Annotated in this window: 53 protein-coding genes and 1 pseudogene (1 of these 54 running past the window's edge); 7 read left to right on the plus strand and 47 right to left on the minus strand. The window is 35.6% G+C overall.

What is annotated here, in order from left to right; translation table 11 throughout:
• Positions 1 to 286 precede the first annotated feature (286 nt).
• Entirely contained in the window at positions 287 to 778 is a 492-nt protein-coding gene (locus U9K52_RS18020; protein ID WP_322927649.1) for a DinB family protein, read from the plus strand.
• A gap of 110 nt (positions 779 to 888) precedes the next feature.
• Here the strand turns inward: U9K52_RS18020 and U9K52_RS18025 are convergent, their stop codons facing one another.
• From U9K52_RS18025 to lptB, 3 genes and pseudogenes are all read right to left on the minus strand, one after another.
• The gene (locus U9K52_RS18025) at positions 889 to 1,860 is read right to left on the minus strand and encodes a YafY family protein (protein WP_322927650.1); all 972 of its coding nucleotides are present in this window, start codon (positions 1,858 to 1,860) and stop codon (positions 889 to 891) included.
• A gap of 100 nt (positions 1,861 to 1,960) precedes the next feature.
• Positions 1,961 to 3,688 (minus strand): ABC transporter ATP-binding protein, encoded by a 1,728-nt coding sequence (locus tag U9K52_RS18030; protein WP_263603833.1) that lies wholly within the window; start codon positions 3,686 to 3,688, stop codon positions 1,961 to 1,963.
• Positions 3,689 to 4,188: 500 nt separating this feature from the next.
• Positions 4,189 to 4,914, minus strand: a pseudogene (gene lptB, locus U9K52_RS18035) (LPS export ABC transporter ATP-binding protein); the annotation flags it as partial.
• A gap of 239 nt (positions 4,915 to 5,153) precedes the next feature.
• On the opposite strand from lptB, the gene U9K52_RS18040 reads away from it, so the two are divergent.
• Complete coding sequence (locus tag U9K52_RS18040) at positions 5,154 to 5,336, plus strand: hypothetical protein (RefSeq protein ID WP_072885197.1); 183 nt, start codon at positions 5,154 to 5,156, stop codon at positions 5,334 to 5,336.
• A gap of 48 nt (positions 5,337 to 5,384) precedes the next feature.
• Here the strand turns inward: U9K52_RS18040 and hemB are convergent, their stop codons facing one another.
• The gene (gene hemB, locus U9K52_RS18045; RefSeq protein ID WP_248391398.1) at positions 5,385 to 6,374 is read right to left on the minus strand and encodes a porphobilinogen synthase; all 990 of its coding nucleotides are present in this window, start codon (positions 6,372 to 6,374) and stop codon (positions 5,385 to 5,387) included.
• A gap of 120 nt (positions 6,375 to 6,494) precedes the next feature.
• Between hemB and U9K52_RS18050 the strand changes: the two genes are divergently transcribed.
• The 3 genes from U9K52_RS18050 to U9K52_RS18060 all read left to right on the plus strand — a co-directional run bounded on the left by U9K52_RS18050 (position 6,495) and on the right by U9K52_RS18060 (position 9,173).
• Entirely contained in the window at positions 6,495 to 6,845 is a 351-nt protein-coding gene (locus tag U9K52_RS18050; protein ID WP_248391396.1) for a T9SS type A sorting domain-containing protein, read from the plus strand.
• Positions 6,846 to 6,948: 103 nt separating this feature from the next.
• Entirely contained in the window at positions 6,949 to 7,860 is a 912-nt protein-coding gene (locus U9K52_RS18055) for an ABC transporter ATP-binding protein (RefSeq protein WP_248391394.1), read from the plus strand.
• 2 nt (positions 7,861 to 7,862) lie between these two features.
• Complete coding sequence (locus U9K52_RS18060) at positions 7,863 to 9,173, plus strand: ABC transporter permease (protein WP_322927653.1); 1,311 nt, start codon at positions 7,863 to 7,865, stop codon at positions 9,171 to 9,173.
• 73 nt (positions 9,174 to 9,246) lie between these two features.
• Here U9K52_RS18060 and U9K52_RS18065 read toward each other — a convergent pair whose 3' ends face one another.
• The 9 genes from U9K52_RS18065 to U9K52_RS18105 form a co-directional block, all read right to left on the minus strand.
• The gene (locus U9K52_RS18065; protein WP_248391390.1) at positions 9,247 to 9,915 is read right to left on the minus strand and encodes a porin family protein; all 669 of its coding nucleotides are present in this window, start codon (positions 9,913 to 9,915) and stop codon (positions 9,247 to 9,249) included.
• A 17-nt stretch (positions 9,916 to 9,932) separates the two neighbouring features.
• Positions 9,933 to 10,805, minus strand: a complete 873-nt coding sequence (gene sucD / locus U9K52_RS18070; protein ID WP_029294782.1) for a succinate--CoA ligase subunit alpha — start codon at positions 10,803 to 10,805, stop codon at positions 9,933 to 9,935.
• A gap of 90 nt (positions 10,806 to 10,895) precedes the next feature.
• Entirely contained in the window at positions 10,896 to 11,798 is a 903-nt protein-coding gene (locus U9K52_RS18075; protein WP_248391388.1) for an LpxD N-terminal domain-containing protein, read from the minus strand.
• A gap of 154 nt (positions 11,799 to 11,952) precedes the next feature.
• Complete coding sequence (gene efp / locus U9K52_RS18080; RefSeq protein WP_027379799.1) at positions 11,953 to 12,519, minus strand: elongation factor P; 567 nt, start codon at positions 12,517 to 12,519, stop codon at positions 11,953 to 11,955.
• Positions 12,520 to 12,534: 15 nt separating this feature from the next.
• Positions 12,535 to 12,864: a hypothetical protein gene (locus U9K52_RS18085; RefSeq protein WP_248391386.1), complete on the minus strand. Its 330-nt coding sequence runs from the start codon at positions 12,862 to 12,864 to the stop codon at positions 12,535 to 12,537.
• A 16-nt stretch (positions 12,865 to 12,880) separates the two neighbouring features.
• The gene (gene lpxA, locus U9K52_RS18090) at positions 12,881 to 13,669 is read right to left on the minus strand and encodes an acyl-ACP--UDP-N-acetylglucosamine O-acyltransferase (RefSeq protein ID WP_248391384.1); all 789 of its coding nucleotides are present in this window, start codon (positions 13,667 to 13,669) and stop codon (positions 12,881 to 12,883) included.
• Complete coding sequence (locus U9K52_RS18095; RefSeq protein ID WP_072885190.1) at positions 13,670 to 15,067, minus strand: bifunctional UDP-3-O-[3-hydroxymyristoyl] N-acetylglucosamine deacetylase/3-hydroxyacyl-ACP dehydratase; 1,398 nt, start codon at positions 15,065 to 15,067, stop codon at positions 13,670 to 13,672.
• A gap of 4 nt (positions 15,068 to 15,071) precedes the next feature.
• Positions 15,072 to 16,091, minus strand: a complete 1,020-nt coding sequence (gene lpxD / locus U9K52_RS18100) for a UDP-3-O-(3-hydroxymyristoyl)glucosamine N-acyltransferase (RefSeq protein WP_248391382.1) — start codon at positions 16,089 to 16,091, stop codon at positions 15,072 to 15,074.
• An 88-nt stretch (positions 16,092 to 16,179) separates the two neighbouring features.
• Positions 16,180 to 17,391: an HD domain-containing protein gene (locus U9K52_RS18105; protein ID WP_322927657.1), complete on the minus strand. Its 1,212-nt coding sequence runs from the start codon at positions 17,389 to 17,391 to the stop codon at positions 16,180 to 16,182.
• Between the two features lie 218 nt (positions 17,392 to 17,609).
• Here U9K52_RS18105 and U9K52_RS18110 point away from each other — a divergent pair, with 218 nt between their 5' ends.
• Both U9K52_RS18110 and U9K52_RS18115 read left to right on the plus strand, forming a co-directional pair.
• Entirely contained in the window at positions 17,610 to 19,154 is a 1,545-nt protein-coding gene (locus U9K52_RS18110; protein ID WP_312172377.1) for a PglZ domain-containing protein, read from the plus strand.
• 127 nt (positions 19,155 to 19,281) lie between these two features.
• Positions 19,282 to 20,046, plus strand: a complete 765-nt coding sequence (locus tag U9K52_RS18115; RefSeq protein ID WP_248391376.1) for an exodeoxyribonuclease III — start codon at positions 19,282 to 19,284, stop codon at positions 20,044 to 20,046.
• 62 nt (positions 20,047 to 20,108) lie between these two features.
• Here U9K52_RS18115 and U9K52_RS18120 read toward each other — a convergent pair whose 3' ends face one another.
• The 34 genes from U9K52_RS18120 to U9K52_RS18285 form a co-directional block, all read right to left on the minus strand.
• Positions 20,109 to 20,480, minus strand: coding sequence for a septal ring lytic transglycosylase RlpA family protein (locus tag U9K52_RS18120; RefSeq protein WP_072885186.1), 372 nt, complete (start codon positions 20,478 to 20,480; stop codon positions 20,109 to 20,111).
• A 346-nt stretch (positions 20,481 to 20,826) separates the two neighbouring features.
• Positions 20,827 to 22,128 (minus strand): 30S ribosomal protein S12 methylthiotransferase RimO, encoded by a 1,302-nt coding sequence (gene rimO, locus U9K52_RS18125; protein ID WP_322927659.1) that lies wholly within the window; start codon positions 22,126 to 22,128, stop codon positions 20,827 to 20,829.
• Positions 22,129 to 22,227: 99 nt separating this feature from the next.
• Positions 22,228 to 22,767: a dTDP-4-dehydrorhamnose 3,5-epimerase gene (rfbC, locus tag U9K52_RS18130; RefSeq protein WP_248391372.1), complete on the minus strand. Its 540-nt coding sequence runs from the start codon at positions 22,765 to 22,767 to the stop codon at positions 22,228 to 22,230.
• A gap of 1 nt (position 22,768) precedes the next feature.
• Entirely contained in the window at positions 22,769 to 23,746 is a 978-nt protein-coding gene (locus tag U9K52_RS18135) for an MraY family glycosyltransferase (RefSeq protein WP_248391370.1), read from the minus strand.
• Positions 23,743 to 24,639: an NAD-dependent epimerase/dehydratase family protein gene (locus tag U9K52_RS18140; protein ID WP_248391368.1), complete on the minus strand. Its 897-nt coding sequence runs from the start codon at positions 24,637 to 24,639 to the stop codon at positions 23,743 to 23,745. Before U9K52_RS18140 ends, U9K52_RS18135 begins: the two co-directional genes overlap by 4 nt.
• Complete coding sequence (locus tag U9K52_RS18145) at positions 24,636 to 25,841, minus strand: glycosyltransferase family 4 protein (protein WP_322927661.1); 1,206 nt, start codon at positions 25,839 to 25,841, stop codon at positions 24,636 to 24,638. Before U9K52_RS18145 ends, U9K52_RS18140 begins: the two co-directional genes overlap by 4 nt.
• Positions 25,841 to 26,977: a non-hydrolyzing UDP-N-acetylglucosamine 2-epimerase gene (gene wecB, locus U9K52_RS18150; RefSeq protein ID WP_248391364.1), complete on the minus strand. Its 1,137-nt coding sequence runs from the start codon at positions 26,975 to 26,977 to the stop codon at positions 25,841 to 25,843. The genes U9K52_RS18145 and wecB (U9K52_RS18150) overlap by 1 nt, the downstream gene beginning before the upstream one ends.
• A complete protein-coding gene (locus U9K52_RS18155) occupies positions 26,934 to 28,184 on the minus strand; it encodes an O-antigen ligase family protein (protein WP_322927662.1) in 1,251 nt (416 codons plus the stop codon). Before U9K52_RS18155 ends, wecB (U9K52_RS18150) begins: the two co-directional genes overlap by 44 nt.
• A gap of 3 nt (positions 28,185 to 28,187) precedes the next feature.
• On the minus strand, positions 28,188 to 29,306 hold the full coding sequence (locus U9K52_RS18160; protein ID WP_263601377.1) for an NAD-dependent epimerase/dehydratase family protein: 1,119 nt from the start codon (positions 29,304 to 29,306) through the stop codon (positions 28,188 to 28,190).
• Positions 29,306 to 29,731 (minus strand): WxcM-like domain-containing protein, encoded by a 426-nt coding sequence (locus U9K52_RS18165; protein ID WP_263601378.1) that lies wholly within the window; start codon positions 29,729 to 29,731, stop codon positions 29,306 to 29,308. Before U9K52_RS18165 ends, U9K52_RS18160 begins: the two co-directional genes overlap by 1 nt.
• A gap of 11 nt (positions 29,732 to 29,742) precedes the next feature.
• The gene (locus U9K52_RS18170; RefSeq protein ID WP_322927663.1) at positions 29,743 to 30,780 is read right to left on the minus strand and encodes a polysaccharide biosynthesis protein; all 1,038 of its coding nucleotides are present in this window, start codon (positions 30,778 to 30,780) and stop codon (positions 29,743 to 29,745) included.
• Positions 30,781 to 30,794: 14 nt separating this feature from the next.
• Complete coding sequence (gene asnB / locus U9K52_RS18175; RefSeq protein ID WP_322927664.1) at positions 30,795 to 32,600, minus strand: asparagine synthase (glutamine-hydrolyzing); 1,806 nt, start codon at positions 32,598 to 32,600, stop codon at positions 30,795 to 30,797.
• 3 nt (positions 32,601 to 32,603) lie between these two features.
• Positions 32,604 to 33,368 carry an AglZ/HisF2 family acetamidino modification protein gene (locus U9K52_RS18180; RefSeq protein ID WP_248391344.1) on the minus strand — a complete coding sequence of 255 codons (765 nt, stop codon included), beginning with the start codon at positions 33,366 to 33,368 and terminating at the stop codon, positions 32,604 to 32,606.
• A 15-nt stretch (positions 33,369 to 33,383) separates the two neighbouring features.
• Complete coding sequence (gene hisH, locus U9K52_RS18185) at positions 33,384 to 33,998, minus strand: imidazole glycerol phosphate synthase subunit HisH (RefSeq protein ID WP_263601381.1); 615 nt, start codon at positions 33,996 to 33,998, stop codon at positions 33,384 to 33,386.
• Entirely contained in the window at positions 33,995 to 35,140 is a 1,146-nt protein-coding gene (locus tag U9K52_RS18190) for an N-acetyl sugar amidotransferase (RefSeq protein WP_263601382.1), read from the minus strand. Before U9K52_RS18190 ends, hisH begins: the two co-directional genes overlap by 4 nt.
• On the minus strand, positions 35,140 to 36,033 hold the full coding sequence (locus U9K52_RS18195) for a hypothetical protein (RefSeq protein WP_322927665.1): 894 nt from the start codon (positions 36,031 to 36,033) through the stop codon (positions 35,140 to 35,142). Before U9K52_RS18195 ends, U9K52_RS18190 begins: the two co-directional genes overlap by 1 nt.
• 171 nt (positions 36,034 to 36,204) lie before the next feature.
• Entirely contained in the window at positions 36,205 to 37,407 is a 1,203-nt protein-coding gene (locus U9K52_RS18200; RefSeq protein WP_322927666.1) for a glycosyltransferase, read from the minus strand.
• A gap of 66 nt (positions 37,408 to 37,473) precedes the next feature.
• The gene (locus tag U9K52_RS18205) at positions 37,474 to 38,166 is read right to left on the minus strand and encodes an FkbM family methyltransferase (RefSeq protein WP_322927667.1); all 693 of its coding nucleotides are present in this window, start codon (positions 38,164 to 38,166) and stop codon (positions 37,474 to 37,476) included.
• The gene (locus U9K52_RS18210) at positions 38,163 to 39,368 is read right to left on the minus strand and encodes a glycosyltransferase family 4 protein (RefSeq protein WP_322927668.1); all 1,206 of its coding nucleotides are present in this window, start codon (positions 39,366 to 39,368) and stop codon (positions 38,163 to 38,165) included. Before U9K52_RS18210 ends, U9K52_RS18205 begins: the two co-directional genes overlap by 4 nt.
• A 4-nt stretch (positions 39,369 to 39,372) precedes the next feature.
• A complete protein-coding gene (gene wecB / locus U9K52_RS18215; protein WP_322927669.1) occupies positions 39,373 to 40,446 on the minus strand; it encodes a non-hydrolyzing UDP-N-acetylglucosamine 2-epimerase in 1,074 nt (357 codons plus the stop codon).
• The gene (locus U9K52_RS18220; RefSeq protein WP_322927670.1) at positions 40,443 to 41,555 is read right to left on the minus strand and encodes an O-antigen ligase family protein; all 1,113 of its coding nucleotides are present in this window, start codon (positions 41,553 to 41,555) and stop codon (positions 40,443 to 40,445) included. Before U9K52_RS18220 ends, wecB (U9K52_RS18215) begins: the two co-directional genes overlap by 4 nt.
• 104 nt (positions 41,556 to 41,659) lie before the next feature.
• Complete coding sequence (locus tag U9K52_RS18225; RefSeq protein WP_322927671.1) at positions 41,660 to 42,949, minus strand: oligosaccharide flippase family protein; 1,290 nt, start codon at positions 42,947 to 42,949, stop codon at positions 41,660 to 41,662.
• Positions 42,942 to 44,099: a glycosyltransferase gene (locus U9K52_RS18230; RefSeq protein WP_322927673.1), complete on the minus strand. Its 1,158-nt coding sequence runs from the start codon at positions 44,097 to 44,099 to the stop codon at positions 42,942 to 42,944. Before U9K52_RS18230 ends, U9K52_RS18225 begins: the two co-directional genes overlap by 8 nt.
• Before the next feature lies 1 nt (position 44,100).
• Entirely contained in the window at positions 44,101 to 45,111 is a 1,011-nt protein-coding gene (locus U9K52_RS18235) for a Gfo/Idh/MocA family oxidoreductase (RefSeq protein WP_322927675.1), read from the minus strand.
• An 8-nt stretch (positions 45,112 to 45,119) separates the two neighbouring features.
• Positions 45,120 to 45,692 carry an acyltransferase gene (locus U9K52_RS18240; protein ID WP_312172431.1) on the minus strand — a complete coding sequence of 191 codons (573 nt, stop codon included), beginning with the start codon at positions 45,690 to 45,692 and terminating at the stop codon, positions 45,120 to 45,122.
• Positions 45,693 to 45,706: 14 nt separating this feature from the next.
• Positions 45,707 to 46,840 carry a DegT/DnrJ/EryC1/StrS family aminotransferase gene (locus tag U9K52_RS18245; RefSeq protein WP_322927676.1) on the minus strand — a complete coding sequence of 378 codons (1,134 nt, stop codon included), beginning with the start codon at positions 46,838 to 46,840 and terminating at the stop codon, positions 45,707 to 45,709.
• Between the two features lie 27 nt (positions 46,841 to 46,867).
• Positions 46,868 to 48,058: an L-2-hydroxyglutarate oxidase gene (gene lhgO / locus U9K52_RS18250; RefSeq protein ID WP_263601394.1), complete on the minus strand. Its 1,191-nt coding sequence runs from the start codon at positions 48,056 to 48,058 to the stop codon at positions 46,868 to 46,870.
• Positions 48,059 to 48,068: 10 nt separating this feature from the next.
• Positions 48,069 to 49,361, minus strand: a complete 1,293-nt coding sequence (locus tag U9K52_RS18255; RefSeq protein ID WP_263601395.1) for a nucleotide sugar dehydrogenase — start codon at positions 49,359 to 49,361, stop codon at positions 48,069 to 48,071.
• Positions 49,358 to 51,757, minus strand: a complete 2,400-nt coding sequence (locus tag U9K52_RS18260; protein ID WP_322927677.1) for a GumC family protein — start codon at positions 51,755 to 51,757, stop codon at positions 49,358 to 49,360. The genes U9K52_RS18255 and U9K52_RS18260 overlap by 4 nt, the downstream gene beginning before the upstream one ends.
• Positions 51,758 to 51,762: 5 nt before the next feature.
• The gene (locus tag U9K52_RS18265; RefSeq protein WP_263601397.1) at positions 51,763 to 52,581 is read right to left on the minus strand and encodes a polysaccharide biosynthesis/export family protein; all 819 of its coding nucleotides are present in this window, start codon (positions 52,579 to 52,581) and stop codon (positions 51,763 to 51,765) included.
• A gap of 41 nt (positions 52,582 to 52,622) precedes the next feature.
• Positions 52,623 to 54,551 (minus strand): nucleoside-diphosphate sugar epimerase/dehydratase, encoded by a 1,929-nt coding sequence (locus U9K52_RS18270; protein WP_263601398.1) that lies wholly within the window; start codon positions 54,549 to 54,551, stop codon positions 52,623 to 52,625.
• A 347-nt stretch (positions 54,552 to 54,898) separates the two neighbouring features.
• Positions 54,899 to 55,357 carry a regulatory protein RecX gene (locus tag U9K52_RS18275; RefSeq protein ID WP_263601399.1) on the minus strand — a complete coding sequence of 153 codons (459 nt, stop codon included), beginning with the start codon at positions 55,355 to 55,357 and terminating at the stop codon, positions 54,899 to 54,901.
• A 56-nt stretch (positions 55,358 to 55,413) separates the two neighbouring features.
• Positions 55,414 to 56,679: a serine hydroxymethyltransferase gene (glyA, locus tag U9K52_RS18280; RefSeq protein ID WP_322927680.1), complete on the minus strand. Its 1,266-nt coding sequence runs from the start codon at positions 56,677 to 56,679 to the stop codon at positions 55,414 to 55,416.
• A gap of 227 nt (positions 56,680 to 56,906) precedes the next feature.
• Positions 56,907 to 57,671: the 3' portion of an NAD(P)/FAD-dependent oxidoreductase gene (locus tag U9K52_RS18285; protein WP_322927681.1), read on the minus strand. The gene runs 135 nt beyond the window's last position; the window shows 765 of its 900 coding nt (coding positions 136–900); the start codon falls outside the window, past its right edge; its stop codon occupies positions 56,907 to 56,909.

Here is a 57,671-nt window from a genome sequence, read left to right on the forward strand (position 1 = left end):
AGTGCGGAGAGCAGGAAAAGCTTCAAATAAAATAATCAACGGCTTGTAGATATCAAATTGTTCTTAAAAGTTCCACTTTTACGAATTAAAATAAATGACCGGCCCTGCGACCGATCACTTCTCAAATTATTATTTACCTAACATTGCATAATACATAATTGTAACGCAAAAAACCTGCAGAATATTTTAGACAATTAAAAAATTTTCAATACTGAAATTCCTACTGACAAACTGTTGTCATCAACCGGTTTTATCTTTGTATCAACAATAACAAACAAATTAAATTATGACAACTACAGCAATTAACACCAAACAATTCATGACCTCCGGACAGCTACTTGAACATTGGCAGGGACACAGCAATCTTACAAGAAGAGTAATTGAGGCCTTCCCAGAAAAAGAGCTTTTTGAATTTTCCATTGGCGGAATGAGACCTTTTGCAAAACTTGTGGTTGAACTCATCAGTATCGGCGGTCCTGCTTTAAAAGGAATTGTAGAGAAAAACATGGACGGCTACAATGAAGAAGGCTTTAATCCTACAACAAAAGCAGAGTTGCTGAAGAAATGGGATGAGGAAACAGAAGTGATCAACCGTTATTTCGCGCAGATTTCGGAAGAGCGTTTCCAGGAGACATTTAATTTATTCGGACAATACGAATTTCCTGTTTACCAGAATATTCTGTATTTCGTAGACAATGAAATCCATCACCGCGGACAAGGCTACGTTTATCTGAGAGCACTTGGAATGGAACCGCCTTTTTTTTGGGAGAGATTTTAAGCTTTCTGATGCCTCTCTACAGATTACGGGTATTGATTAACAATACATATAGAACATCGTTTGTTTAAAATCTTACAATTCTATTATTAAATTTTGCAATAACCTCAGCATCAACTATTGGCTGAGGTTTTTTGGTGTTTTACGGCAATATTTTCAATAAGCTCGGCCAGTCTGGTTTTGAGAATTTCCGGTTCCAGGATGGTCGCATAATCTGCAAAAGTGATGAGCCAGCGTGGAAATCCGTCTGTAATCCATTCGGTTTCAAAGGTAAGTTCCATCCCCAGATCGGTTTCTTTTTCATCGATGAGTCCGTAATATTTTTTGGAGTTGGAAAGATGGTTGATGATCTTTTTTTCAACCAGAAGTTTTACGATGGTCTTATTTCCGTTTCCATTTTGCCTGTAGTCATTGATCTGTCCATATTCCTGAAGAAAAGGATTCTGGGTTTTAAAGATCTGTAAAATCCTGTCGACCCTGAATTGTCTGAAATCGTTCCTCAACGTACAGAAAGCCATAATATACCAATAGTTAAACTCAAAGAAAACGCCTACCGCTTCAATAGTCCTCATCGAAACGCTACCGTCAATCGTTTTATATTCCATGGTAAGCTGTCGTTTTTCAGCAATACTTTCCAAAACTATCGGAAGAATATCTTTAATATGATCTTCTGTTTCAGGATAATAATTAAAGATATCAATCTGTTTTTCAATATTCTGAATGAGGTTTTTATCTGAATATTTCAAAACAGAGCGCACTTTTTCCATGGCTGTTCTGTAGTGATTTCCCAGGCTCTGATGGGAAAATTTCTGCATCAGCTTTTCAGCCGTGATGAAACTCAGCACTTCTTCTTTGGTAAACATTACGGGCGGAAGTTTATAACCATCCATTAAAGAATAGCCGCTTCCTGCTTCTCCGATAATGGGAATCCCGGCATTTTCCAATGTTTTGATATCCCGGTAAATCGTTCTTACACTTACATCGAATTTCGCCGCCAAATCGTGCGCTCTTACAACCGGTTTCGACTGTAATTGGGTAAGAATTGCGGTTACCCGGTCAAGTTTTTTGAGATAATGATCATTCATGGGTAATTAGGGGTGAGAAGTTGGAAGTTGGAAGTTGGAAGTTAACAAAAATACTTTTCACTTTTCACTTTTTACTTTTTACTTTTTAATTATTAAACATCTAATTATCTTTAAAACTATTAACCAGTTTATCCAGATTTAAACTTCTTGCGGAAGCATCGAAAATTTCGCGGTAAGTTCCGTTAATCTGTACCAATTCATCGTGGGTTCCGCTTTCCACTACCCTTCCTCTTTTCATGACATATATTTTATCCGAATCTAAAATCTGTGATAAAGAATGCGAAATGATAATTACCGTTCTGCCTTCTTTTATAGCATCCAGAGAATTTTTAATTTGTTCTGTTGCAATGGCATCAAGACTTGCTGTGGGTTCATCAAGGAAAATAATCGGCGGATCTTTTAAGAATAGTCTGGCAATGGCAATTCTCTGCTGCTGTCCTCCGGAAAGCTGGGTAGCATCGTGATTATAACCGTTGGGTAAATCCAGAATCTGCTCATGGAGATATGCTTTTTTGGCGGCCTCTTCAATTTCCCGAAATGTTGCATCCATATTGCCATACCGGATATTGTCTTCAATGCTTCCCTGGAAAATATGGTTTTTCTGCAGTACCAAGCCAAGATCATTTCTAAGAAAAGTATTGTCAAAATTATTTAAATCAACTCCATCCAAAAGAATTTCTCCTGAATCGGGAAGATAAAATTTACATAAAAGGTTGATAATGGTAGATTTTCCGGCTCCACTGAGACCCACCAATGCCGTTGTTTTTCCATTTTCGATTTTCATGGAAACATCATATAAAGCCTGGGTTCCGTTTGGGTAAGTAAAATTGATATTTTTCAGTTCAAAATTTCCTTTGATGTCTTTTTCAACGAAATTTCCATTGGGTTCTTTCTCATTGTCAGCATTTAATATATCGAAATACCCTTCAGCATAAATCATGGCATCGTTCATATCGTCATAAATCCTGTGAAGCTGGCGAATGGGTGCCGAAACGTTATTAAAAAGCATAATATGCAGCATGATCGCTCCGATGGTCATCTGCTGATCCAGCACTAAGTAAACAGTTAAAAGGATAATCAGGACCACACCAAACTGTTCGATAAAAGTTTTTAATCCGTCATAAATAAAATTCGTTTTCCGGGTAAACATCTGGCTTTCCATAAGCTGCATCTGAAGATCATATTGCTTTTTACCTTCAAATTTTTCTCTTACAAAACTTTTAATAACCATGATGGAATTAATCAGATTTAATAATCCCGAAGTTTTCTGCTCACGCTGGTTTCTCAATGTTCTCCTTACACCACTCAGTTTTTTCGCCTGTAAAGAACTGATATAAAAATAAATGGGAACAATAATCGTAGAAACTATTCCGACGTACATATTCTGCAAGTACATGATAATTAGAGCGATAATTGCATTTGAAAAAAGAGGCAGCATATCAATGAAAAAGTTTTGAACCAGTCTGGTTAAACTTTCAATTCCCCTGTCTATCCTGATCTGCAGCTTTCCCGATTCGTGATTTTCATCATTAAAGTAAGCAACACGATAGGTAAGAATCTTGTCGATGGCTGATTGAGCCAACACCGAGCTTACATTAATCCTTATTTTTTCACCGTAAAATTTCTGTCCGAAATTGATAAAAATATTCACAAGTTCTTTCCCTAATAAAATTACCGAGATTACCACCAGCACATGAATTCCTTCCGACATCGGATGCGGAAGACGGGTAAGCTTTGTGACTTCATCTACGGTGTATTTGAGTACCAAAGGATTTACCTGGGCAGCAAGCGCTCCCAAAAATGTAAGAAACAAGGTCCCGTAAATCATCAGACGGTATGGCCTGATAAAGGGAACCAGCTGTTTATAAATTCCGAATAAGGTTAACGTTCTGTTGAATGGTTTTGCCATACAAATTCTTTTAATTGAAAACGTACCGTTTTACAATGAAAAAGGTACGTTTTATTCTATTTTTCAGCAAATAATTGCTTTAATTAATTTTCGAACATGTAAGTTGTCAGATAATGCAGTTCCTCTCTGCTCGCAGCTTTAGATTCGGCCTCCGCCTGTTCCAGTGAGTATTGGGAATTGATTTCTTTTTTCTGAAATACAAAAGCATTATTGGCCGTTTTATCCACTACATCATTGAAAATATGCTGAATCTCCGAATTTCCTAATGATGCGAAACTGATATCTTCAAAACCGTACATTAACCTCAGATCATCGAATTGTGCGAAATTCTGAGTCACAAATTCCTGCAGCTGTGCCTTAGAATCGAAGTTTCCGGCCCAGATATTATAGGCATAACTTTTCTTTTTGGGCTTATCCAAAATACTCTGATAAACGAAGTTTTCTCCCAAATACGCTTCCCGTACCTGCGGATCATTGGCAAGATCTTCCGGAAGACCTTCTTTCAGGATTCGTCCTTCAAACATAATGTAAGTCTTATTCGTAATAGCCAGCGTCTGCTGTACATTATGGTCGGTAATAAGGATTCCGATATTTTTATCTACCAGGCTTCTTACGATTTTTTGGATGTCTTCAACAGCAATTGGGTCTACTCCGGCAAAAGGTTCGTCCAGAAGGATAAAACTCGGATCCGTGGCAAGACACCGCGCAATTTCCGTTCTACGCCTCTCCCCTCCGGACAGAAGATCTCCCCTGTTTTTGCGGACATGCTGTAACGAAAATTCTTCAATCAGCTCGTCACATTTGATCTGCTGTTCACGTTTTGAAAGTTTTGTCAGCTGCAAAACTCCCATAATATTTTCTTCCACAGAGAGTTTTCGGAAGACAGAAGCTTCCTGTGCAAGGTATCCGATACCTTTTTGGGCCCTGCGATACATCGCATCCGTTGTGATTTCCTGTTTGTCTAGAAAAATTTTTCCCGAAGTAGGCTTAACCAATCCTACAATCATGTAAAAAGATGTGGTTTTTCCGGCTCCGTTCGGACCGAGCAATCCAACAATCTCTCCCTGCTGAACCTGTACAGATACGCCTTTTACAACTTTTTTCGGACCGTATTCTTTGATTAAGTTTTCTCCTCGTAAAATCATAAGGGCAAAGATAAAGTTTTTTTGAATTCAATTTTAAGATTGCTGTGATTGCAACAAAGTTTTAGCATATTTTAATAACCTCTTTCTGAGATTATTTAAATTATAATTTGCTGATAGAACATGGTACGTGAATACTTTTTAAATAACTGAATTCATTAAATAAAAATTTTATATTCTAAACTTTTATCAACAACATGTGAAAAAAATCATTAATTTAGCTCTACCAAATTATATTTATCATGAAAAAATTATCTAGAAAAGAATTGATGAATGTGAACGGAGGAAACATAAGACCTCCTGACGCTAACGGAAATTGCCCGGCAGGCTGGTATTTGTGTCCAACGAATATTTGTGTGAATGATAATGGCGGAGCAAATCCCATTGTTCCGGGATCACCTTTTTACAAGGCTTGTTTCGGATAAAAAAAACACCTCAGTTGAGGTGTTTTTTAGTAATTATCACTGATGGAATTATCTGTTTAAAATCATTGCCGCTTCTTTCGCAAAATAGGTAAAGATCATATCTGCTCCCGCTCTTTTAAAGCAGGTAAGACTTTCTACAATGGTTTTATCATTGTCCAGCCAGCCGTTCTGTGCAGCAGCTTTTACCATTGCATATTCACCACTTACATTATATACCGCTATCGGAAGATCAATAGCTTCACGAACTTTAGAGACGATATCCAAGTATGGAAGTCCCGGTTTAATCATGATAATATCTGCGCCTTCTTCAATATCCTTGAAAACTTCGTTCAATGCTTCACGTGAATTATGAAAATCCATCTGGTATGTTTTTTTATCTTTCGGAATTTCCATATTATCTTTCGGCGCACTGTCTAAAGCACTTCTGAAAGGTCCGTAAAATGAGCTCGCATATTTTGCCGCATAACTTAAAATCCCCACATCGGTAAATCCGCTCTCTTCCAACGCTTCGCGGATCACCTGAACTCTTCCGTCCATCATATCGCTCGGTGCCACAATATCTGCTCCGGCTTCTGCATGAGAGACAGACATTCTTGCCAAAGCATCATTGGTTGCATCATTCACAATTTTACCATTTTCAATGATCCCGTCGTGTCCGTAAATTGAGTAGGGATCAAGTGCTACATCGGGCATCACTACCATTTCGGGAACAGCATCTTTTATCGCTCTGATCGTGTTCTGCATTAATCCGTTCTTGTTCCATGCTTCTTTTCCGGTATTATCCTTAAGATCATCCGAAACTTTCATATACAGATTGACTGCTTTTACTCCCAAAGAAAATAATTCCTTACATTCTTTCACTGTCAGATCAATGCTTCGCCTGAAAATCCCCGGCATTGACGCAATTGGTTCTTCTTTATTCTCGCCCTCCATTACGAAGATTGGCATTACGAAATCACTTGTAGTAAGGGAGCATTCTCTTACCAGACTTCTGACAGATTCATTTACTCTCAGTCTTCTATTTCTTGAATGTATCATTTGGAATACTTTTTGAATGAAATTTAATGCAAATTTACTACAACTTAAACAAAAAAGTATTGCAGGAGATTGTAGAATTGTTTACTTTTGTTTTAATATATTTATAGAAATTGTAATTTGATGAAAAAACTTTTACTTTTATTTATCTTTTTAGGCGCTTTTGTTGGATTTTCCAATAATGCAAAAGCTCAGATAAAGGAGCCTTCAGCATTTTCTCAGAAAGCTGATGATGGTGTCCTTGTAGCCTATCCGAATCCTGCTAAGGACTTTCTGATTATAAAGGCGAAGGACTCTAATCTTAAAATTAAAAGTGTGACCTTCTATTCCATTTTGGGAACTCAGGTTGCCAATTATGCTGTAAATATGAATTCGGGGGAAATTAATATTGAAAAATTAAAACCCGGAAAATATTTGATCCGCTACATATTGAGCGACAACACCATGAAGGTTACACAAATCGTAAAACAATAATTAAATCCTGATAATCATCAGGATTTTTTCTTTTAGATTAATCTGTTTTCAATAATTCCGTAACTTTCGGAACTTTTTCATACTAATCAGTAAAAACAATTTAATGCTAAAAGCTGAACATATCAGAAAGACTTACAATGCGGGCAAAAAAGTAGCATTGGACGATTTCAGCATCCATGTTCCGAAAGGAAGCGTGTATGGTCTTTTAGGACCGAACGGAGCCGGAAAAACTTCATTTATCCGCATTATCAACCAGATTACCCAGGCAGATTCCGGAGACATTATGATCAATGGACAAAAACTCAATCCGGATCATATTAAAGATATCGGCTACATGCCTGAAGAAAGAGGGCTTTATAAAAACATGACCGTAGGAGATCAGCTTCTTTACTTTGGGGAACTTAAGGGCATGACTAAAAATGACGCTTTGAACGAAGCAAAGAAATGGTTTGATAAGCTGCATATCGATCAGTGGTGGAAAAAGAAACTGTCTGAGCTTTCCAAAGGTATGGCACAAAAGATACAGTTTGTGGTTACTGTTCTTCACAGACCTAATTTATTGATTCTGGACGAACCTTTCTCGGGTTTTGATCCTGTGAATGCCAATCTTATTAAGGACCAGATTATTGATCTTAAAAACAATGGCACCACAATAATTCTTTCAACACACCGTATGGAAAGCGTGGAAGAAATGTGTGATTATGTTGCGCTTATTAATAACTCTAAAAAAATTATTGACGGAAGAGTATTTGATGTGAGGGAAAAATTCAAAAAAAATATTTTTGGGATTACACTTTCGGAAGTACAGGATATTCAGTTTGATAATTTTAAAAGAAAATATGATCTTTTCAATATTGTAAATGAAAACAATCTTATTTCCTTTGATCTTAAAAACGAAACGAATCAAAATGATATTCTCCTTGAACTGGTACATATAGGAAAAGTGCGTTCGTTTGAAGAGAAGATCCCGAGTATGAATGAAGTTTTTATTAATGCAGTAAGCAGCAATATTTAATTATGAATAATATTTTTTTAATTACAAAAAGGGAATTTCTGACGCAGGTTAAGAAAAAATCCTTCATTATACTGACGATTCTGGCGCCTATTCTCCTTGTTGCATTCGGAGCGGTTATCGGTCTTATGTTCAAAGCTAATGAGTCTCACAGCGTTATTGAAGTTGTTGATAAAAGTGGATTATTTACCCATAAGCTGAAATCTTCAGACCAGCTGAAATACATTTTTGTTTCGGCAGCAGATGAAAAGTCGAAAATTAACAATCTAAAAGGTAACGAATCATTAGATGGTATCTTAGTATTACCGAAACTTAAAAATAAGAACTTCGATGATCTTCAGAAAAACACAAGGCTTGTTATTAATAATAAAATAGGCTTTGATACCAAGCAAAAAATTGTTTCTGACATTAATGAAGTTATTAAAAAAGAAAAAATAAAGCAATTAGGTATTGCAGAAATCCAGCTCATCAATCTTGATAAAAGCTTTACCCTTAAAACGATTAATGTTTCTGAAAACAATAAGGAAGATTCTGATCTTGCGTTTGGGGTAAAAAGCGGGTTGAGCATCCTTCTGATGTATGTCACTTTCATGTTTATCATTATTTACGGAGTAAGGGTAATGCGTAGCGTGCTGGAAGAAAAAAATAACCGTGTGGTGGAAATAATCATTTCTTCAGTTAAACCTTTTGAGCTGATGATGGGGAAAATATTAGGCGTTACGCTTGTAGCCTTAACACAGTTTGTTGTCTGGATCACTATGTCTGTAATTGGTGCTCTGGTTCTGAATACAGGATTTTCATCGATTCAGAAAAACATCCCCGGAGGAAATGAAGAACTGGCTAATAAGTTAGATGTTACACAGATTGCCACCCAGGTTTCCCACAGTTTGCTGGAGCTTAATTTTCCGCTGATCATTTTTGTATTTATCGTGTTTTTCCTTTTGGGATACATTTTTTACAGTTCCATATATGCAGCGATTGGATCTGCGGTAGACAATGAGACGGAAACACAGCAATTCACACTTTTTGCCATTCTTCCTTTAATGCTGGGCATGTACGGCAGTTTTTCTTTAATGAATAATCCGGATGGTCCGCTGGGCTTCTGGCTGTCCATTATTCCTTTCACTTCTCCTGTCGCCATGATTGCAAGAATACCTTTTGGAGTTCCTGCATGGCAGATTGCTTTATCAATCGCCCTACTCTTGGGAACTACTATTTTTATGATTTTTTTAGCCGGAAAAATATATAGGGTGGGTATCCTGATGTATGGAAATAAAGCGACCTTAAAAGAGCTCTGGAAATGGATTAAAGGATAATGAATATAGATAGAGTTAGAATAAAAATCCCGAAGTAAAGTTCGGGATTTTTTATGCTTGAATTACATAATTTTTATCTAAAAATATAGTTCAGACTTATACTGAGAACCTGTTCAGATTTATTTTTAGTAGTTCCCTGCGGTTCATAATCAAGACCGGGATACGTATTGGAAAGTCCAAAATCATATCTTGCAGCTACTTCCAGTTGTCTTTTATAGCTGTAGCCCACTCCAAAGCCGATTCCAAGGTTAAAGCTATTCGCTTTTCCATTGACATTAGGCAAAGACGATACCGTAACATCCGGGTCGTAATAAGGTCTTGATACGGGAGCGTTTTTTGTCCGCTGGTCTATCAAAAAATTAAATCTTGGTCCTATCAATCCGAAGAATTCTGATTCTGCCTCGGAGAAATAGGCCTTAAAACTGATTGGTACACTAAGATAATTATTGGCATAGACAGCATCATAACCATCTTTACCTTTAAAATCTTTATCTTTTCCTGTTTCTCCTGCCCCGAAATATTGTATTTCAGGCTGAAGGAAAAACTGATTAGTGCTGCCTACAGGAATCAGAGCAAGAAATCCTGCCTGTACCGTAAGTCTTCTTCCTGAGGGATTGTGAGCATTTTTTACTGCCGAAAGATTACCTCCGGCAGACACCCCAAATCTTGTACTGCTGAAGTCTATTTGTGCGAAAGACATCACCGACAATAACAAGGCGGAGGATAATAAAAATTTTTTCATTGTGTATATTTTTTAAATTATGCTAAAACCTTAGCCACGGTAACACCAATATCAGCAGGGGAATCTACTACATTGATACCGTTTTCTCTCATGATCTCCATCTTTGCCTGGGCTGTGTCTTCAGCGCCACCAACGATAGCACCTGCATGTCCCATTGTTCTTCCTTTAGGAGCAGTTTGTCCTGCAATGAAACCTACTACCGGCTTTGTAGAACCGCTGGCTTTGTACCATCTTGCTGCTTCTGCTTCAAGACCCCCACCGATTTCTCCGATCATTACAACTGCTTCCGTTTCAGGATCATTGATGAATAATTCCAAAGCTTCTCTGGTCGTAGTTCCGATAATAGGATCTCCACCGATACCAATCGCTGTAGAAATACCAAAACCGGCTCTTACTACCTGATCTGCTGCTTCATAAGTAAGCGTACCGGATTTTGAAACGATACCTACTTTACCTTTTTTGAAAACGAAACCTGGCATAATACCAATTTTAGCTTCTTCAGAAGTAATGATTCCCGGGCAGTTCGGACCGATTAATCTGCAGTCTCTGTCGGCAATATAAGATTTTACTTTCACCATATCTGCTACAGGAATACCTTCGGTAATACATACAATTACTTTAATGCCCGCTTCGGCAGCTTCCATAATGGCATCAGCAGCAAATGCAGGGGGTACGAAAATGATACTCACGTTTGCTCCGGCTTTTGCCACAGCATCAGCTACAGTATTGAATACAGGTTTCCCAAGGTGCTCGCTTCCTCCTTTTCCCGGAGTAACACCACCTACAACGTTGGTTCCGTATTCGATCATCTGGCTTGCGTGGAAAGTACCTTCATTCCCCGTAAATCCTTGTACAATTACTTTAGAATCTTTGTTTACTAAAATTGACATTTTATTATTTATTTAATTTATTTATTAATTTTTAAATGCACACAAATTTAATTAAATTTCTTTGATTAAAGATAAATCTAAACAATTTGTTTATTTGAGATTTCTCAGTTTAACCTCTTTTTTCAGATAGGTTCTGAAGTCTTCTGCAAGGAAACCGAAGTATGTTCCTTTAGTTAAATCTCTGTTCACTCCGGCTTTTGCGAGTAAAACGGTCCCTTTTTCTATTCTGAGACCAGATGCGATCCCCACCTGCCCCCAGATGGTTACTTCATCTTCAATGATACAGCATCCTGCAATTCCCGTCTGGGAAGCAATAAGGCATCTTTTACCGATTACCGTATCATGTCCTATCTGGATCTGGTTATCTAAAACAGAACCTTCACCGATAACCGTAGAATCCGTCACACCTCTGTCAATTGTACATCCGTTTCCAATTTCAACGTTACTTTCAATGACTACATTTCCAACAGAGATTAAACGATCAAAGTTACCGTCCAGTTTTCTGTAATAGAATGCATCACCACCTAAAACCGTATTCGACTGAATGACAACATTGTCGCCGATGACTGTTCTGTCGCCAATCACAACATTCGGGAAGATAAGGGTGTTTTTTCCTATTTTAACATTGTTTCCTATGACTGCCGAACGATGAATATGCGTTCCTTCACCAATTTCAACATCATGAAGCTCTTCCGTGAAGTTATAAATTCTTGTAAAATGGGTATTGATCTTATTAAAATCCCTGAAAGGGTCTTCAGAAACCAAAAGAGCTTTTCCTTCAGGACATTCCACTTCTTTATCAATAAGAATAATGGTAGCTGCGGAATTCAGGGCTTTGTCATAATATTTCGGATGGTTTACAAAAACAATATCACCTGGTTTTACCATATGAATTTCGTTTGTTCCCAGTACTTCAAAATCTTCAGGACCTATGAATTTAGCTCCGATAATATCAGCAATTGTTCTAAGTTTTTGTGGCTGATGAAACTTCATATTTTTAATGAGGTTTAAATTTTATCAAAATATGTCAAATATTATCGGACTTATATCCGATTTTATAAATCTTCCTTTTGGGACTATTTGAGACTTTTATAAACAAAAATTCGGTCTGCTTTCACATTCCGAATTTCTGTAAATTGTATTAAAATTATTCTTTAACTCTTTCTAAGTAAGAACCGTCTTCCGTACTTACTTTAATTTTGTCTCCCGGCTCAATAAATAAAGGAACCATTACTCTTGCTCCTGTTTCAACGATAGCGTTTTTAAGAGCATTGGTTGCTGTATTACCTTTTACTCCAGGATCAGCCTCTACTACTTCAAGGTAAACAGACTGTGGTAATTCTGCAGATAAAGGTGTTTCATCTGCTTCTTTAAGAATGATAGTAACTTCTTCACCGGCTTTCATAAGGTTTGAATTTTCAATCATTTCCTTATTCAGGTAAAGCTGAGAAAAATCGTCATTATTCATGAAGTGGAATCCGTTCTCATCATCATAAAGATACTGATATTTTCTGGTGATTACTTTTACTTCGTCGATTTTGTGACCTGCAGAGAAAGTATTATCAATTACTTTTCCGTTGGTTACAGATTTTAACTTTGTTCTAACGAAAGCAGGACCTTTTCCCGGTTTTACGTGAAGAAATTCGATAACTTTATAAATATCGTTGCTGTACTCAATACAAAGCCCTTTTCTGATATCGTTACTTGTTGCCATTAATTTTGTATATAATTATTTTCTTTTGTTAAATTGTATTCCCTCCCCCTGCGGTATCATTCTGTTGAATGTATTGTTATTAAAAGTGTTTACATTATTCTGCAAACGGTTCACATTCATCTGAACTTCCGAATTATAAGGATTCGCCGTTCCAAAAACGGAGCTTGAATTATCCTTTTTCAGGATAGATTTAAAATTACTTCTGGCGAGGCTGTCTTGAGACTTCTCGGGAAGTTTTCTTTCCAGGATGGAATTCTTTGTTGTTTTCTGAGTTTTTAATCCTTCCGTTTGCTGTCCAAACACAGAAGTCGCTGAAAGCATGATAAAAAAGATTAAAATTTTCATATTTTAATTTTGCTGATTACTCTTTTCCGGTTCCGTAGCCTTTTACGATTCCTCTCGGAGAGTTTTGGATGAACTGAAGGATCTCATCTCTCTCTGCAGTAGGAAGCATTTCTTTTTCAATATGTGAAATCGCCTGGGAAACATTCATTTTCATCTGGAAAATAGCTCTGTAGATTTTCTGGATTTCAAATATCTTCTCATTAGTAAATCCTCTTCTTCTTAATCCTACAGAATTGATTCCTGCATAAGACATCGGCTCTCTCGCAACTTTTACATAAGGTGGAATATCTTTTCTTACCAGTGTACCTCCGGAAATCATTACATGTTTTCCGATTTTCCCAAACTGATGCACTGCGGATAATCCCCCCATTACGGTATAATCACCAATTTCTACATGTCCGGCGATCCCGCAACCGTTTACAATGATAACGTGATCTCCTATCACACAGTCATGTGCAATATGCGATGTTGCCATGATGAGACAGTTGGTCCCGATTTTAGTATATCCGAGTGCTTTTGTCCCTCGGTTTACGGTAACACATTCTCTGATGGTGGTTTCATCCCCGATGATAACCTGAGTATCTTCACCATCAAATTTCAAATCCTGAGGAATTGCTGAAATTACGGTTCCCGGGAAAATTCTGCAGTTTTTACCAATTCTTGCTCCATCCATGATGGTAACATTGGGACCAATCCATGTTCCTTCTCCTATTTCTACGTCCCCTGCAATGGTAGTGAAAGGTTCTACGATTACATTTTTGCTGATTTTCGCACGCTTATCTACGGCTGCTAATTGATGAATCATTTAATCAACTTTATTTTTTGCAACTTGAGCCATTAATTCTGCTTCTACGGCAACCGCATCCCCTACATATCCGTAGCCCTGCATGTGGACGATTCCTCTTCTGATCGGCTCGATCAATTCAATCTTGAAAATAATGGTATCTCCCGGCACTACTTTTCTTTTGAATTTTACTTTATCAATTTTTATGAAATAGGTAGAGTAATTTTCAGGATCTGGAACACTTGCCAATACAAGAATACCTCCTGTCTGTGCCAATGCTTCCACCTGTAAAACGCCCGGCATTACAGGCTCTTTTGGAAAATGTCCTACGAAGAATGGTTCGTTCATCGTTACATTTTTCAGCCCTACAACATGGGAATCTGAAAGTTCAAGAATTTTATCAATCAGCAAAAACGGTGGTCTGTGCGGCATCAGCCTCATGATTCCGTTGATGTCAAAAACCGGTTCTTTGGTAAGATCAAAGTCCGGAACATTTTTCTTTTTCTGCAGTTTCCACTGGCGGTTAAGTTTTTTCGCAAACTGGGTATTTACATAATGTCCCGGTTTGTTGGCAATAACTTTTCCTTTTATTTTTACTCCTGCCAAAGCCAGATCCCCAATCACATCCAGTAATTTGTGTCTTGCAGCTTCATTAGGATAATTTAAATTTAAATTGTCAAGAATTCCGTTTGGTCTTATTGAAACATTATCCTTACCGAAGGCTTTTTTAAGCTTTTCTGTGGTTTCCGGCGTAAGATCCTTATCTACATATACAATAGCGTTTGATATATCACCTCCTTTGATAAGACCGTGATCCAACAGCATCTCCAGCTCATGTAAGAAACTGAATGTTCTTGCTGAGGAAATCTCATCTTTAAATTCTGAAATATTTTTAAGAGTGGCATTTTGTGTCCCCAGAACCTTAGTCCCAAAGTCTACCATAGTTGTCACTTCGTAGGTATCAGAAGGGATAATGGTAATTTCAGATCCCGTAGCAGGATCACTGTATGTAAGCACTTCTTTTACAACAAGATATTCTCTTGCAATATTCTGTTCAACTACACCAACACTTTCAATCGCTTCAACAAAATACTTTGAAGATCCATCGAGAATCGGAGGTTCCGAAGCATCCATTTCAAGAATCGCATTATCGATATCACAACCTACCAATGCGGCTAAAAGATGCTCGCAAGTCGTAATTTTAACACCTAATTTTTCTAATGTTGTCCCTCTTTCCGTAGCTACTACATAATTAACATCTGCTTCTACCTGCGGATGTCCTTCAAGGTCTGTTCTTACAAAAACAAAACCTGTATTTTCTTTGGCAGGTTTCATGGTCAGTTTTACTTCTTTACCAGTATGAAGTCCGATCCCGGAAAGTGTTACTTCTTGCTGAAGCGTTTTTTGCATATCACTCATTAGTTTAATCTTTTGAGTTATTCTCAAGATTTTTTATTCTATTAACAATTTCAGTAAAGTTTCTGAAATGAATGTAGTTTCTCAGATAATCATTATAATTAATTGCCGGTGAGCCGTACAACGTTTCTTTATCATTAACGCTGGAATTTACGCCACTCTGCGCCTGAATTTTCACCTGACTTCCTATTTTAATATGACCTACGATACCTACCTGGCCGCCGATCTGGTTCCAGTCGCCAATGGTTGTAGAGCCTGCAATACCGGCCTGTGCCGCAATTACATTATTTTTACCGATCTTAACATTATGTGCGATCTGAATCAGGTTATCTATTTTTGTACCTTTTCCTATAACGGTAGATCCGATGGTTGCGCGGTCAATACTACAGTTTGATCCTATTTCCACATCATCTTCAATGATTACATTCCCCAACTGCGGAATTTTTTTAAATCCTTCAGGTGTCGGCTGGAAACCAAATCCATCTCCACCTATTACCGTATTGGAGTGAATCACACAGTTGTCCCCGATGATGCAGTAGTCATAAATTCTGGCGCCGCTGTCTATTTTGCAGTTTTTACCGATTTTTACCCCCTTCCCTATATAAACATGAGGGTAGATCTGAGATCCTTCCCCTATTTTTGCTTTCTCTGAAACATAGGTAAAAGCCCCGATATAGGCTTTATCACCGATTACTGCCGTTTCATGGATTGAAGAGCCATTCTCTATACCTTCTTTTTTTCCCTGCATTTCCTGATAAAGGTTCATGAGTATCTGAAAAGAAAGATAGGCATCTTTCACCGATATAATGGTAGAATTATAAGAATCTTTTGTAATAAGACTTTCTGAAACAATGATAACGGAGCACTTTGAGGTATCTAAATAATGCGTAAATCTATCTTGTGCTATAAAAGAAAGATGTCCTGTTTCCCCGCTTTCAATAGGTGAAACTCCAGTAATAAGTGCACTTTCGTCACCTATTATTTTTCCGTCAATAAAACTTGCAATTTGCGAAGCTGTAAATTCCATATTCTGCAAAGATAAGAAATTCTATAATTCGCAAACATTTTTTGGTTTTCGGAAAGTAAAATTTTAATAATATTTAAGAAAATGTATTTTAAATATCCCTTGGATACATGAGAATATAGCGTTGGGTCTTATTTATCATAAGTCCTGATAAAAGCTGATCTTCCGACTCTTCAAGTCTTATTTTTTTTCCGCTTTTCTGAAGGAGATAAATAGGCTGTTTTTCTGTATCATAAGGCAGAAGTTTTCTTTTAATTTCATGAACAAGCTCTTCTCCATTATCAATTCCGAAAAAATCATTGGTTTTTTTTATTTTTTCTTTAATGAATTCCTGTTCAAAAGGATGTGATGAGATAATTGTTCTGGGAAGGTTCCTCTGTATGATACATTTGCACCAATATGACAATATATGATCTTCTGCATTCTGCCACAGTTTCATTGCATGAATAATATCATTATCGTCCAGCTGAGTAAATCGTTTTACGTCTTCATCAGTAGCTGCACTTTTTTCACGATAAAGGAAATATTTGAGATTATCTCCGGCAGGAAGATCTATTCCCTGAGAAACAAGATATTTGGCGCGCTCCAGAATTTTCACCAGTAAAAATTCAGCAAGCGCCGATGTTTTATGATAATATACCTGCCAGTACATGAACATTCTGGCTGTTAAAAAATTTTCTATAGAATATACTCCTTTTGCATCAATTACCAATTCTCCCTCCTCACAAACATTCATCATGGAAATGATGCGCTGGGTATTGATACTGCCTTCCGAAACTCCTGTAAAAAAGCTGTCGCGTTTCAGATAATCAAGCCTGTCTACATCCAACTGCGAAGAAATCAGCTGATTGAAAAATTTCCGGTGATATCTTCCCTGAAACATCTCAATAGCGCAGGAAAGCGCTCCTTCAAACTCAACATTCAGTCGATTCATCAACAGCAGTGACAGCGTCTCGTGATGCCAGTCGTCCATCAGCATACTCTCTAAAGCATGAGAGAAAGGGCCGTGACCGATATCGTGCATTAAAATCGCCAGCATTGCTCCTTTTTCTTCATTTTCTGATATTTTCACACCTTTTTGTTTCAATGTTTCAAGTGCTGTGAACATGAGATGCATCGCTCCCAGTGCATGATGAAATCTTGTATGCGTTGCTCCCGGAAAAATAAGATTCAGAAGGCCCGTTTGCCCGATTCTTCTTAACCGCTGAAAATAAGGATGCTCAATAATATCAAATAAGATTTCGTGTGGGATTCTGATAAAACCGTGAACCGGATCATTAATGATTTTGAGTTTATTCTGCATGGAAAACGTCTGAATTTAGAAACAAATTTAAGGATTTTAAAATTGAACATGGTTTAAAACATTATTAAAAAATCGGACCGAAATTCCTGAATAATTATTATCCGGAAATATTGCAGTTTTCATTAACTTATATTTAACTTTACACATGTTCATTTTGGCAGATTTTAATGTTAGTTGGTCGGCAATTTGATACAATAACCATGTAAAAAAATAAATTTATGTCGGAAAAGATATTATGGATAGATGATGAAATTGATCTCCTTAAACCTCACATTGTATTCCTTGAAAAAAAGGGCTATCAGGTAACCCCTGTAAACAATGTTAATGAGGCTTTGGAGCTGATGGATTCTGAAAAATTCGCATTAACGCTAATTGATGAAAATATGCCCGGAATCTCCGGACTTGAAGCTATCCCTATGATTAAGGATAAAGATAATTCCTTAAAAATAGTAATGGTAACCAAAAGTGAAGAAGAACACATTATGGAGGAGGCCATCGGATCACAGATTGCAGATTATATTCTCAAACCAGTGAATCCCAACCAGATTTTGCTTTCTTTAAAGAAAAATCTTCAACAGGACAATCTTGTGGAACAGAAGACGATTCTTCAGTACCAGCAGGAATTCAGGAATCTTTCGATGGAACTCTCTTACCTGAGAACCTATCAGGAATGGGCAGAATATTATAAGAAAATTTTAAATTGGGAAATTAAATTCGATAAGGTTACAGACAATGAATTTGCGGATCTTTTACAATCGCAGAAAGAAGAAGCGAATATCCAGTTTGCCAAGTTTATCGAAAACAACTACGAAGACTGGCTCCACGATTCTGACAAACCGATCATGAGCCATACACTTTTTAAAGAAAAAGTAAAGCCTGAAGTAGAAAAGGAAAAAGTTCTGCTGTTGATGGTCGACAATCTGCGTTATGATCAGTGGAAAGTAATTGAGCCGTTATTCACTAAATATTACAACAAGATTTCTGAGGACTATTATTACAGTATTCTTCCTACGGCGACCCAATATGCGAGAAATTCATTTTTTGCAGGGCTTATGCCTTCAGAAATTGAAAAACGTTTCCCGGATAAATGGTTTAACGATAACGAAGAAGGAAATAAAAATGAATATGAGCGTGATTTCCTAGAAGATCAGATGAAAAGGATTGGCCTTGGCTCCAAGTCCATGAAATACCTTAAAGTCCTGAATGCAGATTTTGAGCGAAAGATTTATGATGATTTTAACCAGCATAAAAACAATGACCTTTTAGTGATCGTGTATAATTTCATTGATATTCTTTCTCATGCGAAAACAGACAACCATATTGTTGATCAATTGATCCGTGATGATAAGACTTTCCGATCACTTACTTTAAACTGGTTTGAAAATTCTTCATTAATGAAAATTATTAAAGTTGCAGCTGAAAACGGATTTAAACTTGTGATAACCACAGACCACGGAACGGTTTACGTTAAAAAACCAAGCAAGGTAGTAGGTGACAGAGAAACTTCAACCAACATCCGTTATAAGACAGGAAAAAGCTTAACATACGACAGCAGTGATGTATGGGCTATTACCAATCCTGAAAAATTATTTTTACCAAAAGGAAATTTAAGCTCAAAGTATATTTTTGCCAAGAATAATATCTTCCTTGCCTATCCTAAAAATTACAATCATTTTGTGAATTATTACAAAGAGACTTATCAGCACGGAGGAATTTCACTGGAAGAGTGCATTATCCCGATCAGCATTCTGGAACCTAAATAGCAGATGGTTTTGGCAGTTTGCCAATGGCTTTATCAATATCATGTTTCGGGCGGAAAAATCGAAGATTTTTCCGCCCGAAACTATTTTAAGACCATAAAGACTTTGTATTTTTGAAAAAAATTAAATTTTGAGATTAATTACTTATAACGTTAATGGAATACGGGCTGCTTTCACCAAAGATTTTTTAGGATGGCTGAAATCTGCGGATCCTGACATCATCTGTATTCAGGAAAGCAAAGCGGGAAACGATCAGATTGATATCGAAAGCCTCGAAAAGCTGGGTTATCACAGTTACTGGCATTCGGCTGTTAAAAAAGGCTACAGCGGGGTTGGAATAGCTTCTAAAATAAAGCCCAATCACGTGGAATACGGCTGCGGTATTGAAAGCTATGATAACGAAGGAAGGATAATCCGTGCTGATTTTGACGGGTTTTCTGCAATTTCCGTTTATGTTCCGTCTGCTTCCAATATCGAAAGGCTGGATTTTAAAATGCAGTTCTGCTATGACTTTTTAGAGTATATTAAAAATTTAAAGAAGGAAATTCCCAACCTTATTATTTCAGGCGATTTTAATATCTGTCATGAAGCGATTGACATTCACAATCCAATCGGATTAAAGAATGTTTCCGGCTTCTTACCAATGGAAAGAGAATGGATGACGAATTTCATCAATGAATGCGAGCTGATTGACAGCTTCAGGTTTTTTAACAATGAACCTGATCATTACACATGGTGGAGCTACCGGCAAAATTCAAGAGAGCGAAATAAAGGCTGGAGGCTGGATTATAATTTTACTTCCTATACTTTAAAAGATAAGCTTACGAGAGCTGTTATATTAAAGGAAGCAGTGCATTCCGATCATTGTCCTGCACTTGTGGAAATCAGTTTATAGTATTGCATTATAAAAGAAAAAAGCCAACTGCGAAAGTTGGCTTTTTAATTTAAATCATAAAATTAATCGACAATTTCATATTCCACCGGAATCGTACCGCGGTCGGTATCTCCGATTTCATCGAACGCAGCTTTAGACATATCTAAAGCTCTTGACGAATGGTAAGGTCCTCTATCATTAATTTTCACAATTACCTCTTTACCATTATTCAGGTTGGTTACCTTAATGTTTGTTCCAAAAGGAAGCGTTCTGTTGGCTGCAGTAAATTTTGCATTATCGAAAATCTCTCCGCTGGCCGTTTTTCTACCGTTAAATTTATCGTGGTAGTACGATGCATAACTTGTTTTTTTCGCATCTATGGCATTCATTTTGAATGAATAAACACCAAGGGTTGAAATCATCATTATGATTACGAGAATTAATCTTTTCATCATTTTGAACTTTTATTTGTTTGACGAGGCAAATGTATCAGGAATCTTTTAACGAGCCTATTTTATATGTTAACGGATGTTAATAAAAACTAAAACAAATGTTAATTTATGTTTTAAATTACTGATTATCAACAACTAAAACCATATTGTTAAAAAACGTTAAAAAAACAGTTAAAAAGTTAACGAATTTAACTAAAAGACTGCGGAAAAATAAAATTTAAAAACACAAAACGCTAATTACCAACATATTAAACATTTGTATTTCATGTAAATTTCTTTACTTTTTTATTTAAAAAATAAAAACAACCTTACAAAGGTTGTTTCATTAGTTTAGATTATATGTTTATTATTATACCAACACTCCGTAAAGATCAAATTCTTCAGCAGAAGTAATTTTTACATTCGCAAATTCGCCAATGGAAATATAGGTGTCTTCTGCAGATACCAGAACGGTATTGTCTACATCCGGAGAATCATATTCCGTTCTTCCTATGAAATAATTTCCTTCTTTACGGTCAAAAATACAGCGATATACCTGTCCTATTTTTTCCTGATTCTTTTCCCAGGAAATCTGAGACTGGATTTCCATGATCTCTTCCACTCTGGCTTCTTTAACTTCCTGCGGAATATTATCTTCCAGTACATAAGCACCGGTATTTTCTTCGTGAGAATAAGTAAAGCATCCTAACCTGTCAAATTTCTGCTCTCTCACCCAATCTTTTAATTCCTGGAAAATCTCTTCCGTTTCTCCCGGATATCCTACGATAAGGGTTGTACGGATGGCCATATCCGGAACCTTCTCTCTGAATTTTGCTAAAAGTGCATCTGTCTTTTCATGGGTAGTTCCTCTTTTCATGGATTTCAGCAGCTCCGAGTTGATATGCTGAAGCGGAATATCAATATAGTTGCAGACCTTCGGTTCTTCTCTTATAATATCAAGAACATCTTCCGGGAAACCGCTTGGAAAAGCATAGTGAAGTCGAATCCAATCAATCCCATCTACCTTTACCAATTCTTTTAATAAATCGCCAAGCGCCCTTTTTTTATAGATATCCAATCCATAATAAGTAAGATCCTGGGCAATAAGAATCAATTCTTTTGTTCCCTTTTTAGCAAGCTTTTGAGCTTCTGAAACCAACTTTTCGATTGGCGTGGAAATGTGGCCTCCTCTCATCAGAGGAATCGCACAGAAGGAACATGGTCTGTCGCAGCCTTCGGAAATTTTAAGATAGGCATAATGTTTTGGAGTCGTTGTTAAACGCTCTCCTACAAGCTCATGTTTGTAATCTGCGCCAAGATGTTTAAGCAAAATCGGAAGATCTCTCGTTCCGAAATACTGGTCTACATCAGGAATTTCTCTTATAAGATCCGGTTTGTATCGTTCCGAAAGACATCCTGTAACAAATACTTTTTCTACTTCGCCCCTGTTTTTAGCTTCAACATAATCAAGAATTGTATTGATGGATTCCTCTTTGGCATTATCTATAAATCCGCAGGTATTGATGACCACAATATCTCCTTTGTCTTCATGAACAACTTCTTTTCCATTGGCTTTCAGCTGGCTCATCAAAACTTCAGAGTCATAAACATTCTTGGAACATCCAAGCGTTACCACATTGATTTTCTTCTTCCCTACAGATTTTGTACGCATCTTTTTGATTTTGAGTTGGCAAAGATACAAAATATTGAAGAGTCCTGGATAAAAAATAAAAACCACCCTAAAGAGTGGTTGTGATATCATTTTAAAATTCTATTCGTGATTAAAAGCGGGTAAAATTTGGTCTTTTTCGGATAATACAGCATCTTCCGCAGGAACAATCCAGTCTATGTTTAAATTGGAATCATTGTAAACAACACCTGCTTCTGATTCTTTATTGTAAAAATTATCACATTTATATGCGAAAACGGCTGTTTCACTTAACACAGAAAAACCATGTCCGAAACCTCTAGGCACATACAGTTGTGTCTTATTTTCTGCCGTAAGTTCAATTCCGAACCATTTCCCGAATGTAGGAGAATCTTTCCTCAGATCTACCGCAACATCCCATACCCGGCCTTCAAGACAGGAAACCAATTTCGCCTGCGCATGTTCTCCTTTCTGCAAATGAATTCCGCGGATTACTCCATATGAAGATTTGGATATATTGTCCTGAACAAAATGACCATTCATTCCGGTAAGTTCCTCAAATCTTTTTTCATTATACTTTTCAAAAAAATATCCTCTTTCATCTTCAAAAATTGTAGGTTCAATTATATAACAGTCTTTCAGAGGAGTTTCTTTTATTTTCATATTATTTAATTACGGTTGATTGTACTTTCTTTTTCAGCTTTAATTTAAGGAACAGATAAATGCTGCCAAACGGAACAAATATAATTAAAATAACAGCATAAACCGGAAGCTTCGAGTGTATTAAAAATACATTTACTGCCAATTGTGCAAGTGCATAGAGTATACTTATCACGAGATGAGACATTTTCTTCTCATTGGCCAGCAGCTGATACAGATGTCTCCTGTGAGCTTCAAATATATTTTCTTTCAGGAGCAGCCTTTCTATAATTGTCAGTACAACCTCTATTCCATATATTGAAAACAGGAGTATATATCTGTAATCCTGTGTCTTCATGATCAATAAAGTAATAAGCGCAATAAGCCAGAAACCGATTCCCATACTTCCCACATCTCCGGCGAAGCATTTGGCCTTTTTTCTGAAATTAAAAAACAGGAAAACCAAGGATGCTAATATGGCATAGATTATAAAATTTTCCTGTGTAAATGCAATAATATCACGATTGATATAAAAAAGGGTTAACAATGTGACCAATGTGTAAGCTCCAGTCATGCCATTAATTCCATCCATAAAATTATAGGCATTGAGAGTTCCTATCACTATAATGAAGAAAATCGGCCAAACCCAGACCGGCATCATACTGAACATCTCTGCAAAATTCAGCAAAAGTGCTACCGATAAAAAATGTACCGTGATTCTTATTTTTCCGGATAAAGTTTTGACATCATCAATGAAACTGACCAGGCAAATTGACAATAATCCGAGCCCGAAAGACCAATACATGCTCATTGCTTCTTTATAATTGATTATAGAGAAAATAACAAAGGCAATCGGAAAAATGATTCCGCCTCCTCTGAGGGTAATTTGCGAGTGGGCACTGCGATGGTTAGGCTTATCGATAATATTATACTTATCCGCTATTGCGAAATATGCCTGAATTAAAATGAATAAGGTTATGAAAACCAGTAGATATTCTATCATTTGTGTTGAAAGCTTTTTATAGTTTTTATTAATCCTTCTCTTGTGGAAACAGGAAGTTGCCTGATATCTAAAGCTGATTTTATTTTATGATTGGAAACTTTATAATTTTCGGTCAGCTTTTTTAATCTTTCTGAGTTTAAAGGAAGTTTTATTTTATCACCTACTTTTGAAAAAATATTTATAATATCCGGATACACATTCAATTGCTTTGTTCTTTTACCAAGTGCTTCATCAATAATCTTTATCAATTCATTAGTTGATAAAAATTCGTCATCCGCAAAATTATATATTCCAGATGTAATTTCTTTATTTTGAAGTAATTGTAATACCAAAAAATTAACATTATCAATACTTAAAAATGATCTTTTATTATCAAATGCTCCTAATGGCCATGGCATGCCCATTTTGACCATTTTATACAAAAGATTAAGATTGCCTTTATTTCCGGGGCCATGAATCATACAAGGGCGAATAATAAAAAGTCTTTTTGTGCTGGGAAGTGCTTTGGAAAGTAAATATTCTTCCGCCAGCAATTTAGATTTCCCATAAGGAGTTTTAGGTTCTGCCATGTGGTCTTCATGTAAAATATCCACAACACAGTCTGCGACAGCCTTTACGCTGCTAAAATAAATAAAATCTCTGATATTTGAATTCAAAAACTCATCAAAAATTTTTTTTGTAAGATCTGTATTAATTTTGAAATAATCTTCTGCATCCGAACTGTTTTCAATATCGTGTGCTTTCCCGGCCAGGTGGATCAGGGCATCGGCATTGATGTCAAGAGTCCATTCGGACCGCAATGACAAAGTCTCTACATTATGATTTTCATTCTTTAGGAATTGTGAGAGATTTTGTCCTACAAACCCTGAAGCTCCTGTAATAATTGTTTTCATTTTTGGGAAATTAGTTTTTCAAGATTTGAAATACACTGTTCCATTTTATAATTTAACTCATAAAATTGTTTTCCATTTCTTCCTAAAATTATCAAATCTTCTTTTTTCATTTGTGATATTTTTTCAATTGTCGCGGCTAATTCTTCACTATTACCCGCTGGAACGGAAAATCCGCATTGTGCTTCAGCGATATTTTCTGCTCCTTCACCATTCAGCATAGCAAGAATCGGCTTCCCGGAACTCATATAAGCCTGAACCTTTGCAGGAACGGTAAGGTTGAATATCGGATCATCTTTAAGACTTACCAATAATATATCTGCAGCATTAAAAAAGGTAGCCATTGCATCAACAGGAAAACGTCCTAAAGTATAAACAGTATTCTCAAGATGATTTTCTGAGATAAACTCCTGTACAAAAGGCATTTTTCTGCCATCTCCCAGTAAAATAAATTTAATTTCTTTATTTTCTTTAAGTAATAAAGCTGCCTTCATAATATTGTCCATATCCTGAGCTTCCCCTATATTTCCGGCAAACATAATCCTGAATCCATCCGGAAGTTCGGGAATAGGGAATGCTGTATTGCCAGAGGATATAGTGTCTTCTGCCCAGTTGGGAAAATAGTGAATTTTATTTTTAAAATCGCCTTTTTCCAGAATAGATTTTTCAAAACCTTTAGAGGTGATCAGTATTTTTTCTGATTCTTTGTAAAAGTTCCGCACCATCCCGGTAAAAAAGTTGAGTATGAATTTATTTTTGATACCTCCGGCAATTTCAAGGCTTTCGGGCCATAAATCCATTACCCAAAAATAGACAGGCGTCTTTTGCAGTTTTTTTAAAACCAGCGCAGGATAAAACTGAGTAATGGGTGAAGGTTCATGCACTATAATTGCATCATATTTTTTTGAAGATAGCTGCAATGCTTTTAATGAGGCAAAAAATGCCCAGCTAAAATAATTGAGAAATAATCTCAGACCGCCACCACTACCTCTCGGCACCAATAATGTTCTTATAATCTTGACATTGTTGATATATTGCGTTCTTTTTTTTAAATATCCATATCCCTCATATATTTTACCTTCAGGGTAATTTGGAATTCCGGTGAGTACGGTAACATCATGTCCTCGCTTCTTTAATTCGAAAGCGAGGTCATTGCTTTTAAAGTTTTCCGGGTAAAAATACTGCGTTACAATAAGAATTTTCATTAGCTTTTACTCCAGACAACCCTGTTAATATAATCGGTATAGCTCAGAATAATTCTTACCATCTTTTCGGAAACATTGGGCATAGAATAATCTGCAACCGGCCTGTAATTCCTTTCATTTCCTATTTTCTGCTGCTGAAGCTGGGCAAGTCCCTGCATGATTCTTTCAGGAGAAAGCCCTACCATCATTACGGATGCTTCTTCCATAGCTTCCGGTCGTTCATGAGCCTCACGAATGTTTAATGCCCTGAAATTAAGAATTGAAGATTCTTCAGAAATTGTTCCTGAATCTGATAAAACTGCATAGCTTCTCATCTGCAATGCATTATAATCGTGAAATCCCAAAGGTTTTAAGAACTGAATTTCCGGTCTTACCTCAACGTTCATTTTATCAATCATGTTTCTGGTTCTGGGATGAGTGGAAACAATGATCGGCAATTCAAACTTTTCGGCAATTGCATTCAGGCTTTGTATTAATCCTTTAAAATTTTTCTCTGAATTAATATTTTCTTCCCGGTGAGAAGATACTACAAAATATTTTCCTTCTTCAATGTTCAGACGAGTGAGCACATCGGATCTTTCAATCTGTGGAAGATAATGATGCAGGACTTCGAACATCGGAGATCCTGTTTTAATAATCCTGTCGGCAGAAAGTCCTTCCCGCAAGAGATATTCTCTGGCAATGTCTGAATAGGTTAAATTAATATCTGCTGTATGGTCTACAATTTTCCTGTTGGTCTCCTCAGGAACTCTCTGGTCGAAACATCTGTTTCCGGCTTCCATATGGAAAATAGGTATCTGTCTTTTTTTTGCGGGAATCGCACAAAGACATGAGTTGGTATCTCCCAAAACCAGAAAAGCTTCCGGTTTTAGTTCTTCCAGAAGAGGATCTATTTTAATCAGAATATTTCCAACGGTTTCTGTTGCCGTTTTACCGGCTGCTTCAAGGAAATAATCCGGCTTGCGAAGTCCCAGATCTTCAAAGAAAATCTGGTTTAGTTCGTAATCATAGTTTTGTCCCGTATGGACGATGATATGTTCAATCGCTTCAGAAGCGTCTAAAGCAGATAATACTCTTGATAATCTGATGATTTCAGGCCGTGTTCCCACGACGGTTATTACTTTTAATTTCTTCATTTGTAAAATTTATATATCCTAAGCCGATAACGGCTGCTCCAAAATACCACAACTCAAATGATAAATAAAGGCTTCCCGAGGTCTGAGCCAAAATTAAATACTGCAGGAAAAAGAAAATTAAGATTCCGCTTTCTTTATATTGATAAATATTCTTCAGAACTTTAAAAAAGCTTCTGATTACAAATTTAAAATAAATTATAAAGAGCACCATACCCAATAATCCTGTTGACATTAATATATCTATAAAAATATTGTGTGAATAGGCTCCGTCACTTAATAAAGCATTTCCTCCAATTAAAGGATGTTCCCTGAATATCTCTATCCCGCTATTTAAGTAAAAAGCCCTTCCTGAAGCATTATTTTCAAAAATTGCAGCATTTAATCTTTTAAAAAAAATAAAATCCTCAGCTATTTTACTTTGATATATAAAATATAAAGCAAGAAAAGATAATAATATAAGACTAAAGAAAGATATCCAGTATTTTCTTTTATTCAATAACATTAAAAACACAAAAAGAATAATTACCAGTGCCAGAACCGGACTTCTTGCTGCGGCAACATACATGGGAAAAAGCCCGAGAAAAACTGCAATGATATATTGAAATCCTTTAATCTTTAAAATTAAAAAACTATACAGTGCCATGATAACCAGACTTAACCCGTAATGTCCGACTGTGATGTAATACAATCTGAATATACCGCTTCTTCCATTACTTGAATAATTATCAAAAATAAAGTGAGTATGAATAAAATTGATAGCCAAAAGAATAAAATAAAGCCAGAATACGATCCGGAAAAATTTTTTAAAATCAATTTTTTCATAATTCAGGCTTAACAGAGCAACAACAGGTACCGGTATGATGACAAAACCAAAATAATAAATAGAATATTTCAGTTTTTGCAATGCATCTGCCGGTAAATTGAGATCCGGGATCGTATGATAAAGTTTGAACAGGTAAAAAGAGAAAAAAGTAACAAATGCTGCCACCAATACTTTTCTTTCTTTAATCATTGAGACATTTTTACCTATGAAATATACAGATATCACAAATAAAGCCGCTCTTATGAATGCATTGATATAATGAGGATATCCACTGGAATTGTAAGGATCTATGTAGCCAAAAATATAGCCGAATAAGGCAAATATCAGGAAATACATTTCCTGATTTCTGATGAGCGAATATTTTAGACTTTGTATTTTTTCCATTGGCTACACTTCCACAAAATAAGTATCGGCATCCTCGGGATTAAAAGGCTCATTAATCCAGAAAATAGTATAAAGCTCTTCTTCTCCTATATTTTTAATATTGTGCGTGTACCAGATCGGCATGTCTACATAAGCCGGCTCGGCTCCATCCAGAAAAAAATCCAGTACTTCATCCGTATCAATTTTTCTCAGCTGTATCAATGCTTTTCCTTTGATAACAGCAAATCGCTCTATTTTCCGTGTATGAAAATGGTTTCCTCTCGTAATTCCAGGAACTGTAGTTGAAAATGAGCATTGCCCGCCTATTCCAAGTCTTATGACCTCCACAAACGCTCCCCTCGGATCCGTATGCTGTGTAAATTTTACAGGATAATGATTTTTTATATCAAAATAGCATCGGAAAGTATTGAAAAGATTTAAATCAAAAGCAGTTTCCAAAGCAGGGATTTCCCCGTTTTCAAAATATAATTTTTTATAATTTTGTAATTTTCCGAGCACCTCCGAAACCTTATTTACAGAGGTATGCGGAACTTCGTAGAAATTTATATCTTTTTCGTCTTCAATCTGATTGATGATTTCCTTTACAAGTTCTGCTACATAGATTAATTTTACCTCTCCGTCCTGATCAATAAACGGCGTTTCCCCATGGGTAAGTTTATGACAAAAGGTTGCAATAAAGGAATTGTAGTTGGGCTTTCCAAAAGGGCCGAAAACATTAGGAATAACCATCCCCGTAAATTTCCCTCCTGATCTTTCTGCCCATTCTGCCAGAAATTGACGGCCTTCTTTTTTAGATTTGCCGTAAAGATTATCTTTTTCTTCCTGAGATGATGATGAGAAGAGAACATGCGCCTTAGATTTTGTTTTTTCTAAAGAGGTTATCAATTTTTTTACAAGCTCAATATTATTCCTGTAAATAACTTCCGGATCAGAATGCCTGTTCATTGCCGCAAGATGTACGATCACATCACACTGCGCGACAAACTCATCCAGTTTTTCTTCATTTTCGAAGAAATCCCTTTCGAAATGAATTCTTTCAAATTTATCCGGTGATAAACCAAGCGTATTGTAGAGATGTGCACCGACAAAGCCATTCTGGCCGGTAATTCCGATTTTCTTCATTATTTCAAATTTTCGAAGTAGTTTATAGGAAAACGGTAATCATCAGTAATTTCGCCGAGGGCATAATCTGCCATTACCAGCAATCTTGAATTTTCATGATGAGACTGAATTGCACTTGCATATCCCGGAGGAACATGCAGAATGTCTAAATTTTCTGAATTCAATTCAAACTTTAAAACCGGCAGATTTTCAGACGGTTTTTCCCAGTTGTCAATTTTAATCAGGTTTATGGTAAAACTCCCCTGCGTAGCAGAAAACCATCTTTGTTCCGTTTTATGGCCGGTCCACCCTCTGATGAACTGAGTGTCTCTGTTTTCTATAAAGTAGATTCTTTTGATCTGAGAGGCATTGAAATCATTATTAAAAAAAAGACTTCCTCTGTCATCTGCAAAGCTTTTCCCCTGAATAAGCATTGGTTTTTCCATAACTCAATAGTTTAATAGGGATATTGCATTATATTGTCTTCTCCTAAGACCTCTTTTCTTATGAGCGGCAGTTTCATTAAAAGCTTTTTCATTCCTTCTACATCCTGCTGATGTGTGTTATGAGAATGGTAATCTTCAATTTTGGAGATATCCTCTGTTCCCTCTGAAAAATACTGGGCATAGTTTAGATCCCTGTTATCGGCCGGAATTCTGTAAAAATCCCCCATATCTTCAGCCTTAATCATTTCTTCACGGGTACAAAGTGTTTCATACAATTTTTCGCCGTGTCTGGTTCCGATAATTTTTACGGGATTATCGGCTTTGAACATTTCTTTTAAAGCCTGTGCCAAATCGCCGATTGTTCCGGCGGGTGCTTTATTAACGAATAAATCTCCGGGATTTCCATGTTCAAAAGCGAATAATACCAAGTCTACAGCTTCTTCAAGTGACATCAGAAACCTGGTCATGTTGGGGTCTGTAATAGTAATAGAATCTCCGTTTTTAATCTGCTTTACAAACAAAGGGATTACGGATCCCCTGGAAGCCATTACGTTACCGTATCTTGTAAGACAAACCACTGTATCATTAACATTTCTGGAGGCAGCTATGGCTACTTTTTCCATCATAGCCTTTGAAATACCCATTGCATTAATAGGGTATGCTGCTTTATCCGTGCTTAGACAAATCACTTTTTTTACATGATTCTGAACGGCAGCATCAATTACATTTTGCGTCCCTTCAACATTAGTTTTAACGGCCTGCATAGGGAAAAATTCGCATGATGGTACCTGCTTAAGGGCGGCAGCATGAAAAATATAATCCACTCCTCTTGTTGCAGGCTCAACACTTTTATAGTCTCTTACATCACCGATATAAAATTTCAGCTTATCATTTTTAAACTGATTTCTCATATCATCCTGTTTTTTCTCATCACGGGAAAAAATACGGATTTCTTTAAAGTGATCCGTATCAATAAATTTTCTGAGGACAGCTGTACCGAAAGAGCCTGTTCCTCCTGTAATAAGAAGTGTTTTATCTTTAATCTGCATTCGTTTTTCCGGTTTTATAGTTTCATACCAAATATTTCTTCCCAGACTGCAATATTATATAATTTCCACTGCATTTCCCTGTTTTTAATTTTCTTAATTTTCTTTGAATACAGTTTCTGCAATATTTCAGACCGGTTAATTTTATCCAGAATTTCTTCGGAATAGGGCCACCACTTGTCTGCAGGAGCATCAAATCCTATTTTTCTTTTTCGCCACGTTACTTCATCCGGTAAGTTACCTGCCATATTTTTTCTTAATAAATATTTAGACCATTTATCATAGATCTTAAAGTTGTTATTAATTGACAGGCATGTTTCTACAAATTTGTAATCTAAGAATGGAAGTCTTGTTTCCACTCCAAAGGCCATAGAATTTTTCTCTTCAAATTTCAGGAGCTCCGGAATCTGCGCCCAAAAGATCTCAATTCTCTGCATTTTAAAAATATCAGCATATGAATTGGTAAGGTTTTTCATGAGTGTAAAATCAATTTTCTTTCTATATCTTGATTTTATATTTTTTGCCCGGAATAATATTCTCAGCTTTCTGACAAAGAAAACGCTAAAATATAAATAGTATAGGATCCCTTTGTATATTGAAATATCATAATGTCCGGGTACACTGAGCAGGAACTTTAGGTTTTTTATGAAAGAATGGTTCCTGAGATATGCCGCAGTATATCTGCTGTAACCGAGCAAAATTTCATCTGCACCCTGTCCGTCAAGCAAGACCTTGATATTTAATTTGTTGGTTTCTTCCATAAGGAAGTTCTGCATATAAATGGACAATCCGGGAAATGGCTCTTCCTGAGAAATAATGACATCGTTAATTTTTCTCCTGAATTCTTTCTGGCTGGGATATATGAGGTCCTGGTTTAGGTCAAGATGTTCTGAAACCAATTTCGAATAATAGCTTTCATCATTTTTGGGATCTCTTGATCCTACCGAAATCACATTAAATTTCTCTTTTTTCTGTTCTTTATATATTTTGGATGCTTTGGATGCCATATATGAACTGTCCAAGCCACCACTTAAAGCAGATCCTATTTTTACGTCACATCTTAGTCTCATTTTTATGGAACGTTCAAGCTCTTTATCAAAAAGACGGGCTGCATCTTCTAAAGAAAGCTTTGAAATTTCTTCATTAAAATGGATGTCGTAATATCTGTAGATTTCATAGGTATGATTCACAAGATCATATACTAAATTATGTGACCCGGGAAGTTTGCTGATGCCCTGAAAAAAAGTTTCGCTGGTCTGTTCTGTGAGATTAACGGCAATAAACTGAACAAGCACCTGCACATTTACCTGAGTGATTTTCTCAATCTCAAGTATCGGTTTTATTTCTGAAGCAAAAACAAATTTGTTATTATCTGTAAAATAGTAAAACGGTTTAATTCCAAAACGATCACGTGAACAGAAGATTTTATTGTTTTTTACATCAAATATGGCAAAAGCCCACATGCCATTGAATTTTTTCACGCAATCTTCTTTCCAGCAATCATAGGATGCAATCAGGACCTCTGTATCTGAATCTGTTTTAAACTGATACCCTTTTTTTTCAAGCTCTTCTCTGAGTTCTATATAATTATAAATAGCCCCGTTGAAGATCAAAACATATTGATCACCGAAATAAAAAGGCTGGTTTGCAGATTCACTTGTATCTATAATCGACAATCTGCGGTGTCCGAATCCCACATTATCTTTAATAAAAAAACCTTCTGCATCGGGGCCTCTGTGCGACATTCTGTCGGTCATCTTTTTGAGAGCTTCCTCTTTTACCTGTGTCTGATCTTTATATATTATTCCGGCTATTCCACACATATTTTACTTTTGTCTTAGACCTTCTTTTTCCTCGAAAGAAGGGTAGTTTATCAAAACGGCTTTGTAAACACCTTTAAATACAAACAAACTACCTGCTGCAACTCCAATAATTCCGTGCTTGTCTATTACCTGTTTAATATCATTTAAAGAGCCTGCCCCTCCTAAAACGGTAAGGGGAAGTGATATTTTTTCTCTTATTTTATCGATTAATGAAATATCGAAGCCTTTCATCACACCATCCTGATCTATGGAATTGATGATTATTTCGCCGGCACCCAGTTTCTGGGCTTCTTCCACAAATTTAAACGGATTGATTCCCGTGGATTTTTTTCCGTTGTGAGTATAAACCTCATATCCTCCAAAGAGTTTTTTCTTAACATCAAGTACTACAATTACACTTTGAGAACCTACTCTCTCTGCAATTTCAGTAATGAGACGGGGATTTTGAAGAACCGCTGACGAAAGTGCTATTTTTTCAATTCCAAGTCCAAAGATTCTTTGAGCCTGTTCAACAGTTTTCACGCCCCCTCCGTAGCAGAGTGGCATTCTGGACTGATTGGCAATTCTTTCAATAAGGCTATAATTAGGTTCTAATCCTTTAACGGTAGCATCTATATCGAAAATAGCGAGTTCGTCTACTTCTTTTTCATTAAATATTCTTACCGCATTGATAGGATCACCCACATATTTCGGATTTTTGAAGTTTACGGTCTTTACAAGTCCGTTATCCTGTATCAGAAGACTGGGTATAATTCTGGGTCTTAACATTCGGGCTGATAATGGTTAAAGTTTTGCAAAATTATGTAATAAAATTTCGCCATAGTGGTGACTTTTTTCAGGATGAAACTGTATTCCGTACTTATTTTCGTGATGTGCCGCTGAAGCAAATTCATCACCGTACTGTGTAACAGCCATGATATCTTCATTATTATGGCAATGAAAATAATAAGTATGAAGAAAATAAAAAATGGAATCTTTTTCCAATCCTTTAAACAATTCCATCTCTTTCACGGGTTTTACATCATTCCATCCCATATGGGGCAGCCGCGTTACCTGATTAATTTTTGTTTCATCAAATTTTTTAACAGTGGCATCAATCCATTTCAGTCCTTCTAATTTTCCTTCATCACTGCTGTTTGCCATCATCTGCATACCTACACAGATTCCGATCACCGGTATTTTTTTACCAAGTACCAGCTCATCGAGTGTATCCCGCATACCGGAATTATTAAGTTGGGCCATCGCATGGTCAAAATGTCCTACTCCCGGAAGAATAAGCTTCTGAGCATCCTGCAGATCGTCTTTAGACTTTGCAATTTTTACGGGAACATCTACTCTTTTGTAGACGTTTACGAATGCATTGATATTTCCCACCCCGTAATCAATAATCGTTATCATCTGAATAATCTTTTTTCTAATCCCAGTTTTTGCATTGCCTGGGCACCGAGTTTTATGATTCCCATTTTGTTTTTATAATCTTTGTACGTTTTGTTTTCCCCTTCAAAAATCTGCTGAAGTTCTTCTTTCGTAAGATCCAGTTTATTGGCAACATACTCGAATTCTCTTTGCAGGAATTCTTCCGGTAATTCCGGTCTGGAAACTCTTTCTAAAGCTTCTTCCCGTGTCATTTGCCCGGTGAGGATCAATGAAGAAAAGTGTGCTTTTCTTTTTTGGTAGCCAAATTTTCTCGGCAGCCAGTAATCTTCGTAAAAACGGGTAAATCTGGATTCGTGGTGTTTGTGCTGGAAAGGCTCCCAACCGAATTTTTCTGTTAAAAGATTTTCAGCATCTTTTTTAATATACGGAACCAGGTTCAATGGTTTAAAAACTTCCATTCCGTATACGTATTTGTAGTATATCTTATAGGAAAGAATATCAACCAGAGGAAAAGTTTTCAGCGGCCTTTTGCCGAATTTGGAATGAATATCTTTTACCAATGTAGTATCAATACCTGGAAATCCGCCCCATTCTTCGGGTTCTCTGCAACATTCCGTTGAAAAATTTCCTCCCGTAAGAACATAGTTTATTTTATGTTTTTTCGCGAATTTGTAAAGTGCAGAGAAAAAAGCATAATCCTGGGGTAAGTCCTGATCCGAAATCTGTGATTTCAAAAATGCAAGCTGAAGATCTTTCATTTCTTCCCAGTTGATTACTTCTGTAAATAAGTCCAGCCCCAATCCATTGATAAGCTTTTCTATATTCCCAACCGCTTTGTCGGTATTCCATCCTGCATCAACATGGAAAATAAGAGGTCTTATTCCCATGATTTCTTTTGCGACGTAGGCAGCATATGAACTGTCCAATCCACCGCTCAATCCGATAATACAATCAAAATCTTTATTTTTTGATGTTTTTTTGATTTTATCGGCAATTTTCATTAGTTCGTTATACCCTCTTTCATCTGTATGCCAGTTGGGTTCTATGTTTTCTTTGAAATTGGTATAGTAATCACTTTCTCCCTTTTCATTGAATATTATATGAGGATCTGTAGTATCCATTATTGTTTTCGTACAGATCTGATAGGGCCTGTTTTTCATCATTATTTCTTGCTTGTTAAGACATCAAGTATTATATTAGCTTTTTTTATAAGCAAAGGATCATTATAGCTCATAAATTCAGCCTGAGTTCCGACAAAGTTCTTCTTGATATTTTTTCCTTCCGGTCTACTGTAAAAATAGGTATCTGCACCCCACCATACAATGCCTTGTGCATATTTCCCGTTATAATTAATTGATAATACCGACTGAATATATCTTTTCCAGAATTTATCATCCATCTCAGCCCACTGCAGTCTTGGATTGTCTGAATGAAATCTATGAAGCACAAAGGGTATTACGGGCTTGTTATATTTTTTCCCAATTTTTAAGGATAAAGATAAATTATCATATAAATATTCATAGTTTTTTGAAAACGGAATTTCTTTATCATCCTTAAATAAATAAAGTGACGGGAATAATACGTCTACTGTTTTATATATTTCCTCAATTTTATCATTTTTCACCAGAAAATCCTTGTCATCCCATCTTGTAAAAGGAACTCCATAATGTCCCCATTTGACATTTGGACGTATCTTTTTTCCAAATTTTATAGCATCTACATACATTTTTAAAACCTCTCTGAATTCTTTAGAATTTATGCCTGCATTATGGAGGGACGAAAGATATGGATCTTCAATATCCATAAAACACATACCTGTATCCTGAGGGTTTGGATATAATCTCTCTATATTTTTGCTTAGCTTTGGGTAATCTACATTGTAACCACTCCCGATGATCATTCCTTCATCCAGGACTTTTACTACTCCTATATTGTTTTTTTGTATAAAAGAGTTAAACACATTACCAGGATTCACCAATGCTACATAAAGTTTCTGATTTAATTGGGTCGGTTTTCCTGCAACCTGTCCTTCAATAAATTTATCATCAAATTTCAAATCACTGTTTTTAAAACAGGACAAAGAAAATATGCATAACAAAATTGTAACTAATCTCATAATATTGTGCTTAAAAGGCAAAAATAAGAATTTCTATTGACAGGTATAGATAAACTTACAACAGACAAGAAATTAACAAACATCTCTTTTATTATTTTATGATGCTTCATCTTATAGTAGTTCTTTGTATAAATCTATATAATGTTTAAAAGCATTTTTTTTATCAAACAATCTTAAAATTCTGTTCCTGCAGTGCGCGGAATAAAATAATTTTGTGTTTTTTTTCACCTCCTCAATTGCATTTACCAATTCCTCTGTATTTGATTTTTCAACAACAATGCCTGTTGAAGAGTCAATTGCTTCAGGCGATCCTCCTGTTTTAAAAGTAATCACCGGGGTTCCGCAGGATTGCGCTTCCAAATTAGTGGTAGGAAAAGTATCTTCCAGTGTAGGATTCACAAAAACATCAGCCGCCGAATACAGTTCAGCCAGTTCATTAACATTTTTAGTTCTTTCTAAACCGATAATTTTTTCAGGTAAATTTTTTATCTGCTTTTTATTTAGTCCTACCAATATTATTTTGTAGTCATCTGAAATTTTTTCAGCAAGTTCCACAAAATATTTAAGTCCTTTTCTTTTGTCCCATGGACTTGCCACGCCGAGTATTAAAAATTTGCCTTCAATATTGAACTTTTGCTTAATATTATTTTCCTTGTAAGTAAACTGATCAACATCAACACCGTTATGGATCGTTTTGATATTATAGTTTTTAAGGAAAGATTTTCTCACTTCTCCTTCAAGCCAATTGGAAACGGGAACAATTGTCATTTGATCTATTGAAGTAAACAGCGCTCGTTTATGAGTATAATTTTTTTTTGAATTATCTGTAAATATTGATTTGGGATATTCATTTAGCTGAGGGCATTCGTGACAATGCGTTTTCCATTTATCACAATTTACCAGTTCATAATATGCGCAGTGCCCTGTAAATGACCAGCAATCGTGAAACGTCCAGACAATTTTGGCTTTCGTTGTTGTCAAAAATTTAAATAAGAGGTCTATATTGACAAAATAACCATGTAAATGCTGAAGATGAATGATATCCGGATTTATTTCATTTATTTTATCAATAAGTTTTTTCGTTGCATTTTCAGAACCAAACCCATGTCTATCGGTGAGTCTGGTTAAAAGAACGTGGTAAATAAAATCAAATGTATTGCCTATTTTGAAGATTGAAGATTTACTTGGCAAATGCTCTCTGCCGAATGCAATATAGCTTTCCCATCCCTCGTTTAAAATATTTTCACCGATTTGCTCTGCAATTCTGCCAACAGATCCAATATTTACTTCACTGCTTATTTGTAATACCTTCATAATCACATTGCCAATCTGCAACTAATTTATTTTTAGCTTATTATATGCAAGGATAATTTTATATATTTAAATCTTTATAAATGATAATTCTTCCATTCCGTCCGAAATTCCAAATAATTTGTATCCTTTTTTATCCAAAGTATCGAGCAGTATTTTTGTTTTTTCTTTGCCATCAGAAAAAAATCTTTCATGAATTTCGATTAAAATTTGGTCTATCTGTACGGGTGCAGACAATATACTGTCTAAAATTTTATATTCTGAACCTTCTATATCAATTTTCAGGATATCAATATGAGAATGTCCCAGCTCCTGAACGATATCCGTAAGGCACTTCATAGGTGCCTTCACTTTTTTATTATCATCAACATTCTCCTGATGAATAACACTTCCGGAAACATGGTTGTCATTTTTTGGCAGTAAAAACTCTACTATTCCTGTTGTATCATCGATCCCATATGGATAGAAAACAAATTCTTGAGGAGTTTTATATTCTCTGACCCATTTTATGGATTTTGGAGTAGGGTCAAATGCAAAAACATGACATCCAAACTCTTTTATCAGAGATTCATCAAAAGAAATATCTTCTCCTACCCCGAAAGAATATATAATGGATTGTTTATTAATTTTTTCCGGGCAAACATAAAAACCGCCATAATCATTACCATACCACACATGATGAATCTTTATATTTCTTTTCAGGTATGTAATTCTGCCAGTGATGGCTTTAACTTTGGTTTTTATTTTCGTAATCAGGCTCATGGTTTGTTTTTTAAATGATATCTTTTATGTTCTTTTATCATTACTTCTGTAAACTGTTGTGCAATAGGCACAAAGTTATAATTATCTACTATATTTTTTCTTGCATTTTTTTTGTAAACTTCAAATTCTTCCGAAGGCATATTTCCAAATTTTTCAATAGCGCTTCTAAATTCCTCCACAGAGTTTTCTGAGAAGATGATCCCTTTTTTATTTTCTGCCCTTGAAACATTAATTTCATTTTCCTCAAGAACAACAGGAAGTTCACAAGCCTGTACTTCATAATAGCTCATGCTGCATTGCCTTGGAAATATAGCTACATCTGCCGTCTGGTAAAATTTAGCCAGATCAAAATAGGTCTGAGTAGGGTATCTTATAATATTATTTTCAGACTGTGAAAATAATTGGTTCACCTCCTCACCATATTCATCTTTTGGTGTATTTCCGACAATGATAAATCTAATATTTCTATTTTGTAATTTAATCTTTTTTCTTAATGATTCTGCAAGAAATTTTCCTCCTTTGGCAGGATCCATTTTTCCGGCATAAATTACAACAAAATCGCTATCATCAATTCCTAATTCTTTTCGGAATTTCTTTTTTGCTTCCGGATCCGGTCTGTAGAATTCCGTATCTGTTCCAAAAGATAATAATTCTGTTTTTGAAAGGGGAATATGATAATGTTTTTCTACAAAATCCGTATCTACTACTCTTATAAGTGGTATATTATTTTTTAAAATAACAGGGGTAACAAACCTTCTGTAAAAAGATCTGAAATATTCTCTGAATTTATTTTCAGAGGCCATTTCCAGCATGTGGCAGTCTAAAACATAGGGTACATTCATTTTTTTATAATCCCAAAGCAGTTTTATACCGGTCACAGTATCTTCATTATGAATAAAAAGGACATCTGGATTTAAAGATTTTATTAATTTATGCAAGCCCGGTTTAAAAATGGCCCTGCCACTGTAATATGCATATAATGGATGCCTTATAATCTTCACCCCTGTCGCTTCTTCAAACCTTTTATCTTTTTCTATTATATTATCTTTTCCAAAAAAAGAGGTCAGAAATGTAGGAATTTTATCTAATTCTCCTGCAACAATAATCACCTCATGGCCTTGTGAAGCCTGCAGCCTGGTAAGTAAATTTATCTGGTATCCTGCATTAGGATGTACGAAATCTTCAACGTGTACAAATCTCATCTTACTATTTTTTTAGTTGCTGAAGAATAAAATCTCCAGACTTTCCGTCACCATATAATTCTTTATCAAATGTTTCCTTACGATCAAAAATTCTAAATGCATTATTCAAAATATCATTTTCGTTGATCTCTGACAGAATATTATACCCATTATCAACCAGCTCTCTCCATTCCGTTTCATTGCGAAGAGTAAGGCACATCTTTTTAAAGAAATAAGCTTCTTTCTGAAGACCTCCGCTGTCCGTAATGACAAATCTGCAGTTATTAAGACACCAGATCATCTCCAAATATCCGAGTGGCTCCAGGAAAATAATATTAGGATATTCTGTTTTATAGTCTGAGGTAATATCTTCTAATTTTGATTTTGTTCTTGGGTGCAATGGCAAAACAATTTTGACTTTTTCCCCTACTCCGTTCAATGATTTAAAAATAGTACGCAATTTTTCAGTACTATCCGTATTTTCAGCTCTGTGAACTGTACATAAAATAAAATCTTTCGGAACTTCTTTGTTAAAGCTAATCCGTTTTTTAGAATAAAACATGGAGGCATCCAGCATGATATCGCCTGTTCTTATAATTTTTTTATCCTTAAAATTTTCAAAACCTTCTTTTTTTAAATTTTCTACGGCGTAGTCTGTAGGGCAAAAAAGGATATCGCTTAATCTATCAGTAATAATTCTATTGATCTCCTCCGGCATTTTATTATTAAAAGATCGTAAACCTGCTTCTACATGCGCTAATTTTATATGCAGTTTTGATGCGACCAAAGCTCCTGCCATTGTAGAATTTGTATCTCCGTATACTAAAATCCAATCCGGTTTTTCTTTTAGCGCTACCTGTTCTATTTCGGTCATCATCTTACCGGTCATTTCTCCATGAAGTTTGCTTTGGATATTTAAATTATATTGAGGCTTCGGAATATCCATTTCTTCAAAAAATATTTCAGACATATTCTCATCATAATGCTGTCCTGTATGAACAAGAATTTCTTCAGTTTCAGGATCGTTCATTATTAATCTGCTTAAAACAGCTGCTTTTATGAATTGAGGTCTGGCTCCGATTATCGTTAATATTTTCATTTGTATTCTGAATCGTTTTTAATTGTATTTAGATCTATGGAGGAAATAACAGCTAATGATGATATATACACCCACCAATATGTAAATCCTAATGAATCACTATTGATAACACCAATTATAGGAATTACAATTACACTGGCATAAAAGATTCTTTTTAAAGATGAATTAATGTAGGAGTTAGTATAAATCTTCCGCATGATTAAAAAAAGCCAAATGACGAAGAGAAGAAATATAAAAATCCCGTATTGTGAAACAATTTCCAGAAAAAAGTTATGTGGATTTATGATTCCCTGGTGGCGCGGTGCTTTAGCCATATGAGTTTCAAAAGCTCCCGCTCCCACTCCAAATCCATTAGTTTCAAATAGGAAGTCAATCCCTGATAAGAACACCCCTTTTCTTATATTGGCAGAAGTATCTTCGTTGTAATCAACATTTACCCTGTTATTAAATAAAATCTCAATATTATCTGTAATATTATTGGGCAAAAACTTATAAGAAACAAGAAATAATGCTGTTAAACCAAGAACGGCAAATATATTTCTGGCTTTCAGTCTTAGCAATGATAAAAAATAAATAGCAACGACTACCATAGACGTTCTATTAGTATTAATAAAAATAATAAGGATGGAAACTCCCAGCAAGATCATATATAAAATTTTCCTTACTTTATTTTTATCATCCATCAGCGCCCAAAAGATCATGGGAAGGCATAAACATATATACACACAGTAATTATTATAATTACCGAAAAAAACAGCAGCAAAAGGAGCATATATTCCTATTCCTCCAATAAGCCTGTCTTCTTCAGAGTATGCAAAGTGTGTCATGGTAACGATCTCATAAATAGCAAACGGAATTGTAAAACACAGTCCTAGGATCCAACCATTTCTAATAATAAGCAGGCTTTTTTTATCATTTTTTAATAAAAGAGGAAAAAATAAAAGGCTAAGCATACCTATCGCCATAACAATTAATTCTGAATTAAGCCCTGCTACCGGATCTGCACTCCAGAAAAGAGTGATAACCCCATAGACCAGCCAGATAAAATAAGTCTTGAGCCCAAATTGAATTGTCTTGTTATAGCTTAAGTGTGTTTTATTAATAAACACGTTCAAAAACAACGGTATCATTAATATTAATAATCGTGAAGGCTGGAAAGATCCGCCCAATCCTCCAAGACATAATAAGAATATTATAAAAAAAACAAAATACATTAATGGTTTGCTTTTAAAATCATTTTTAAATCATCTAATTTGGGTACAAGATAAGAAATAATACGGGTATCCGTCATTTTACAATATACCACTAAGCTTGTAATAAATAAAGTACCAAATGAGATTGAAGTTGCAAGTGCGGCTCCCTGAAGACCTAATCTGGGAATAAATATTATATTGGTAACAATAGTAATGATCAGAGCCATTACATTAAGATATATATTCATTTTGGGCTTTCCTTGCGCGGTATAATCAGCACTGATGATTTTAGCACCTCCAAGGAGTATGACTCCGGGGGCAAGAATCAAAATAAGATTTTTGATCAATAAAAATTTTTCTCCAAATAATAAAGGAATAAGATAATCACTTAATATATAAAATGCAAAAGTTGCAATGGTTGTGAAAAGGAGTATCGTTCTGGTAATAATAGGGATGAGCTTTTTCCTAAGATGTTTAACACTCGGATTTGAAAATAATGGGTATGTAATGGATGACATGGTGCTCGAAAGAAGCCAAATAAAATCTACAATTACCAGACAGGTTGAATAAAAACCAACATCTTTTGAACCTAAAAAATAACCTATTATAAATATGTTGATTCTATAATTAAGAAAGGTCACAATATTAGAAAGATACGACTGAAAGCCATAACGGAATATATACCGTGATATTTCTGAACTAAAAAACCGAAGGTTATTAAAAATATTATATCGAACGGATAAGAATATGATTAAAGATATTGAAGATATTATATAGCCCAGCATAAAAAATAATGCTGTTTTTTCTAATGTAAGATTGAAAAATTTAATTGATATTGCCAGTGAAGTGGCCAATGTAAGATTAGGAAGAATGGTAAATATCGAATAATTTTTAAAATCCATACTTCCCATCAAAATTGAAAAAAGAATATTGGAAAATAGCATACCCACACTGCTAATTACCATATACATCTTTATGTTATGCGGAATCATATTAAAGTCTGAAAGGTGCAGATTATAAAAAATCAGGCTAAAAATAAGAAATGATACCACAGATAAGATTGCACCCAGACAAAAAGTATTAATCAGTGCATTTTCCGGTTTATATTTTTTATTTTGCAATACATATCCTGTCGCTGCATCTACACCTAAAGTAGCAAAAGTAGAGGAAAGACTGATTATATTTAAAAAAATAGAATAAATACCATAATCTTCAACAGTAAGGTTTTTAACAATCATTGTTGTTCCAAGAATTGAGATCAAAGCACCTAGTCCCCGTCTGATCATTAAAATGATAATATTCTTAGCCATTTAAAACTTCTCTATATACATTAATAATCTTCTCACTCACCACATCTTCTGAATAATTATCCCTGCAATAATCAATTATTTTTTTATTGTCATAATTATTCTCATTTGCCAATATTAGTTTCATTGCCGAATATAATTCATCTGCAGAACCTTTTTCTACAATGATTCCTACCTCATCATTAATAATATGCTCGGGGCCTCCACATCGTGTCGCAACCGTTGGTAATCCCATTGCAAGTGCTTCAATAATTACAACACCAAAGGTCTCCTGTAAGCTTGGCGAAATATAAAAATCCGCTTTCTTTAGATTCTCCAATACATTTTCGCGGTCTAGCTTTCCCAATAAAAAAACACGATCCTCCATTTTAAGTTCTTTAATCTGGTGTTCGATATTTTTCTTTTCACTACCATCTCCTCCTATCCATAATTCTACATTTGTATTTTCTTTATACAACATAGAAAAAGCTTTTATTAAAATATCAAGACCTTTTACCGGAATGAGATTAGATAGTGTAAAAAATATTTTTTTTTGTTTATCTCTTGGAAATGATAGCCTTTTATTTCCTTCTTCAAAAAAAACATTTTGAATGGTATTAGGAATCACATTCCAGGTACTTCCCAGCTTTTGTGAAAGAGTCTGTGCCAAACTTTCGCTCACCGCAATATTATAAGCACAATAATCAATGTTTGATTTGAATATTTTTAAATCCTTTTTATTATATCCATTCATTGCAAAGCCCGTAGAGTGCTCTGTAATAACAAAAGGAATATTATACTTTTTGTTGATATATTTAATAATATCCCTTGCAATGGTTATAGAATGTACATGAATAATATCTGGTAAACCATTGTCATTTATATATTTTTCAAAAAGATGCTTGCAGGTGGTAAACCATCTTTTATTATTCAATTTCTCTAACAACGGATAATGCCATATTTCCTGTGTGTAGGTTATTACTCCATTAACATTCATAAACTGATTTTGATTTCCTGAAACATCAAAATCTTTAAAACTTCTGAATAATGGTGATACAACACCTACCTTATCAATTTTTTTCGATAAAATCTCGGCTTGTTCCTTAAAAAAAATCCCTACGATAGGTCTGTGTCTTGAAGAGTACCATGAAGGAATTATAAGCAAATGTTCCATATTATTTTAAAGCATAAATCCTTTCAATAATGTCTACTACTTTAAGACCTTCCAAAGCATTTGTTGTAATTGTGTTTCTCCCTTTCAGAACATCCACTACATTTTCTATGATATAATGGTGGTTTGCAGCAGAACCCTTGTAGGCACCGTAATCATTTCCAGGATTGGTAGGGGGTAACTCCGGCATTATATAATCCTTAATATTGCAGATTTCCACCTTGTCCATATATTGTCCGCCAATTTTTACGGAACCGTTTTCTGCAATGATGGTCATGGAGCTTTCAAGGTTTTGGTTCCATACAGAAGTAGAATAATTCAGAGAACCCATGCCGCCGTCAACAAAATCAAAATTTACAAATCCTGAGTCTTCAAAATCAGTGAGGTCTTTATGGTTGAAATCGGCAAATTTACCCTGAATATTGGTAATATCACCAAACAGCCAATACATGATATCTATAAAATGGGAAAACTGGGTAAACAATGTTCCGCCGTCAAGCTCTATTTTACCATGCCATGACTCCGGTTTATAGTATCTGTTGTCCCTGTTCCAATAGCAATTAAGCTGAACCATATAGATCTGCCCCAATTTACCGCTTTCTATCATTTCCTTGATCCATACAGAAGGTGGGGAATACCGATTCTGCATAACGGCAAAAATCTGTTTATGTTTGTGCAAAGCCTGGAAAATAAGTTTTTCGGCATGCTGTTTTCTTAGTGCCATCGGTTTTTCCACCACTACGTGCTTGCCTGCAGAAATCGCCAGATGAGCCTGTTCAAAATGAAACCCGTTGGGCGATGCGATATTGATAACGTCTGCTTCAATTCCGGAATTTAAAAAATCGTCTAAAGATTTAAAAAAGGGCACATGATAGCTTTCGATTCCTAACTCCGACTGATCTTTTACATCTATTAAGGCTACCAATTCACATTCAGGATTTCTGGAAACCATCTCGGCATGTCTTTTTCCGATATGACCACAGCCGACAACTGCAAATTTTATTTTTTCAGACATTTTATATTCTAAATTTTCGAAACTTTATTATTTTCCAATTTGTACTTTTCACCGCTTTCTTCGCACAGTGCAAATCCTTCAGCATCGAAATTAAGACGGTGTCCAAATTCACTCATCCATCCCATCTGTCTTGCAGGATTTCCTACAACCAATGCATAATCGGGAACTTCTTTTGTCACTACCGCGCCTGCTCCTATAAAAGCATATTTCCCGATATTGTGTCCGCAAACAATGGTAGCATTGGCTCCTATTGATGCTCCTTTCCCTACATGGGTTTTAAGATATTCATTTTTCCTGTTTACGGCACTTCTGGGGTTAATGACATTGGTAAAAACCATTGAAGGACCGAGAAATACATCATCATCGCATGTTACACCTTCATATATTGATACATTATTCTGAACCTTTACATTTTTCCCTAAAATTACTTTAGGAGATATAACTACATTCTGACCGATATTACATTTTTCTCCCAGAACACAGTTTGTCATGAGGTGAGAAAAGTGCCAAATCTTGGTTCCTGCTCCTATTTCACAACCTTCATCGATAACTGCTGTTTCGTGTGCAAAAAAATCCGACATGCTATCTTTATTTTTTAATTATTAGTTTTAAAAAAGTTTTTAATCTCAGAAATTATATAATCTGAAATCTGTTGATTAAATTCTGTATGAACAGGAAGAGAAATTACTTCCGAACAAAGTTTTTCCGTAACCGGCAGGCTAAAGCCTTCTTCCACATATTGTTCAAAAGCCTCCTGTCTGTATAATGGCAGCGGATAATAGATCATGCTGGGAATATCTTTTGCGGCCAGGTATTGTTGCAGTGCGTCTCTTTTTCCATTTTTCACTTTCAGCGTGTACTGGTGAAAAACATGGGTGGCATTTTTTGCCCTTTCGGGAACTTGGATTTCAGGTATTTCTTTAAGATTTTCATCATAATATGCAGCCATTTGATTTCTCGAAGCCGAATATTGATCAAGCTGTTTCAATTTAACCTTTAAAACAGCTGCCTGAATGGTATCCAGTCTTGAGTTGCATCCCAGCACTTTATGATAGTATTTTTTTTGCTGCCCATGATTGGCAATCATTCTGATTTTTGCCGCCAGATCATCATCATTTGTCATTAATGCTCCCCCGTCTCCATAGCATCCCAGATTTTTGGAAGGAAAGAAGGAGGTGCATCCGATATGACCTATTGTTCCCGTTTTCCTGGATGTTCCGTCTGGAAATGTATAATCTGAACCTATGGCCTGAGCATTGTCTTCAATTACAAATAGATTGTGCTTTTCGGCAAAATCAAGAATTTTTTTCATCTCTGCACTTTGCCCATATAAATGAACAGGCACAATAGCCTTTGTCTTTGGGGTAATATAATTTTCCAATCCTTCTGGAGCAATATTGAATGTATTTTCATCTACATCCACCATAATAGGTTTTAGCCCTAAAAGTCCCATTACTTCCGCGGTAGCTACATAGGTAAAGGCAGGACAGATTACTTCATCTCCCGGTTTTAAATCCAAAGCCATCATTGCAATCTGTAAAGCATCTGTTCCGTTTGCACATGAAATTACATGTTTTACGTTTAGGTATTTTTCAAATTCCTGCTGAAATTCTTTTACTGCTGGTCCGTTAATAAACGCGGTATTATCAATGCATTCCTGAATTCCTGCATTGACTTCCTCCTTTATTTTTTCGTATTGACTTTTTAAGTCAACCATCTGAATTTTCATACAATTTGTTTTATCTGAGTGTTTTCATTAGTTTTCTACTAATTTACTGATTTTCTCTCCAATGGAAAGGCAGGAAGTTGCAGCCGGTGAAGGTGCATTTCTGACGTGAATAATATTGCCGTTCTTTACAATATCAAAATCATCAATTAAGGTTCCGTTTCTGTCGCAGGCCTGTGCCCGGACACCTGCTCCTCCCGGTACAAGATCGCTTTCCTGTATTTCGGGAAGCAGCTTTTGCAGTGCTTTGGTAAAAGCCGCTTTTGATAAAGAGCGATGCATCTCTCCCAGTCCGGTTTTGCCATACTTGCCAACAATTTTTCTGAAGCCGGGCCAAAAAAGGGTTTCCATGGTTTCAGAAAAATCAAAATCAAAAAAACGATATCCTTCTTTTCTAAATGCCAGAACGGCATTAGGTCCGGCTTCAATATTTCCATCAACCATTCTGGTAAAATGAACTCCCAGAAAAGGGAAATTAGGATCCGGAACAGGATAAATAAGATGTTTTACCAAATATTTTTTTTCATCTTTTATTTTATAATACTCTCCGCGAAAAGGAATAATAATGACATCATTCTTATCATTGGTCATTTTAGTGACCTTGTCTGAATATAATCCCGCACAGGAGATCAGCTTTTTTGTTTTGAATTCTGAATGGCCGGTTGTAACAACGATTTCATCATTTTTATTAATGATATTTTTAACCTCGTTATTAAATCTTATTTCACCGCCTAATTCTTCAAAAAGCTCTTTAATTTTACCTGCGATTCCCGGGTAATCGATAATTCCTGTCTGCGGAACTTTTATTGCCTTTACCCCTTCGCAATGAGGTTCAATTTCGCGAAATTCTTCTCTTGAGAGGTATTTAAGATTCTGAAGGCCATTATCTATACCTCTTTTGTAAATATTATCCAGAAGCGGTAATTCTTCCTGTGAGGTTGCAACAATAATTTTTCCGCAGAGATCATATTTGATTCCGTATTCTTTGGCAAAATTAATGACGGAATTATATCCTTCAATACAGTTTTTTGCTTTTAAACTTCCCGGTTTGTAATAGATTCCGCTATGAATTACTCCACTGTTGTGCCCCGACTGATGTGCAGCCACATTATTTTCTTTTTCTAAAATTAAGATCTTAGAGGCGGGATTTTTAAGTTTTGTCTGATATGCCGTGGCTAACCCTACTAAACCTGCACCAACAATAATGATATCGTAGTTCATGTTTATTATTTTATAATCTTGCGTCTACTAAATTCCGGTCAAAACAAGCTTTAGTATCAAAAACTACGGCATTATCCTTTTTCAGCTGATTAAGATCCAGCTGGATAAATTCATTATGCGAAACCGCTACAATAATTGAATCGTATTTTTTCCCTTCAATTAAAGTATCTAAAATATTTATCCCGTATTCATGCCTTATTTCATCTTTATCGGCCCAGGGATCATAGATATCTATATTTACTCCGTAGTCTTTAAGTTCTGTATAGATATCAATTACTTTAGTATTTCTTATATCGGGACAATTTTCTTTAAAGGTAACACCTAAAATCAGCGCTTCCGAATCTTTGATAACGCCACCTTTCGCGATGAGAAGTTTTACCACTTTGGAAGCAATAAATTTGGCAATAGAATCATTCACACGACGTCCGGATAAGATTACATCAGGATGATATCCTAACTGTTCTGCTTTATGGGCAAGATAGTACGGATCTACGGAGATGCAATGTCCGCCCACTAAACCAGGTTTGTATTTGAGGAAATTATATTTTGTACCGGCTGCTTCTAAAACATCGTGGGTATCGATTCCTAATCTATCAAAAATTAAAGCCAATTCGTTTACAAAAGAAATATTCACGTCACGTTGCGCATTTTCTATTGCTTTTGAAGCTTCTGCAACTTTAAGGCTTGGCGCTTTATGTGTTCCTGCCGTAATAATTTTTTTGTAAAGATTATCTACTTCTTCAGCTGTTTTTTCTGTAGATCCGGATGTAACTTTTTTAACATTTGTAAGTGTATTGACTTTATCTCCCGGGTTGATTCTTTCAGGAGAATATCCTACAAAGAAATCTTCATTGTATTTTAATCCGGAATGTTTTTCCAGTACAGGAACACATTCTTCCTCGGTGCAGCCGGGAAAAACTGTAGATTCATAAATCACAATATCATCTTTTTTGATGATACCTCCCAGCATTTTCGAGGCCGAAATTAAAGGATTAAGATCCGGTGCATTGTACTTGTCAATGGGAGTGGGAACTGTTACAATGTAAACATTTGACGAAGCAATATCGGATAATTCGCTCGTTGCTTTGTATCCTGTTGATCCATTTGTTTCATTGTATTTTTTTAAGCTTTCATCGAGCTTTTTTTTATCTGCTTCCAGAGTAACATCGTTTCCCTGGTTAAGCTGATCAACTCTTATAGGGTTAATATCAAATCCCAGTACAGGATAATGATTTGCAAACTCCAGAGATAGCGGTAACCCGACATACCCCTGTCCTATAACAGCTATTCTATATGATTTCATCTTTGTGTAAATTTATCTTTAATTTTTTCAAACCATGTTTTATCATGGACATTATTATATCCATATCCATATTTATTATTATATCCTAAATTTTCTCGGCTTACGTCATTGAGTACAAAACCTACATTTTTGATCTTATTTTGATCAATATTGGTATTGGCAAATTTCAACAAGGACTTCTCTGTATATTTGGATCTTGAAACATAGATAGTCATATCAGCCATTTCTGCAATAAGGAAGGTATCCGTAACGAGGAGCAGCGGCGCGGTATCTAAAATAATGTAATTGTATTTGTCCTTCAACGCTTCCAATAATGCTTCATATCGTCCGTTTGAAAGCAATTCTGTAGGATTCGGCGGTATCATTCCTGAATAAATAACATCCAGATGAGGGTTAAACGAAGAAACATGAATGATATCTTCCAATTTGGTATCATCGGAATAAAGATACTCCGTAAGTCCTGCAAGACCTTTTCGTGCAGGATTATATCTCTGTAACTGCGGGTTTCTGATATCTGAACCAATGATAATTGCTTTTTTCTTAGGATTTGCCAGTGTTAAAGCGAGGTTAACCGATGTGAATGTTTTCCCTTCACCTTTTACAGTAGAGGTAACAAAAATAACTTTTCCTTTATTATCTTTAGGAAGCATAAAATTCATATTGGTAATAAGAATTCTGAAAGCTTCTGCCATAGGTGTTATATCATTTACTTTCACAATTTCTGAATCGCCACTTTCAAGGCTTGGCAGCTCTGCAATAACAGGAGCCTTTATTAAAATTTCCAGATCATGTTTGGTTTCAATCTTATTATTCAGAAGCTCTTTCAGATAAATAATAAGAAACGGCACTAATAATCCGATAAAAATTGATGCAAGAAGTACAATATTTCTGTTTGGCGAAATAGGCGCTGTAGAGGCATATGCTTTATCAATAACCCTTGCCTTGGGAGCGGTGATAGACTGTGCAATAGCCGTTTCCTCTCTTTTCTGCAAAAGAAGAAGATATAAATTTTCCTTAATTTGCTGTTGCCTTTCAATACTTCTAAACATTTTTTCTATGGAAGGAAGCTTTGAAATTTTTCCTGAAACTTTGTTTTGTTCTCCCTGATATTCATTTCTCGCCAGCTCAAGTCCCGTTTTGTTTCTCTGAAGACTTTGCATTATGGAGTTTCTCATGGATTGAATCTGCTGGGTAACATCAATAATGACAGGGTTATCCGGTGTTCCGGATTCTAACAATTTATTTCTTTGTATTACTAATTGGTTATATGCTGAAATTCCTGATACAGCTTCAGTGTTATTAAGCCCGATATTTGAAGGTAACACCTGATATTGACCTTGATTAGAAACAAATCTTATTAAAGAATTTGTAAGCTCCAGCTGGGCATCAACTTCCAGTTGCTTGGCTCTTGCATCAGCAGAGCTTTCGAGGTTTATTCTTGCTTCGCTTTCAAGGTCTGTAAGATTATTTCTTGATTTAAAATTTTCCTTTTCATTTTCTACTTCACCCAATTCTCCTGAAAGCTTTTTCACTCTATCTTCAATAAAATCCAGCGTCTTTTGAGATTCCAGATTTTTATCCAGGATCGCTTCATTGTTATAAGCAATCACAAGATTATTCAATACATCTTCTGCTTTTGATATTTGCGGATATTTAAAATCCAGCTTTAAAACAGTTGCATCTTTGGTAATTAAAGAAACATTAAGTGCAGACTGAAGGTTGTTAACTGTACTTTCTAATGACGAGATTTGTAACTCAATATTTTTTGCATCAGCTCCTTTTATTAATGACGGATTGAATTGTCTGTTTTTAGTAATAATAATATTTGCGAAAGGAAGTGATATCGTCTTTCCGTATGTGGTTACAATTGGTTTTTTTAACTTTTCTGAATTGAGTGTCAGTTTATCTCCGTCAATATTAAGTTTAATAGTATTACTTGATGCATCGCTTGGTTTTTCAGAAATTATTTTCACATCAATGGGCGAGCTTAATTTGTATAGCTCAAGCGTTCTAATTCTTCCTTTTGCTATAACAGTTGTCTGAAGATTCTTGTTAAGAACAACCTCACGCATCAATTTTTTTGATTTTAGGATCTCTATTTCATTAGCAATGCTGTTTGTTTTTAGCCCTCCAAAACTGGTTAAGTCCGGCAATACACCAAGCTCATTACCTACAGGAGAAACTGAGCTTTTTGCATCTTTTATTAATACAGTAGATTGTGTATTATAAACAGGAACCATAAGCTTTAATGAAACATATCCTATAACAAATGCAACTACTGCACTTACTATAAACCATGGCCATTTCCTCAAATAGGGTCTTATAATCTCATTTATATCAATACTATTTGATTCGTTATTTGCTTTTAAATTTCCTGGGTTATTTTGGTTATTCATCAATTTTATTTCTTAAATAAACTTACTACAACAGCAATAGCTGTGACACCGATCGAAATTGCAGTTAAATAAAGTCCTGTATTGGGGTTTTGTTTTGCCTGAATATCTTTTGCGTTGCTGGAAGCTACGATAATAGCATCTCCCTGCTTTAAATAATAATATGGCGAATTGATAAGATTAGCGTCCTGCAAATTTACTTTTCCATGAATAACCTGTCCATTTTCAGTTCTGATCACCAATATCTGATCTCTTTTCCCGTACATGGTAAGATCACCGGCCATCCCAAGAGCATTAAGAATGGTTCCCTGTCCGTTTGATATGATATAATCCCCCTGTCTGTTTACCTCTCCTAATACTGTTACTTTAAAATTAGCTAGTCTGATATTTATGGTAGGGTTAATAACATATTTCTGCATTTTCTCCCTTAATTCTTCTTTCAGTTCCACCAATGTTTTTCCTTCCGTCTTAATAATCCCTAAAATTGGAAAATCAATATTACCATTGGCATCTACAATATACGTTGGACCCAAAATTGTACTAACGCCTTGGTTGGGGGTATTTCCCCCTGCGAATGAATTATTCTGTACAAGTTCTGATGAAGAATAGTTTTGGTTGAATGGTCTTACAACATCCATATCTTTTGCTGTGATAAGAATAACCAGCTGATCCCCTTTCTGAACAGTATTTTCAGAATTTCTTGCGGATGATTCAATTGCTACCTTTTCAATATTTTGCAAATAGTTCAGATCATTTTTAGCATTGGGATTAGTTTTACAGGAAACTATTATAAATGCTGATAATATTACCAATATTTTACCTTTCATCGTTTTTTAAAAATTGTACAAATATATACATTTAAATTATTCTATTTATCCAGTACTTCATATATTGAATTATTACTTCTGAATTCCGGAACAATTATCTTCAGAAGCTTTACTACTTCAACTTTATCTCTTCTTAAGGAAGCTTTGGTAATAGAATTTACAAGCGTTTCTATCTCCAGGAATTCCATGATAGGATCTTTGGAAATCATGATTTTTTCATTATGAGTAGGCAATGTTTTGGCATCGTCGCTTAATAATTCCTCATACAATTTTTCACCTGGCCTTAGCCCGGTATAAATAATTTTAATATCAATGTTCGGCTCAAATCCCGACAGTTTGATCATTCTTCTTGCCAGATCCAGTATTTTCACCGGCTCTCCCATGTCAAAAACAAAGATTTCTCCTCCCTGACCCATCGTACCAGCCTGTAGTACCAGTTCGCAGGCTTCAGGAATCGTCATAAAATATCTTACAATATCCGGGTGGGTAATGGTAACAGGTCCTCCGGCTTCAATCTGTCTTTTGAAATGCGGAATTACCGATCCGTTGGATCCCAAAACATTCCCGAACCGGGTAGTAATAAATTTGGTAGTGTTCCCTTCTACATTCTGCAACGACTGCACAAATAATTCAGCAGCTCTTTTTGATGCTCCCATCACATTGGTGGGATTTACCGCCTTATCTGTAGAAATCATTACGAATCGGTTTACCTTATATTTGCTGGACAGTGTTGCTATAATTTTGGATCCGAGTACATTCACAAGAATTCCTTCGTGAGGATTCTCTTCCACCAACGGAACGTGTTTATAGGCTGCCGCATGGTATACCATGGAAAAGTTGTAGGTTTGGAACAAAGGTTCTATTCTGTGTTTATTAGAGACATCTGCCAGTACAAATTTGAATCTGACATGAGGAAACTTCTCTTTCATTTCCAGTTCAATATCGTACAAAGGTGTTTCCGCCTGATCCAGAACCACAATAAGTGAGGGATTAAACTGTGCAACCTGGCGCACAATTTCGCTACCTATTGAGCCTGCCCCGCCCGTTACAAGGATGTTCTTATTAAAATGTCTTCTCTTGATTTCTTCGTTTTCAATCTTAATCGGTTTCCTGTTCAGAAGATCCTCAATCTGAAGATTACGGATGGAACCCGCAAAATCACTGTCACGTAGCTTTTGTACCGATGGTGCTTTGAATATATTGAGATCTTTTTCAAGAAATAAATTCACCCAGGAATTCATTTCATCTTTAGACATCATTTCTTTAATGATGATTACGCCATCAATAAGAAGTTCTTCTTTAGCGTTTTCTTCTATTTTTTCTTTGGCAAAAATAGGCTTTCCCAGTAAATATGCTCTCTTAGAGTCTGTACGCTGTGTAAGAAACCCTACTACGTGGTAAGGAAGGCTAGGATTATCCAAAATTGCCCTTGCAATGGCAATAGACTGTTCATCAATTCCCAGTACAAGAATTCTTTTCTTCAATGTGCTTCTTCTGTATTCTCTCACTATATGAAAGAACTCTTTCACATAAAGCCTGAACAGAAAAAGCCCCATAAAGGAAATTATGAAATACAATATAAGAAAAGGATTAATAATAAATTCTTTCCCTGTTATCCACTCACAAATGATGTTGGCACTTCCTACTAAAAACAATGTACAGAAGCATGAGATAAGTAGTTTAAAAAGATCTATAAAAGTAGAGTGTCTTATAATACCTGCATATGTTTTAAAAACATACATAAACATGACATTCGAAAATATCACTCCTGCAAATACTACAATCTTATCATTGTGGTAAATAAATTCAGACCGCGTAATTTTTTCTATAATATAGGTAGCTAAAAATAGTGATATTACCAATATGATAATATCTATTACAAGAATTATCCACCGTGGCAGATATCTTACATCCGAGAGATTGACAACATTATCTCCTCCGAACATTTTCTTTCTAAAAGAGTTGTACATTGTCTTTAATGGTATTCATGTGTATAAAAATGTATAATCTGACCTTCACATTCGAAAGTATTGATGCAAATTTAAAATAAAATTTCATCTATTATCAGTATTTAAAAATTAAATTTAGTTCAGAGATAATATGGTATTATGAATTATTCTCTTCAGATATTCTGCGGAATAGAAAACAACCCTGGCAAAAAATATACCACATAGCAATTATGTTTATCACTGTATTTAAAAATTAAGCAACATACTGCCAATCAAAATTGTTTTTTCTATGTAATGAATAAATTTCTTTCTATAGTTAATAATTTTTAAATTCTCTTTTTACTCTAAACTGCCTTATTTTTTTAATATTATTCAAAAATATCATTTATTTTTTCATATTCAAACCCCCTGCTCATTAAATATTTTATGGTTTTTGATTTACGCTGATATTCTTTAAGCCCTTTTTGCTTCGAATAATAATCTTCATAGATTTTGCGGATCGTTTTGCTATAATCCTGTTCATCAATTTCATCAAAGCATGCATCAATTAATTTTTCAGGAACCTGCTTTTGTTTAAGGTGAATTTTAATTTTCGTTTTTCCCCAGTGTTTAATATAAAATTTTCCGCGGATATAGCTTCGCGTAAACCGTTCTTCATTTAAATAATTTTCCTGTAATAGATAAAGCATGATTTCCTCTTTCGCTTCATCAATAAGGAGAAACTCTTTCATTTTTTGTTCAACTTCATAATGACAGCGATCCTGGTACACACAATAGTTTACCAGCTTTTGTTTTATCTCATCAAAAGTGAACGATTTCTTTTCCATATTCCATAAAAAAGAATGAGCAGATGCCCATTCTTTATATTTTATTTTGATATTAATTAATAGTTAAATAAAGCTTTGCCTTCCATTAATTCATTCACTTTTTTTCTAACGGAAGTAAGTACTTCTTCATTTTTAATATTGTCTACTACTTCAGAAATTAATCCTGCAATGGTATCCATATCATTCTCTTTCAATCCTCTTGTGGTGATAGCTGCAGTTCCCAATCTGATCCCTGAAGTTGTAAATGGTGATTTGTCATCAAAAGGAACCATGTTCTTGTTGCAGGTAATATCAGCAAGCACCAAAGCTCTTTCAGTTTCTTTACCGTTTACACCCTTGTTTCTGAGATCTACAAGCATTAAATGATTGTCCGTTCCTCCGCTCACAATATCAAAACCTCTGTCAATCATTGCTTTTGCTAATGCCTGTGCATTGGATTTTACCTGCTTTGCATAGGTTTCAAATTTCACATCCAAAGCTTCCCCGAAAGCAACTGCTTTTCCGGCAATCACATGCTCCAAGGGACCTCCCTGAATACCCGGAAAAACGGAGCCATCCAATACCTGACTCATCATTTTGATTTCCCCTTTCGGAGTTTTGTGGCCATATGTATTTTCAAAATCTTTTCCCATCATAATCATTCCTCCACGCGGACCTCTTAATGTTTTATGAGTAGTTGTCGTTACAACATGACAATGCTCAAATGGCGAATTCAATAGACCTTTAGCTACCAAACCGGCAGGATGTGCAATATCTGCCCAAAGTGTCGCACCAATTTCGTCTGCTACTTCTCTGAATTTCGCATAATCAAGATCACGAGAATATGCTGAAAAACCGGCGATAAGCATTTTAGGCTTTTCTCTCAGGGCAACTTCTCTCATTTGATCGTAATCGATAAGACCAGTCTCCTGCTGCACTCCGTAAGAAACCACATCATACTGAATTCCTGAAAAATTAACCGAAGAACCATGAGTAAGGTGACCTCCCATAGAAAGATCCATTCCCATAATTTTGTCGCCCGGTTTTAAAACGGCAAGATAAATGGCGGCATTCGCCTGAGAACCTGAATGCGGCTGTACATTTACATAGTCCACCCCAAAAAGCTGTTTTGCTCTTTCAATAGCCAGCGTTTCAACCTCATCTACTACTTCGCAACCTCCGTAATATCTTTTTCCGGGATATCCTTCAGCATATTTATTGGTAAGCACACTTCCCACGGCTTTCATCACATTATCAGAAACAAAGTTCTCTGATGCAATCATCTCAATTCCATGAGTTTGTCTTTGTCTTTCTTTTTCAATCAGGTCGAAAATAATATCCATTTTACTTTTAGTTTTTGAAATTTTTCACCCCAAAAATACGAAATTTCCGCCGAGATTGCGGTATACATCCATATGATTTTTAGCCTTATCATTAACAATACATCCTGAATATTTGCTGTTTAATGAGATTTCCACAGTATTTTCTGATTCTTACCTTAAATTTTTAAAATGAAATAAAAAAATCCTCCCAAATACTTTGAGAGGAATATCGTATGAATCAAAAGAAATTAAAATCCGTATTCTGATAATTCTTTATTCACAATGGCTCCGGTAAAGTTTCCCTGCGCAACCGCATTGGCTACAGATCGCATCATAGTGGTATTGTCACCACAGGCAAATACACCATCGGTACTCGTTTTATGAAAATGGTCTATTTTAATAAACCCATGCTCGGTAAGTTCAAGCTGTAAATCTTCGGTATTGATATTCTGCTCAAAAGGAATTTTTGCATATAATGCTTCCAGAGCTTTTTCGCTTCCGTTTTTAAATACAATTTTCCGGATATTCCCGCTTTCATGAACAATTTCTTTTATTTCGTCTTCAACAATATTAATTTTATTTTGACTGAATCTCTCTGCCTGCTCTTCATTTAATGTACATTCTCCGTTGGTAAATAAACTGAGATCTTTAGACAGATTAAAAACCAGTTTTGAAAATTCGAAAGCAAGATCACCGTTGGAAAGAATTCCTGTTTTTTTACCTTTAACCTCATAGCCGTGACAATAAGGACAATGGATCACGGAAATCCCCCAACACTCGGCAAATCCTTTAATATCCGGTATCTGATCTTTAACTCCGGAAGCCAGAATTATTTTTTTAGCTGAGAATTTTTCACCATTATCTATTTCCACTTCAAAACCTTCTGAATTTTGAGATGTTTTTGCAACCCTGCCTTCAAAAAAACTTACCGTTTCATATTTTAAAACCTGTTCTTTTGCTATTTCTGAAATTTCTTTCGGAGCTTTACCATCCTGCGTAAGAAAGTTGTGTGA

Origin of the sequence: Chryseobacterium sp. MHB01 (assembly GCF_034651565.1) — a bacterium.
Taxonomy (GTDB): Bacteria; Bacteroidota; Bacteroidia; order Flavobacteriales; family Weeksellaceae; genus Chryseobacterium; species Chryseobacterium nepalense.

Bases quoted from the DNA above. Each gene is read 5' to 3' on its own strand.
- rimO (WP_322927659.1), bottom strand. From the start codon at position 22,128: ATGCGTACAAAATCTGTAGGGAAGAAGAAAATCAATGTGGTAACGCTT.
- U9K52_RS18085 (WP_248391386.1), bottom strand. From the start codon at position 12,864: ATGAAAATTTTAATCTTTTTTATCATGCTTTCAGCGACTTCTGTGTTT.
- U9K52_RS18040 (WP_072885197.1), top strand. From the start codon at position 5,154: ATGAAAAAATTATCTAGAAAAGAATTGATGAATGTGAACGGAGGAAAC.
- U9K52_RS18240 (WP_312172431.1), bottom strand. From the start codon at position 45,692: ATGTCGGATTTTTTTGCACACGAAACAGCAGTTATCGATGAAGGTTGT.
- glyA (WP_322927680.1), bottom strand. From the start codon at position 56,679: ATGGATATTATTTTCGACCTGATTGAAAAAGAAAGACAAAGACAAACT.
- rfbC (WP_248391372.1), bottom strand. From the start codon at position 22,767: ATGAAAATAAAAGAAACTCCTCTGAAAGACTGTTATATAATTGAACCT.
- U9K52_RS18230 (WP_322927673.1), bottom strand. From the start codon at position 44,099: ATGGAACATTTGCTTATAATTCCTTCATGGTACTCTTCAAGACACAGA.
- U9K52_RS18110 (WP_312172377.1), top strand. From the start codon at position 17,610: ATGTCGGAAAAGATATTATGGATAGATGATGAAATTGATCTCCTTAAA.
- U9K52_RS18160 (WP_263601377.1), bottom strand. From the start codon at position 29,306: ATGAAGAAAATCGGAATTACCGGCCAGAATGGCTTTGTCGGTGCACAT.
- U9K52_RS18205 (WP_322927667.1), bottom strand. From the start codon at position 38,166: ATGAGCCTGATTACGAAAATAAAAACCAAAGTTAAAGCCATCACTGGC.
- U9K52_RS18025 (WP_322927650.1), bottom strand. From the start codon at position 1,860: ATGAATGATCATTATCTCAAAAAACTTGACCGGGTAACCGCAATTCTT.
- U9K52_RS18120 (WP_072885186.1), bottom strand. From the start codon at position 20,480: ATGATGAAAAGATTAATTCTCGTAATCATAATGATGATTTCAACCCTT.
- U9K52_RS18180 (WP_248391344.1), bottom strand. From the start codon at position 33,368: ATGTTAAGACCCAGAATTATACCCAGTCTTCTGATACAGGATAACGGA.
- lhgO (WP_263601394.1), bottom strand. From the start codon at position 48,058: ATGAACTACGATATCATTATTGTTGGTGCAGGTTTAGTAGGGTTAGCC.
- U9K52_RS18210 (WP_322927668.1), bottom strand. From the start codon at position 39,368: ATGAGATTTGTACACGTTGAAGATTTCGTACATCCTAATGCAGGATAC.
- U9K52_RS18260 (WP_322927677.1), bottom strand. From the start codon at position 51,757: ATGAATAACCAAAATAACCCAGGAAATTTAAAAGCAAATAACGAATCA.
- U9K52_RS18170 (WP_322927663.1), bottom strand. From the start codon at position 30,780: ATGCAGATTAAAGATAAAACACTTCTTATTACAGGAGGAACAGGCTCT.
- U9K52_RS18060 (WP_322927653.1), top strand. From the start codon at position 7,863: ATGAATAATATTTTTTTAATTACAAAAAGGGAATTTCTGACGCAGGTT.
- sucD (WP_029294782.1), bottom strand. From the start codon at position 10,805: ATGTCAATTTTAGTAAACAAAGATTCTAAAGTAATTGTACAAGGATTT.
- U9K52_RS18055 (WP_248391394.1), top strand. From the start codon at position 6,949: ATGCTAAAAGCTGAACATATCAGAAAGACTTACAATGCGGGCAAAAAA.
- hisH (WP_263601381.1), bottom strand. From the start codon at position 33,998: ATGATAACGATTATTGATTACGGGGTGGGAAATATCAATGCATTCGTA.
- U9K52_RS18270 (WP_263601398.1), bottom strand. From the start codon at position 54,551: ATGTACAACTCTTTTAGAAAGAAAATGTTCGGAGGAGATAATGTTGTC.
- U9K52_RS18140 (WP_248391368.1), bottom strand. From the start codon at position 24,639: ATGAAAACAATTATTACAGGAGCTTCAGGGTTTGTAGGACAAAATCTC.
- U9K52_RS18135 (WP_248391370.1), bottom strand. From the start codon at position 23,746: ATGATAGAATATCTACTGGTTTTCATAACCTTATTCATTTTAATTCAG.
- efp (WP_027379799.1), bottom strand. From the start codon at position 12,519: ATGGCAACAAGTAACGATATCAGAAAAGGGCTTTGTATTGAGTACAGC.
- U9K52_RS18225 (WP_322927671.1), bottom strand. From the start codon at position 42,949: ATGGCTAAGAATATTATCATTTTAATGATCAGACGGGGACTAGGTGCT.
- U9K52_RS18235 (WP_322927675.1), bottom strand. From the start codon at position 45,111: ATGTCTGAAAAAATAAAATTTGCAGTTGTCGGCTGTGGTCATATCGGA.
- lpxD (WP_248391382.1), bottom strand. From the start codon at position 16,091: ATGGAATTTACAGCTTCGCAAATTGCAAGTTTTATTGACGGAAAAATA.
- U9K52_RS18105 (WP_322927657.1), bottom strand. From the start codon at position 17,391: ATGCAGAATAAACTCAAAATCATTAATGATCCGGTTCACGGTTTTATC.
- U9K52_RS18075 (WP_248391388.1), bottom strand. From the start codon at position 11,798: ATGAAGTTTCATCAGCCACAAAAACTTAGAACAATTGCTGATATTATC.
- U9K52_RS18020 (WP_322927649.1), top strand. From the start codon at position 287: ATGACAACTACAGCAATTAACACCAAACAATTCATGACCTCCGGACAG.
- U9K52_RS18190 (WP_263601382.1), bottom strand. From the start codon at position 35,140: ATGATGAAAAACAGGCCCTATCAGATCTGTACGAAAACAATAATGGAT.
- U9K52_RS18255 (WP_263601395.1), bottom strand. From the start codon at position 49,361: ATGAAATCATATAGAATAGCTGTTATAGGACAGGGGTATGTCGGGTTA.
- U9K52_RS18200 (WP_322927666.1), bottom strand. From the start codon at position 37,407: ATGAAGGTATTACAAATAAGCAGTGAAGTAAATATTGGATCTGTTGGC.
- U9K52_RS18165 (WP_263601378.1), bottom strand. From the start codon at position 29,731: ATGGAAAAACCAATGCTTATTCAGGGGAAAAGCTTTGCAGATGACAGA.
- lpxA (WP_248391384.1), bottom strand. From the start codon at position 13,669: ATGATTCATCAATTAGCAGCCGTAGATAAGCGTGCGAAAATCAGCAAA.
- U9K52_RS18145 (WP_322927661.1), bottom strand. From the start codon at position 25,841: ATGAAAATTCTTATTGTAACGCAGTATTTTTACCCGGAAAACTTTAAA.
- U9K52_RS18265 (WP_263601397.1), bottom strand. From the start codon at position 52,581: ATGAAAGGTAAAATATTGGTAATATTATCAGCATTTATAATAGTTTCC.
- U9K52_RS18030 (WP_263603833.1), bottom strand. From the start codon at position 3,688: ATGATTTACGGGACCTTGTTTCTTACATTTTTGGGAGCGCTTGCTGCC.
- U9K52_RS18050 (WP_248391396.1), top strand. From the start codon at position 6,495: ATGAAAAAACTTTTACTTTTATTTATCTTTTTAGGCGCTTTTGTTGGA.
- U9K52_RS18275 (WP_263601399.1), bottom strand. From the start codon at position 55,357: ATGGAAAAGAAATCGTTCACTTTTGATGAGATAAAACAAAAGCTGGTA.
- U9K52_RS18065 (WP_248391390.1), bottom strand. From the start codon at position 9,915: ATGAAAAAATTTTTATTATCCTCCGCCTTGTTATTGTCGGTGATGTCT.
- U9K52_RS18095 (WP_072885190.1), bottom strand. From the start codon at position 15,067: ATGAGTGATATGCAAAAAACGCTTCAGCAAGAAGTAACACTTTCCGGG.
- U9K52_RS18155 (WP_322927662.1), bottom strand. From the start codon at position 28,184: ATGGAAAAAATACAAAGTCTAAAATATTCGCTCATCAGAAATCAGGAA.
- asnB (WP_322927664.1), bottom strand. From the start codon at position 32,600: ATGTGTGGAATAGCCGGAATAATATATAAAGATCAGACACAGGTAAAA.
- wecB (WP_248391364.1), bottom strand. From the start codon at position 26,977: ATGAAGAAATTAAAAGTAATAACCGTCGTGGGAACACGGCCTGAAATC.
- U9K52_RS18245 (WP_322927676.1), bottom strand. From the start codon at position 46,840: ATGAAAATTCAGATGGTTGACTTAAAAAGTCAATACGAAAAAATAAAG.
- hemB (WP_248391398.1), bottom strand. From the start codon at position 6,374: ATGATACATTCAAGAAATAGAAGACTGAGAGTAAATGAATCTGTCAGA.
- wecB (WP_322927669.1), bottom strand. From the start codon at position 40,446: ATGAAAATATTAACGATAATCGGAGCCAGACCTCAATTCATAAAAGCA.